This window comes from Desulfonauticus sp., assembly GCF_055126295.1.
Genome location: NZ_JBSRHE010000017.1, coordinates 1 through 42,628 on the forward strand (window position 1 = coordinate 1; position 42,628 = coordinate 42,628).

Genomic DNA, 42,628 nt, shown 5'->3' on the forward strand with positions numbered 1-42,628 from the left:
AATCATAATCTCTCCAGCTTTTTTATCTGCCACTTTGTTGATACATTTACGCAAATAATCATCAATCTCTGGTTCTTGAATGGATTTTAAAAGATTGGAGTCCATGTATTCTGGCAGCACTACTTTTAACAGGTCATAACCAGTAATGATTCCCTTTAATCTTAAATCATCTTCCACCACATAAATTTGCCGTGGTGAAAGTCTTCCCATCTTGCATAATAAGGTCTTAAAACTACATTCTGGCGTAGAAAGAACCAGATGTTTCCTCATCAAATTTGATACTAACATAATCCCTCCTATTATGATAAATTAATATCGCTCATAATTCCTTTGTAATCTCCTTTTGTATAGGAAGAAAGGAGATGAAAAGAAGTTTTTTGAGTATTTTGAGCATGCCCTCTACCTTTTTTTCCATCAAAAAAAGCACCATTTGCTTCTAAGATATGTTCAATACGATGAGCAAAGGCAGAAATAAACCTTTCTCCATCACCTTCAAACTCCAAATTACCTAAAGAATATTTACCTTTTATCTTTTTGAATTCTTCTAGAGAAAGAGAATTTTCTGTTAAATCAGACTTTCCTCTAATTATTCCCCAAACTACAGTACCTGCTGGAATTTCCAGCTCTTTATCCACATCAATTATGGTATGAGGCATCACTACAGAGCCTTTACCAATTTTTAAACCATACTTATCTTTTGCTTTAAGGTATGAATTAAAACCTACAAAAACATTTTCTTCTAAGAAAGTATTGATAATCTTAGAGCCGTGTGCACTAACATTATATCCAAATAAGTAAGAATTTATAATATAACAATTTTCTTGAGCATTGGCTCCTTTGCCTAAGAACACATCTTCCAAATAGGCCTTTTGAGAAATTAACACATTTTCTCCAACCTCTACTTTACCTTTATACACAGCATAAGGAGAAGCAAAGCTACCTTGCGCTATACTTTTTTCTTCAGGTATAGTATTAAATACATTCTTAAAAGCTTCTCGTTTTCCTTCTAAGAAGTCTATAATTTCTCCTTTTAAAGAATTTTCAGCAAAACAAACATAATGTTTTAGATTATCACCATGCCTATACTTGAATAAAAACTCCGCTCCCTTAATTAAAATAGTCCCAGGTTCAACAATCTCTCCTTGCAAGTCCCCCTGCACATAGGAAAACTCACCCACTACACTTCTTGACACTATACTTAAATCCACAGTAGCCAAAGGTAAAATCAAAGAAAACCTGGTACTGGTACCATGAATATTCGCCCAATTTAAGGAAATAGTATTTTTAATTAAAAGCACTTCCAGATTTTCCAAATCATGCGAACAATTATGCACTAAAGTATCTACAAACAAGCTATCCTGTACCAGAAGTTTTTCATCCTGACAAAGGGGAACCTCTAGCTCACCTTTTTGGTATACATCTCCAGCTCTTTTTAATTCATCACCTCTTAAGTCAGAATTAATAATAATGGAATTTAGCACTTCAATTTTTCCCAAAAAATAACTTCCAGAAAGACAAGAATTCTTTGCTTGAAATCCTAAGTTTATCTCTGGAAAGGCAACACCATATACGGCATAATCAGAAATAAATTTTATCTTAGAAACATATTCCTCTAAAGAATGTAAAACCTCTCTTTTATCCAAAAGATATCCAATATTTTTAAATATAGCCTTTTTTAAATTTATATACTTTTTCATAACCAATCTCCCAACTATATTAATTTAAAGTTACAGGCATCCCCATAATAGGCCAGATAAAATAAACAGCAATTCCAACTACTACCATAAGTAAAATACTAGCTGGTATTCCATATAAGAAAAATTCACCTGTAGTAAATTGCTTGGAATCATAAGCAATAGCATTGGGAGCAGCACCAACTAAAAACAAAAAGGGCATTCCTGCTGTCACCAGAGAAGAAAAGAGAATTACTTCACCTGCCACATTTAAATAAGGAGCAATAACCAAAGCTACAGGCAAAGAGATAGCAATCGCAGCAACATTCATAATAAAGTTGGTCATCATCATTACAAAGAAAGCAATGGCCATAACAAAAACAAACCAGTGGGAATCCTGAAAGAAACTAAGCCAATGAATAGCCAGCCACTTGGCTGCCCCTGTTTCCCACAAACAAAAACCTATACTCATGGCTCCAGCAAAAAGTAAAATAATATTCCAGGGAATTTCTTCTAAGTCTTTAAGGTCTAAGATTTTTAAGATAAAAAACATGATAGTGGAAAGCAAGATAATAGCTGTTTTGTCTATAGCCTTTAACTCAGGAATAAAAGAGCGCAAAGACATAACAATAATAACAGCTAGAACAGTAAGACCGGCAATGATTTCTTGGGTAGTGATTTTGCCCAGTTTGGAATTTAGCTCTTTTGCTTTTTCTCTTAAACCAGGAATTCTATCCTTTTCTGGTTTTAAAAACACCAAGAAAAATAACCACAGCAAGAAGGTCATAAGCCAGCCTATGGGAAACATATAGTAAGTAAGTTCAAAAAAGGTAACATCCTTATTCATTATTTCCTTAAAAAATCCCAGAGCAACAGCTCCTCTAGCTGCACCAAGTAAAGTTACAATACTTCCTGCTCCTGCCACATACGCCATACCTATAAATAGGGCTTTACCAAATTTAGTTGGCTTATTGCCTTCTCCATAGAGGGCATAAATGGCAATTAAAAGAGGATAAATAGTGGCTGCTACTGCAGTATGCGCCATCACATGGGTCATGGCAGCAGTCAAAATAAAAACTCCCAGTAGAATCATGCTTGTTTTCTCACCGATTAGCATAAGCATTTTATAGGCAAGCCTTTTGGTAAGCCCGGTTTTGGTAAAAACCATACCAATAACCAAGGAAGCAAAGATAAAGAGTACTGAAGGATCCATAAAATCTTTAAAAGCTACTTTTGCCGGACGAATGAGAAACATGGCCTGAAGCACACCAATAGCCAAACTGGTTACGCCAATAGGTACAACCTCAAAGACCCACCAGGTACCTGCTAACAAGAAAATAGCTAAAGCACCCTTTCCTTCTCTAGATAAGACAAAATGCTTACCAAAGGGATCTACAGCATCAGGAAAAGGTGGAGCTAAGTAAACTATTGTAAACAAAAAAATACCCAAAAAAATAAAAAAGGCTCTTTTCATCTCTTCTTTGTATCTATTTGCTACAGAAGTTGTCATAGTTACCTCCCTTTATTTCAAATCACATTTTTCTACTTGTTCACAAATGAAGAAGAATAAATCAATAGATCTAAGAACACCAACAAAGCTTCCATCCTCTTCTACTAAAAGTAAGGTATAGTTATTCATAACCATCTTATGCACAGCTAGATCCAGAGAATCTTCTGTAGACACCGTTTCATTAGTATCTATATCTCTAGCCACCTCGCTAGCCAAAATATTGGGAATATTTTGACATAGATTTTCTAAAGGATGAGCCCATAAATCATAGTTTTTTAAAATAGAAAGAACAAAATCCTCACTATAACCAAATCTACTCAAATCCACATCTGAAACATCCTTGTACTTGGGTTCAATTCCCCGCAAAATGTCTAAAATACTTATTTTTCCTATAAATTTTCCCCTATCATCAGTGATAAATACTGTGGAGTGAAAATTGGCATTTTTTTCTTTTTTCTCTTTTAAGCTTAAAATCACTTCCAACAAGGAAGTATCCTTGTTCACAACTAAAAACTCATCTAAAGGCACAACTAGTTTTTTGACTTTTAGATTTTTCATTATCCCTCCTTTTTCAATAAATTACTTACAAATATTTTTAATTTAGAGCAATCCAAAGGATACTCTAGTTCTGCCAATTGTTTTTCTCTTACAAAATCTAAGTTAGACTGAATATAGTTTTCATCTCTTAACATTAAGATGGGCAAATGAGGAAAAGACCTGTGCACAAAGTTTACAAGCTTGGGACCTTCTGGAGCTATTGAAACAAAATCCACAATTAAAAGCCTTATTTCTAACCCGCTTTCTATTTTTTCCAGCAAATCCCACACTTCACTGAAAAACATTACTGGTCCATATCCGGCCAGTTTACTTTCCATAACTTTGAATAATTTTTTATTTTTACTAAAAAAACAAATACTCATCAGGATTACCAGTATACCTTGAGAAAATAATCACAAATCCTTAACAAAAGTCATGCCAAAACAATAAAAATACATAGTTTTCAATAATTTAATAGAAGTACCTCCCTATTCAGCAAAACCATAAGAAACAAAAAGAAACAACAAAATAAAACTTTTTGAAACAAATGAGACAAAAAGAACATTTCAAAAACTTGACTTTTCAAACTGTATTTTTCATAAAGTGTAATTAAAAAAGGAGGTCAAACATGAAAAAGTGGCAAGTGTTTTTATTTATACTATTTTTACTTGGCAGCGTTAAGGTCGGCCTGGGAGAAGACTTCCCCTCACCTGAAGGAAAAGCTCTGTGGCAATACATAACCAGGGTCTCACCCTATAAAAATTGGAGCTTTTGGCCCAATCATCAAGGGCTTCAGCCTGGCAAAGCCCCGCACGGCCCTTTGCATAAGATATTTGTAAACTCCAGGGGAATAGAGAGTAAAAAAGCTCCTGTTTTGGATAGGACCATTGTGGTTAAAGAAAATTATGGTAAAGATAAGCAACTCAAGGCAATTACAGTTATGTACAAAGTTAAAGGCTATGCGCCCCAAAGCGGGGATTGGTTTTGGGTAAAGTATTCACCTCAGGGTAAGATAGACAAAGAGGGCAAGGTAAAGGGATGTATTGGCTGTCACCAAATACATAAGTATAACGATTACATATTCTTACATCAATTTAAATAAGGAAGAATTATGATTTACCTTCATCCTATTTTCCAGCTTTTGGCTATTTGTTTTGGGTTATATGCCCTGTTTTTGGGTATAAACAGGATAAAAAGCCTGCACTTTCAAAAGCCTGTTCCCTTTTTATGGAAACGGCATGTATTAGTAGGAAGCATAGCCTTAATTGCTATGCTTTTAGGTACCTTGGGAGGAAGTATTATTTTGTTTCTACTCTGGGGAAAGGTATTTGTGGCTGGCACTCATGCCAAGGTGGGATTAGTGATTTTATTTCTTTTAATTGTAGGCCTTATTAGTGGTTATATTTTGCACTTTCACAAAAAGAAAAGAAAATTTTTACCTCTTTTACATGCTGCTAACAATTTACTTATTTTGTTGTTAGCTCTCTGGCAAATAAAGACAGGCTGGGACCTTTTAGCTATTTTTTAACCAAAGGGGCAAAAGCCCCTCTGGTTATTTTTTAACTATGACCAAATCACCTTGCTCTAAGCTGACCAGTACCTGGTCACCTTCCTGCACTCTACCTGCAATAATCTCTTTAGCCAGCTTGGTTTCCACATGATGAATAAGGTATCTTTTAAGAGGTCTGGCTCCGTAAACCGGGTCATAGGCCTCTCTAGCAATAAGCTCTTTGGCTTCAGGAGTGATTTCCAGGGTAATTTTCTTGTCTTTTAGCCTTTCTCTTAGCTCATCTAACAGGAGTTCAATAATCTGCTTGATTTCTTCCAAGAGTAAAGGTTTAAACAACACAATCTCATCAATCCGGTTTAAAAACTCAGGTCTAAAGTGGGACTTCACTACAGACATTACCTGCTCTTCCACTCCAGGTTTCAACTCTCCATTAGAAGTAATACCCTCTAAAAGATAATTGGCTCCCAGGTTAGAGGTCATAATAATAATCGTATTTTTAAAATCTACTATTCGACCATGACTATCAGTAAGGCGTCCATCGTCCATAATTTGTAATAAGATGTTAAAAACATCTGGATGGGCCTTTTCCACCTCATCAAAGAGCACCACAGAATAGGGTTTTCTGCGTACAGCTTCTGTGAGTTGTCCGCCTTCTTCATAACCCACATATCCAGGAGGAGCACCAATAAGCCTGGCTACAGTGTGTTTTTCCATATATTCTGACATATCAATACGAATCATGTTTTCTTCTGTATCAAAGAGGGTCCTGGCCAGAGTCTTACAAAGTTCTGTCTTACCCACTCCAGTAGGACCTAGGAAGAGAAAAGAACCAATGGGTCTTCTGGGGTCTTTTAAACCAGATCTGGCCCTTAAAACTGCATCTGCTACAGCCCGTACAGCTTCGTCCTGGCCTATTACCCTTTGATGCAAGACATCTGCTAATTTTAACAACTTTTCTCTTTCTGACTCAACAAGTTTGGTTACAGGAATACCTGTCCATTTAGAGACTATTTCTGCAATATCATCAGGCCCAACTTCTTCCTTGAGCAAGGTCTTGCCATCCTGACTTGCTAAAGCCTCTTCCTTTTCCTTTAACTCTTTTTCCAATTGAGTTAGTTTGCCATATCTAAGCTCAGCAGCTTTATTCAAATCATAGGCCCTTTCAGCTGCTTCTATTTCCAAACGAGTTTTTTCTATTTCTTCCTTTAGTTTTCTTAAGGAGTTAATGGCTTCTTTTTCTTTTTCCCATTGGGCCAGCAAACTCGCCTGTTTTTCCTTTAACTCAGCTAAATCCTTACCTATCTTTTCCAGGCGTTCTTTAGAGGCAGTATCCTTTTCTTTTTTCAAGGCCTCTTGCTCTATTTCCAGCTGCATAATTTTGCGATTGATTTCATCTAGTTCTGTAGGCAAGGAATCGATTTCCGTTCTAATTTTAGCTGCAGCTTCATCAATAAGGTCAATGGCCTTATCAGGTAAGTTACGGTCAGTAATATAACGATGGGAAAGGGTAGCAGCAGCAACCAAAGCACTATCACTTATTCTTACACCGTGGTGGACCTCAAATCTCTCCTTTAACCCTCGCAAGATAGAAATGGTATCCTCTACTGAAGGCTCGTCCACAAACACAGGTTGAAAACGCCTTTCTAAAGCAGGGTCTTTTTCTATGTACTTTCTGTATTCATCTATCGTGGTTGCGCCAATACAGTGTAATTCTCCTCTAGCCAGCATGGGCTTTAAAAGGTTGCCTGCATCCATGGCTCCTTCGGCTTTACCTGCACCCACAATGGTATGAATCTCATCAATAAACAAAATAATTCTACCCTTGGACTCTTCAATCTCTTTGAGTACTGCCTTTAACCTTTCTTCAAACTCTCCTCTAAACTTGGCTCCAGCAATAAGCGCTCCCATATCCAGGGCAAAAATGGTCTTATCCTTAAGGCCTTCTGGAACATCTTTTCTCAAAATCCTTTGGGCAATACCTTCTACAATAGCAGTCTTACCCACGCCAGCTTCACCAATGAGCACAGGATTATTTTTGGTCCTTCGGGATAGAATACGAATACAGCGCCTAATTTCGCTATCTCTTCCAATAACCGGGTCTAATTTACCTTTGCGTGCTTCTTCTACCAGGTCTCGACCATACTTTTTCAGGGCATCATAGGTGCTTTCTGGATTATCAGAAGTAACCCGTTGATGTCCTCTTATCTCTGTAAGCATACTTAATACTTTATCCTTATCCAATCGAAAGGTATTGCAAACCCTGCCCACTCCAGTACTTGGAGGCTCATCTAATAGGGCTAACAACAAGTGCTCCACACTCACATATTCGTCTTGCATTTTTTTGGCTAAATCTTGAGCAGCCAAAAGGATGTTGTTCACCCTGCCTGTAACATAAATCTGCCCGGGTTGGACTCCAGGGCCACTAACCCTTGGAAGTTTCTCCAGTTCAGACTTTAACGAGTTTTTTACAGCCTCCGGGTCATAGCCTGCCCTTTCCAGAATCCTGGGAACCAGGCCATCTTCTTGCCCAAGTAGAGCATAAAACAAGTGCTCTGCATCTATTTGCTGATGTCCAAAGCGAATTGCTTCCTTTTGGGCCTCAGCAATAGCTTCTTGTGATTTTTGAGTGAATTTGCTTATATCCATAATTTCCTCCTTGTTTTTCAATTTAAAATACTGAAAATTTTCTCAACCTCTCTTCCAGGTCTTCTATTCGCTCCAGCAAGTCCACAATAATCATTCCAGCCAGAGTGGAAATCTCCAGGTCTCGGCAGAGGCGAAGTAGTTTTTGCACTCTTAAAACTTCTCTTTCCGGGAACAGATAGTTATTCTCTCCCACGCATTCACAGCGAATCCAATCCATTTCTATAAGTTCTTCCAGGCGCAAGGGGTTGATGCCTGTCCTGGATACAAATTCTTGCCAGCTTAATTTTTTGCTTGGATAAGGTTGAGATATGGTCTTTATCTCTATGTTAACCATTAATGCTTCCTCCTAGGCTCTGGGATTAAAACTGGAAATACTGGCCAATTCTTTCCACAACCTCTCCTCTTGAGCACTAAGCTTTTTAGGGGTCTTAATGACAATTTCCACCAATTGATCCCCTTTATTTACTCCTTGCCCTAGCCCTTTGCCTCGCAATCTAAGCTTTTGGCCACTGCTAACTCCCTTAGGAACCTTTAACTCCACTTCTCCCGCCAAGGTAGGTACTTTAACCTTGGTGCCCAACACTGCTTCCCAGGGAGCAAGAGGTAAACGATAAAGAATATTGTTATCTTCTACTTTAAATAAGGGATGAGGCAATATTTTTACCTTTAAGTACAAATCTCCACTAGGCCCACCTCCAAGACCTGGCTCTCCCAATCCCTTTAGCCTGATTTTGCCACCATCTTTAATGCCTGCAGGAATATTTACCTTTACTGTTCTTTGCTCCAAACCTCGTCCCAGAGTAATGGTCTTCTCTCCACCCAGGAAAGCTTCCTCCAAAGAGAGTTCTAAAATAGCCTCCTGGTCCTGACCTCTGGCTGAATAAAAATTATCAAAGCCATAACTTCTCTGCCTGGAAGACCTGGAACGCCTACCCAAGCCACCAAAAAGGGTCTCAAAAAAATCACTAAAGCCACCCAGGTCTTCAAAACCAGAACCACCACTTCGAAACTCAAAATGAAAGTTTTCAAAACCTGGAGGTGGCTCAAAGTTTTGCCCATGTTGCCAGTTGGGCCCTAAAGAGTCATAGAGCTTTCTCTTTTCAGGGTCTTTTAAGACCTCATAAGCCTCATTTATCTCCTTAAACTTCTCTTCTGCTTCTTTATTATTGGGGTTTAAGTCTGGATGATACTTTTTTGCCAACTTTTTATAGGCCCTGGCAATTTCCTCTTGAGAAGCACCCTTGTCCACACCCAAAATTTTATAATAATCCTTATACTCCATACCCTCTTATTCTCCTGTAAAAATTCTTTATTTTAAAGAAGTTATAAACTGATAAAAAATAAGACCGGAGAAAAAAGAGTCAAGATATTTGGCACGATTTTTGAGTGATTTTAAGAAAAGTCTTTTAGGGCCTTGGCCCGAAGAGAGTGCAAGATTGCCCCTGATCTGGAACCCAAGTTTTGATGGGCTGGAGGAAGTTTTACCCTTTGAATCACTTTTAAGTCCTGTAAGGCTTGCTCCAAATAATCTATCCCCTGATCCAAACGCACCAATTTAAAAAAAGGCTCAAAGATTTCCTGAGGTAAACTCAAAAGCAACTTTACCCTGGTTCCAGGTCTTAAGCTGGTATACTTTCCAGCTAGCATGTGATACCTGCAGGCAATAGCTCCATATTTAAGCATTTTTTTGGGCAAGGGTAATTTTTTAGCCAAATCTTTTAAAACTGTCCTTCCTTTTTCCTCGTGACCATAGTGATGGGGAAGAAGCTCAGCAGGAGTTAGAACTTTTCCCAGGTCATGACAAAAGGCCAGCCAGGCCCCCCAAAAATCAGGAGCTAAGGCATCCATAAGGTTCAGGGTATGTTCCAGCACGCTTTCTGGATGATATTGTTTAGGTCCTGCTGGAATAAAGGCACTTTCCTGAAGTTGTGCAAACCAGAAGTTAAAGCCACCTATAAGATTTAAAAAACGAAAAAAATTACCTGGTTTTTTAGCCTGCAAAGCCTTAAACAGCTCTCCCCATACCCTTTCAGCACTAAGAGTTTTTATCTTTTCACTTTTTAGCACAGACCAGGAAATATAAAGGAGAGTTGAGTGCAGTTTAAACTCCGGAAGTTCAGACCAAAACCTAGCACTTCTGTATACTCTAAGCGGGTCTTGAAAAAAATTCTTCTTCTCAATGGGTCTAAGAAGTTTATTTTCCAAATCTTTTAAGGCTAAAGGATGGGCATAAAGTTTATTCTTCTGGTCCAGGGCCAGGGCATTTATGGTCAAATCCCTTTTCCCAAGCTCCTCTTCAATGGAAGCACTGGCGCTTAAAGTGTATTCATCTCTTCCCAGCAAAAAAACAGCTTTGCCTTTTCCCACTTTTTTGGCCCGGGGAAACCTGGCTAAAAACTCCTCTTCTGTAGCCTGCAACACTACAAAATCCTTATCCTTTTCTGGTCTTTGTAAAAGCCTGTCTCGGACACTGCCACCGATTAAAAATACCTGCATTTCTTTTACCTTGCTTTTTACCCAGAGCTTCTTTAAAATTTCCTATAGAGGTAATTATGAAGAATCTCAATGTGTTAATCCTGGATAAAGACCCTTACTTTCTGGAGACTTTAAGTAAAAGACTGGCCCTAAGAAAGTTTCAACCTTTTTCCAGTCAATCCTTTTCCAGTGCCCTTAGTTTATTAAATTCTCAACAATTCGTTCTCTTGCTGCTAGATACTGAATTTTTAAGCTCCCAGGACGATTTTAATTCTCTCCAACAAATAGTAGCCACCCACCCCTATCTAAAAATAGCCCTTCTAACAGGCAAAAATAAAGAAAACTTCTCCAATCCCCTAAAACTCCCCACTTTTCCCAAAGAAGATTTGCGGGATTTCTGGGAATTTTTACGCTCCTTTCAGCCAATAAATATTGAAGAAAAGTCCACAGAAGCAGAAACTCCTTCTTCCAGAATTCCTTGGATTATTGGAGAAACGCCGCAAATTCAAGAATTGAAAAAAAAGCTCAATAAAATAGCAGTGCTGGATTGTCCGGTTTTAATCATAGGTGAAACAGGAACAGGAAAAGAGCTTATCGCCAAAACCATTCATCGCCTAAGCTTTAGAAGTAAAGAAAAATTTATTGCTATTCACTGTAGCACCTTTAATCCAGAAATATTGTTTAGAGAAATCTTTGGAGAAGAATATCAATATTCCAATCAACAGACTAGAAAACGAAAGGGATTGCTGGAAGCTGTTAATAATGGAACTTTATTTTTACATGAAATAGAAGAATCTCCTTTAATGATTCAAAGCATGCTTCTAAAGTTCATAGAGCATAAAATCTTTATTCCCTATGGGGGAAATGAAGAAATAAAAGCAGATGCAAGAATAATTGCAGCAACCAATAGCAATCTTCAGGAAAAAATAAAAGCAGGAAAATTTAGAGAAGATTTATACTATCGCCTAAATGCTGTATCTCTGGAATTACCTCCTCTTAGAAAAAGAAAAGACGATATTCCTTTACTTGCCTATTACTTTTTAAATAAATACTCCAAGGAATTTAAAAAGAATATAACTAAAATTTCTGCCCAGGCCCTCTACAAATTAAAGGAATACGACTTTCCAGGCAATGTAAGGGAATTAGAATATCTAATAGAACGGGCAGTTATTTTAGCTGAAGGTGAGGAAATTGATACCATTCACTTTCCTTCTCGCTTTAAAAGCGCAATGACTTCTTTTAGGGTAGACAACTTTAAACCCCTGGCGGAAATAGAAAAGGAATATATTTTGCGAGTCTTAAACTATACCAAAGGAAATAAAGTAGAAGCAGCTAAAATACTTGGAATAAGCAGGACATCTTTGTGGAGAAAACTAAAAAACTATAATCTTCCAGAATAAGACCAAAGGGAGGTCTTGACCTCCCTTTGGTTATTCTTCACCTTTTTCTATTTTTTCAGCATCCTCTAAGTCGCCATGCGTGGCCAGCCCAGCAGCAGCCATGGAATCTTCTACCTTATGAGCTAGTTGTTTTAAATAATCCCAAAAACTAGGCATATCAGCCTTGTCAAAATATTCAGACTCTAAGGCATTGGTAGCTTCTTTAACTTTTTCATTACCAAAACCGGTAAGTAAAATGGTATGCAGTTTAGGATCAAATTCTCTCAATCTCTTAATGGTCTCAAGCCCATCTAAACCTGGCATTTTTAAATCCACTACTGCTGCATAAAAGTGTTCTTTTTTAGCCAGTTCTAAAGCTTCTTCTCCCGAAGTAGCTGTAACTGGTTCAAAACCTTTTAATTTCACTCTTTCGGCAATAGAGTTTAAAAATTCTTGCTCATCATCAACCAATAAAATCTTAATTTTCTTTTTTGGAGACATAACTATCCCTCATATTTTATAGGTTTAATGCCCACCACTTCCCAAAAGTCCAGAAGCAGCTAAAGCCAGCACCAAAATTTCTGCAATTACAATAGTAGCATAAATTTTATCTTTCTTTTTCACATAACCAAAGAACAACACTATATAACATATTATAGTAAGTAAGGCCAAAAAGGCAATACCTAAAAAGTTGATAAAATCACCTTTATTTAGCAAAAAAAGCCAATTCCAGCCTTGGGGAGAATTGGTTATTTCTCTATACTCAGCAACCCCTTTATGCCAGTTTTGGACCACCAAATTTACATCCACATGCGGAGGCAAGATGTGGGCAAGATAGATTATGTAGGTAAGAGTCATAAGCAAAATGCCACCCCAAGCACCCCAAAACAAAATATTGGCATAGGTTATCTGCTGGGGCATAGGCTTAATCATTTCTTCTAATCTTTTATCCATTTTTTACTCCTTAAATCCATATTTTTCGATTATCCAATAATATTCCAGCCCATACCTTTGTCTATGGCTTTAAATCCAGCAAAGATTAAAACTCCAATAACCATATAACGAATAAACTTGGGTTTAGCTACAGCTAAAATTTTAACTCCCAAAAAGGAACCCAGCATAAGTCCAATAATGGAAGGAATGGCCATTAAGGGAATCACACAGCCTTTATTCAAATAAATCCAGGCTGCAGAAGTATCAGTAATAGAAAGTAAAAACTTACTGGTAGCTACAGAAATTTTCAAAGGTACACCCATAACCAGATTTAAAACTGGAACATTAGCCCAGCCAGCTCCAAGCCCAAACATACCAGCCATAACTCCAATAATAATAAATAAAAGAAAACCAACCAAGGTTCTATGGGTTTTCCATTCTACAATTTCTCCAGTACCCTCTTCTTTATAAGCACCCTGAAGTCCAAGGGCTAAACCCAAAGCATCTTGCTTTGTTACTACAGGTTTTTCTGTGTTTTTGGAACATAAAAGCAAAATGGCAATACCCATAATAGTAATACCTAAAGCCACTTGCACATAAGCAGGATTTAAATGAGATAAATAAAGTCCAAGTAGTGCTCCCGCAATAGAGCAAGCAGAAGCAATTAGAGCAATAGGCAAGGTTAAGCGCAAGCTGGCTAAGTTTCTACGCAACAAACCAGGACCTGCGGCTAAAGCTCCTGCTAAAGCCACCATAAGTCCAGCCCCTCTAACAAAATCAATATGAAAGGGGAAAAATCCACTTACTAAAGGAACATAAAGAACGCCTCCACCTACACCAGCTAAAACTGCAATCACTCCCAAAACCAAACAAAAAAAGAATAAAATCAAAGGCCAAAACCACCAAGGCTTCCCACCATTCACAGCACCCTCTGCAGCCAAAGCAAAAAGAGGACTAGCCAAAACCAGACTCAAGGCTAGCAACAATTTCTCAAAGATTTTCTTTACCATAGCCATCTCCTTAGCGTTAAATTATGCAACACGACCCAAACTTTATTCATTTGTGAATTTTATGTCAATAAGTTTAAGTATTACATTTTAAAACTAACCTCAAGCCATAAAGTTTCATCTTTCAACATAAGTTAAAAAGTGAAACTTAAAAATAATACTCTTGGCAGACTTTTTTTGCTTGTCAAAAAATATTTTTTATTTTTATTATTTTTAATAATTACCAACTATTATTAAAAGAGAGGTACCCCATGACTCCTAAGCCCAAAATTTTAATTATTGATGACGAAAAAGACTACTTAGAGACTTTAACGGAACGACTTAAGTTAAGGGGATTTGACTGTCTCATGGCCTTAGACGGAGAATCAGGATTAAAAGTGTTAGCTGCGGAAAAGCCTAAACTTGTTCTTCTGGACCTAAAAATGCCTGGACTAAGTGGACTAGAAGTGTTAAAAATAATCCGCGAACAATATCCTCAAACCAGGGTCATCATTATTACCGGACATGGCTCAGAAAAAGAAAAAAAGCTTTGCCTGGAACTGGGGGCAGTAGAATGCTTTAACAAACCTGTGGATTTTAAGGTATTAATTAAAAAAATAAAAGAAATTTTATAAAATTAAAATGTTAAAAAAAATTATACAGCAAATATCTCCTCCTTTTTTGAAGGGAACTAATATCTATAAAGAAGAACAAGAACTTTTTAATTACCGCAATTTATGGATAGGCGTAATACTCCTAATCTCTTTTGTCTCTATACTCCCTCTTCTCATCCTAACCTTCCTGAATTTAAACATCTATGAAAAATATATCCAGGCAGAAGTCGAGTATCCTTTAGTTCGCCTTATATCCAATACTCAAAAGTCAATTAACTTCTTTATTACTCAAAAAAAATCAGCTTTAAAATTTATTGTACTAAATACCCCCTATGAAGAAATAAAAAAAACTTCTGTCTTAGGTAAAATATACTTAGATTTAAAAACTTCTTTTGGCAATATCGTAGATTTAGGTATAATAGATTCTCAAGGGATACAAATAAATTATGTTGGTCCTTATGAACTTAAGGGAAAAAACTACAAACAACAAGACTGGTATAAAGAAGTTTTGATTAAAGAAGAGTATATAAGTGATGTTTTTTTAGGTTATAGAAATACCCCCCACTTTACCATATCTATAAAACAAAATATTTCTAATGGAGATTTTTTTATCTTAAGAACAACAATTGATACTTCCCAATTAATTAATCTCCTGGGCAGTTTAGAACTGGATGAGAATAGCGATGCTTTTATTTTAAATCAAAATAATGTTTTTCAAACTCCTTCAAAATTCTTTGGAGATGTTTTAGAAATTTTTTCCCCTCAAAATATAAAATGTATTCCAGATAGTAAAATTTGTGAGTTTAGCGACTCTACGGGAAAAACTTGGATTTTTGGAAAAGAAAAGATAAAAGGGACACCTTTTAGTTTTGTTTTAGTAAAAAAGCCTACCATATTGAAAAGTGGACTAAGTATATTAAAAAAAGAGACCTTAGCTACTTTAGTCTTAGGAATAGCAATTGTCTTGGTAGTAGTTGTAATTATCTCTACCAAGCTGGTCACAAAAATTTATTATGCAGATCTTAGGAGAGCAGCCCTAATTCATAAGGTAGAGCATACCAATAAACTTGCCTCTATAGGACGTCTAGCTGCAGGTGTAGCCCATGAAATAAACAATCCTTTAGCCATTATCAATGAAACTGCAGGACTAATTAAGGATATTTTTACTTTTTCCGACCAATACAAAGAAGACAAAAAACTTCTCTCTTTAATTGACTCCATCTTGAAACAAGTGGATAGATGTAGAACTATTACCCATAGGCTTCTTGGCTTTGCCAGACATATTGATGTAAAAATAGAAGAAGTAGATTTACAGACACTATTGGAAGAAGTTTTAAGTTTTCTGGAAAAAGAAGCCCAATATAGAGATATTCACGTTAACATAACCAAAACTCAAGAAATACCTCTTATTCAAAGTGATCGCAGCAAACTTCAACAAATCTTTTTAAATATAATCAATAATGCCTTTGCTGCTGTTAAGAAAGGAGGGCATATAGACATCACTCTTGACTACCTGAAAGAAAAGGACATGGTCAAAGTAGCTATTAAAGATGATGGCATTGGCATCTCCCCTGAAAACCTGAAAAAAATCTTTGACCCCTTCTTTTCCACTAAAAAAGACCAGGGAGGTACTGGTCTGGGACTATCCATCACCTATGGCCTGGTTAAAAAGTTAAAAGGGGAGATTCAGGTAGAAAGCCAAGTAGGAAAAGGTACTACCTTTTTTATTTTTCTGCCTGTAAAAGCTAAGGAGGCATAAGGAGGATTATAAATTGCGAGTTTTACTTGTAGATGACGAACAAGAATTAGTAGAAGCTCTGGTGGAAAGGCTAAAGTTTAGGGGCATTGAAGCCGATTTTGCCACTACTAAAGAAAAAGCCCTGAAATTGATTCAAGAAAAAAAATATGATGTGGCTGTGTTGGATATGAAAATGCCCAAAATCAGCGGCCTGGAAATCATGGAAGAGTTAAAAAAAATTCAACCTAAATTAAAAATCGGTTTTTTAACTGGACATGGTTCTAAGGAAGACCTTAAAGAGTGCTCTTTAAAAGGCGGGTGTTTTTATCTGGTAAAACCAGTTGATTTTGAAGACTTTTTTAATAAACTAAAAGAACTAGAGGAAAAATAAATGGACCTATCCAATCCTTTATGGGACTTAATTCAAATCAAAGGACAAATAACGGCCAGTATTTCCCATGAGCTAAAAAATTGCCTAGCTATTATTCAGGAAAAAAGTGGACTTTTAGAAGACCTTATAGAGTTAAGTGAAGAAGATAATAATACTTTAAGCCTGGAAAAAATAAAAGAAATTACAACTTCTATCTTCAATCAAACAGTAAGAGCCAACAAGATTGTGCAAAACCTGAATAAATTAGCCCACACTCCAGACGACAAATGTCTCAATATAGACATAAGTGAATATTTAAGTTTAAGCCTTAGTGTCTATAAAAGAATAGCAGACATGAAAAATATAGAATTAACTTTAACTTCTCCAGAATCTTTCCAATACTCTACTCAACCCTTTATTTTTTTAGGTCTGATTATATCTATCTTAAACGATTTTACTCAACAAGAAGAAAATAAAGAAAAAAAACTTTCTTTTCTGGTCAAGAAAAACAAAATTTATATAGAACCACAAATTAAAGTAAGTTCCAAAAGTGAGCAAATAGCTAGCCTGTTAAACATTACACTGGAAGAAAAAAACAACACTCTTTGTATAAACTTAACTTAAATCTAAAAACTAAAAGGAGATTAACTTATGGAAAACACTAAAGTTTTAATCGTAGATGACGAAAAAGAGTTTTGTGAAACCTTGGCTGAAAGAATGAAAGCTAGGGGACTAGAGGTCTTAACCGCCACCTCAGGAGATGAAGCCTTAAAAAAACTTCAAGAAAAAAATGTGGATACTATCATTTTAGATTTGGTTATGCCTGGCATGGATGGCTTGGAAACTCTTCAAAAAATCAAGAGTACTATGCCAGAGCTACAAATTATTCTCCTGACAGGGCAGGCCACAGTAAAAAAGGGAATAGAAGCCATGAAACTGGGCGCTTTTGATTTTGTGGAAAAACCTGCAGACATTCAACAACTTTTATCTCTAATCAAAGAAGCCAAAAACAAGAAAATGATTTTAGTGGAAAAAAAGAATGAGGAAAAAATAAAATCCATTTTGCAAGAAAAAGGATGGTAACCCTTACTTGTTACTAATTTGTTCCTACTTTTTAGCAAAAATATTAGGAAAGAAAAATTTAGTTGCTATATTTATGGGGCTGGTTATAAAGTAAAGAAAAATATTCTTGCACAAGGAGAAAAGGGAGAATGAAATTTCTAAAAAAGTCCATTGGTCTAAAGGTGGGGGTAATTTCTAGCTTAATTTTAATTATTATCTTTTCCCTTCTCTTTATTACCAATTATTCCAGGCAAAAATCCTCTTCTATTGCTTCCATTAAGGAATCAGCCCTAAAATTATCTGACCTGCTTTTAAAAGCCATTGAAGAACCCATGACCACGGGTGATGACGAAGGCACAGAGAAAAAATTTCTCCAGCTGGGCAAACAATACCCAGATATTCACATCTATCTTACAGATTTTAGAGGCGATATCTGTTATGCCACCAAAAAGGAAGAAGAGCGTAAATCTTACTTAAAGGACCTTCCTAAAGACTCTAAAGTGCAAGAATTGGTAAAAGCCAGCCTAAAAACAGCAGGCACATACAATACCATAGCAGAAATGGAGGGCATACCCTTTTTGTAAACATTACTTCAATAAAAAATGAACCCTCCTGTTATCACTGCCATGGCAAAAGTGAGCCCATTTTGGGAAGCTTGATTGTAGAGCAAAGCATTGCCAAAGAAATAACCACCCTGAACACCAACCAGATCATTTCTGGAGGAATTACTGTTGGAGGGCTCATTTTCCTGGTAGTTGTTTTAAATATCTTTTTACGCAAAACAGTGGTGGAAAAAATAGTGTTGGTCTCTGACACTGCTCAAAAAGTAAGTCAGGGAGACCTTACTGCAGAAGTAAAAGCCAACTGGGAAGACGAACTGGGTATTTTAGCTAATTCTATCAATACCATGGTTAAAAACATGCGAGGCCTTATTGGAGAGGTGGTATCTGGAGTAAATATTCTGGCAGATTCCTCCAGTGAGCTCAATCAGGTGTCCAAAGAACTGGTGGATATAGCCGAGGAAAATGCTCAAAAAGCCAATTTGGTAGCCACAGCTTCAGAGGAAATGAGTGTGAACATGAACAATGTAGCTGATGCAACCAGGGAAACCACCAACAACATCAACACTGTGGCCAGTGCTGCTGAAGAAATGAGCGTTACCATCAATGAAATTGCTGCCAACACAGGAAAGGCCAAGGAAATTACCAATCATGCTGTAGGTATTGCCCAGGAAACTTCCACAGAAGTAAATGAACTGGGAGTGGTTGCCCACGAGATTAATACCGTGCTGGAAACCATAAACGCCATTTCTTCTCAAACCAACCTCCTGGCCTTGAATGCCACCATCGAAGCAGCCAGAGCAGGAGAAGCAGGTAAGGGCTTTGCTGTAGTAGCCAATGAAATTAAAGAATTGGCCCAGCAAACAGCCAAGGCAACTGAAGATATTAAAAATAAAATTCAAGGTATTCAAAGTGCTACAGATAAGACCGTAGGACAAATTGGTAAAATCCTGGAGGTAATCCAGGAAGTGGATGAAATTGTCACCACCATAGCTGCTGCCATTGAAGAACAATCCGTAGCCACCAAAGATATTGCAGAAAACATTGGAATAGCTTCCAGTTCCCTGGAAGAAATAAATAACAATGTGGATGAAGCCTCTAATGTTGCGCAAGATACAGCCAAAGATATTGCTGCCATTAACGAATCTGTAGGCGAAATGAGAGAAAACAGTAATACAGTAGCTTCCAGTGCTAAAGAGTTGCAAGATTTAGCTGCCAAGTTAAAAGAACTTATTGCTAAATTCAAGGTATAGACTTTATTAAAACTAAAAACAAAGAAAAAAAGGACATCTAGTATACTAGATGTCCTTTTTTCTTAAATAAAGAGTAAAAATAAAAATATTGTTTAAAATTATACGAAACAAATAATCTCAAAATATTTTTTTAATTTAAATTAAGCCCTTATAAAAAAATGGGTATAGCAACAGACATTATTCTTATCATCGTTACTGCTTTTTTTTGCGGTTTACTTTTACAAAAACTGGGACAACCACTCCTTTTAGGATATATTTTAGCAGGAGTTATTCTAGGACCCTATACTGGCGGATTAACCATCTCAGGTATAAGGGAAATTGAACTATTAGCAGAAATTGGAGTAGCCCTACTCTTGTTTGCCTTGGGACTAGAATTTTCCTTTAAAAAGCTTCGAGCAGTGAAGTGGATTGCCTTGTTTGGAACTCCTCTTCAGATGTTGCTCACTATTGGACTTGGTTTTGGAGTGGGACAATTTTTTGGTTTAGATTGGAAATCATCCCTTTGGCTTGGTGCTTTGACTTCTCTTTCCAGCACCATGGTAACTCTTAAATCTTTAATGGCTCAAGGCTGGATGGGTACTCTTTCCAGCAAAGTTATGATAGCCATGTTAATTGTTCAGGACCTAGCAGTAATTCCCCTGATGATTATTCTCCCTCAGCTAAATAATCCCGTTATAGATTTATCTACCTTAGGCTTTGCTGTTTTAAAAGCCACTGTTTTTATTATAACTATGGTTTTATTGGGGACACGCATAATTCCTAAGTTTATCTCTTACATTGCCAAGCTTGGTTCCAGAGAATTATTTCTTTTAGCTATTACAGCTGTGGGGCTTGGAGTAGGTTATCTTACTCACTTAGTTGGACTTTCCTTTGCCTTTGGAGCCTTTGTAGCTGGTATGGTTTTAAGTGAATCAGATTATGGGCATCAGGCCTTAAGTGATATTATACCCTTACGAGACCTTTTTGGCCTTTTATTTTTTTCCTCAGTGGGAATGCTTTTTAATCCTAAGTTTTTACTCAGTCATATCCAGGAAGTTATCTTATTACTTTTAGTAGTTTGTATAGGAAAGGGCATAATCTTTTCCCTTATTTCCCATATTTTCAAATATCGGAATGTAATACCCTTGGCCCTTGGATTAGGGCTATTTCAGGTGGGGGAATTTTCTTTTGTCTTAGCTAGACTTGGAGTATCTACTGGCTCAATAAATAATGAGCTCTATTCTCTTATCTTAACTGTAGCTATTTTATCCATGGCCATAACTCCCTTTATCTCAAGCCAAACTGCCAGACTTTATGCCCTAAAAAAACGCTGGTTTAAACATGAACAACTGGAAACTTCAAATCTTTCTCCCAAAGAATACGCCAACCATATTGTAATTGCAGGAGGTGGCAGAGTAGGTTCTCAAATTGCCCAAATTTTACAACGCTTCAATATGGAGGTTATAATCATTGAGCTCAATCACAGACGCTTTGAACAGGCAAAAAAGGAAGGACTACCAGTCATCTATGGTGATGCAAGCCAAGATATAGTACTGGAAGCAGCCAAAATTCAAAAAGCCAACCTTCTTATCTTAACCATGTCTGATTTAGTAGCAATCAAAGCCATTATTGCCCAGGCTAAAAATTTAAATCCAAAAATTAAAATTATCAGCCGAGCTGCTGGACCTGACTACCTGGAAGTATTGAAAAATCTTGGAGTTTTGGAGGTGGTATTGCCTGAGTTCGAAGCCAGTCTAGAAATCACACGCCAGGCTCTACTAAATTTAAACATTCCTCCTACAGAAATTCAACGCCAGATTGAAAATACCCGCCAAGAACTCTATGCCAGCTTATTTAACTCGAATAAAAACTATCGTTTACTCTCTCAACTTAGGGGTGTAGAGCAACATTTTGACTTACAATGGATTAGATTATCTCCTGAAAGCCCCATAACCAATAAATCCATTGCAGAGGGTGAAATACGCAAAAATACAGGAGCATCTATTGTGGCTGTAATAAGAAAAGGAGAAATTTTTCCCAATCCTCAACCCAATTTTATTTTAAAGCCAGAAGACATAGTTGGCATCATTGGAGACGAAAAAAGCAGAGAATCCTTCTGTATTTGGGCTACAACTCCCAAAAACTAATTTTTTCTCCAAGCTTAACAACCCAAAAATCATTCCAGCCCAAAACTTACTTAAAAGCCCGCATAGAGTTTAACACAGCCAAGAGAGCCACTCCCACATCAGCAAAAATAGCCATCCACATAGTAGCTAAGCCCAGACTACCCAGAAATAAAACCAGTCCTTTAATCCCAAAGGCCAGGAAAATATTTTGCCAGATTATCTGCAAGGTCTTTTTGCTTCTACTTATGGCTTCTACCAATAAAAGTGGATTATCTTGCATTAAGACCACATCTGCAGATTCCATAGCCATATCCACGCCCTTTTCTCCCATGGCAATTCCAACATCAGCAAGCCTTAACATGGGAGCATCATTTATCCCATCTCCCACACAAGCAACAGCTTCTTTTTGGGATTTTTCTTGAAGTAATTTTTCCAGATGAAAAACCTTATCCTGAGGTAACAACCCTGCAAATACTTCCTTTATTCCCAAGTAATTGGCTATCTTTAAAGCTATCTCAGGCACATCTCCTGTAAGGAGCACATGCCTTTTTATTCCCATCTTTTGTAGTAGTTGCAAGGTCTTTTTAGATTCTGGTTTTAGTTCGTCTTCAATCACAATAGAACCTTTAAACTCCCCGGCATAAGCCAGGTAAACTTCAGTTCCAGCTTCCCCATTGCCTTTTACTGCTATCCTGTTTTCCTCTAAAAAGTCTTTACTGCCCAGAAGAACTGGTCTTCCCTTTACCTCCCCTCTTACACCCTTGCCTTCAACTACTTCCACTTTTTGTACCTCATCTTGCAAAAGAAGGCCCTTCTTCTGGGCCTCTTCTAAAATGGAGTTGGCAATGGGATGATTTACTTTGCTCTCCAATAAGGCAGCTAAAAATAATACTTCCTCTTCGCTACTAGAAGGGGCTGGTAAAATCTTTTTCACTTTAAAATTACCCTTAGTAAGGGTACCTGTCTTATCCCAAACTACAGTTTTCACCCTGCTAAGCAATTCCAGATAACTTGCTCCCTTGACCAAAATGCCCTTTTTAGAAGCTCCGCCAATACCAGCAAAAAACCCCAAAGGAATAGACAAAACCAGGGCACAGGGGCAGGAAATCACCAGAAAAACAAGTCCTCGATAAAGCCAGGTAGAAAAGGAAGCATCTCCTAAGCTTACAAGCCCCCACTTGGCCAGAAGAGGAGGTAAAAAGGCAATAAGTAAAGCCAGGCCAACCACCACAGGCGTATAAACCTTAGCCAAACGCGTAATCATCTTTTCCACTCTGGCCTTTTTAGCACCTGATTTTTCCACCAATTCCAGCACCTTGGCCAAAGCTGACTCTCTGTAGGGATGGGTCACCCTTATCTTAAGGAGGCCACTGCCATTTACGCTACCACCCAGAACCTTTTTTCCTGGACGCACTCTTTTAGGCACACCCTCTCCAGTCAAGGCCGAGGTGTCCACAAAAGAAATTCCTTCTATAACTTCTCCATCCAAAGGAATCCTTTCTCCAGGCTGAACCTCTATTATTTCCCTTACCTTTACTTCTTCTGGTGGCAACAATACTTCTGTGCCCAATCTAAGCACTCTAGCGACCTCTGGTTTTAAGGCTAAAAGAGAAGAAATGGTTCTCCTGGACTTATCTAAGGCCTTTTCCTGCAAATGCTCTCCTACTTTGAAAAATAGCATTACTGCACAGGCTTCAGCATAGGCAGCAATAAAAAAGGCTCCCATACTAGCTATGGACATCAAAAACATTTCATCCAGGATAAGTCCTTTTAATATACTTTTAAAGGCAGAAAATAAGATATCATAACCTAAAAAGAGATAACTTAAGAGATAAAGATACACGCTAAAAGAAAAGTTAAAAAAATGCTCGCTTATTAAAGCAAGTCCAAAAAACAAACTCCCCAATCCTATGCTTAAGTAAAAAGCCCTGTTCTCACTTTTTACTTCTTCTTTAGAAAGGGGAAGAGTACAACTCCCAGAAGAACAACAACTACAACCATTGGCCATTTTACCTTTCCTCCAAAATATGCTCTAAAGCCTGAGCTAAAAGCAAATACACATGTTCATCATCCAAAGAATAAAAAATATTTTTACCCTCTCGCCTGAATTTGACCAGCTTGGCGCCCCTAAGTAAACGCAATTGATGGGACACAGCAGAAACACTCATTTTCACGCTTTCACTCAGACAACATACTGCCAATTCCTTTTGCTTGAGCAAAGTGAGCAAAATCTTGAGTCTGGTGGGGTCAGAAAGAATCTTAAAAATATCTGCTAGCTCTAAAATAAGCTCTTCCCTTTCCTCTTCTTCCCCAAAATCCAGAATTTCCAAATCTTCAGCCCTAAGCCCATGCTTACACTTACTCATTCTCTCACTCCAAAATAAAACATTTGAACATATATTCAAACGTTGAATAATTATTTTCCCTTTCAGGGTCAAGAAAAATATTTTCTAAAAAGACTATTTTTCAATTTTAAGTAAAAATAAGTTGTTGAATATTGCTTTTTTTTAATTAAACTAAAAAAATGAAAATCATTATTCATCGCAAGGCCTTAAAATACCTGGAAGAACGCCAGGCTGAAGATATTAGCATAACTTTAGCAGAAATAGATACCAACTGCCCCATTGGCACGGCCAAGGAGATTCGGGTGATTTTGGAAAAACCTCAAAATCTAAAATCATATCGCTGGAAAAAAGTGGATAATTACCACTTCTTTATAGATAGAAGACTTAGGGAAATCGGTCCCATTGTTTTAAAAAAACAGGGATTCTGGAAATTTAGCTCTCTATATGTAGAAGGATTGCAAGTGCCTCTATAAAATAGCCAATCACCTCTTTGTACAGGGGAGGTAAAATTAAAAGGAGGGAGGTTTTTTATTATGAACTCGTTACTGTTAGCTCTGTTGGTAGGTGTGGGCTATGTTGTAGCCTATAACACCTATGGAAGGTTTTTGGGTAAAAAAATCTTTCAACTAGCTGCAGACAAAGTCTGCCCATCTCATGAACTAAGGGATGATATTGACTTTGTCCCTACCAACAAACACGTTCTTTTTGGTCACCACTTTACTTCCATTGCTGGTTTAGGACCTATTGTAGGACCAGCAGTAGCCCTAATCTGGGGTTGGGTCCCAGCAATGATCTGGGTTTTTGTTGGTTCTATATTCTTAGGAGCAGTACATGATTTTGGAGCCTTAATTGTCTCCCTAAGACACAATGGCCGCTCCATTGGAGATATTTCTGGCGACCTTATTTCCCCTCGGGTACGCATTCTCTTTTTGCTTATTATTTTCTTTTTACTCCTTCTGGTAATTGCAGTTTTTGCCCTGGTTATTGCCATTCTCTTTGACATGTATCCCCAGGCTGTTATTCCTGTCTGGCTGGAAATACCCATTGCTGTTATTCTTGGTTATCAGGTCTATAAAAAAGGTGCCAGCCATACCTTCTGGGGAATTATTGCGGTTATTGTAATGTACATTACTGTAGTTATTGGTGCCTATGTTCCTGTAGATTTAAAGGCCTTGGGGCTTAGTCCCAGTGGAGCCATAATCACCTGGATGATTATTCTCTATATCTACGCTTATATTGCTTCTACTTTGCCTGTACAAACCCTTTTGCAGCCAAGAGATTACATTAACTCTCACCAGTTACTCATTGCTCTGGGATTATTAGCTTTGGGAGTTATTGTTGCCCATCCCCAAATTACAGCTCCTGCCATCAATCCCAATCCTCAGGGCGCTCCTTCCATGTGGCCCTTTCTCTTTGTAATTATTGCCTGTGGAGCTATTTCTGGTTTCCACTCTCTGGTCAGTTCTGGGACTTCTTCTAAACAATGTTATTCTGAAGAAGATGCCCGTTTTATTGGCTATGGCGCCATGCTCATGGAAGGAAGTTTATCCACCCTGGTTATCATTTCTGTAGCTGCAGGACTTGGACTTGGGCTCATAACCAAAGATGGCACCTTTTTTGGCACAGAAGCCTTTACTCACTACTACTCTTCCTGGGCAGCTGTTAGTGGTTTGGGAGCTAAGATAAATGCTTTTGTGCAAGGTGGAGCCAATTTAATTGAATCTTATGGTATTCCTAAAAATATCACGGTAACTATTATGGGTGTATTTCTGGTTTCTTTTGCTGCCACCACCCTGGACACTGCTACCAGGTTGCAACGCTACATTATTGGCGAGCTGGCTATTGCCTGTAAGGTACCTGCTTTGGCCAAAAGACATCCTGCCACTATGATTGCTGTACTTACTGCCTTTATTCTGTCCTTTTACAATGGTTCTGGAAAGGGTGCTCTTACTCTCTGGCCTCTTTTTGGTACTGCCAACCAGCTCTTAGCTGGACTTGCTTTGCTGGTAATCACTGTCTATCTGGTAAAGAAAAAAATACCCACTATTTATACAGTTATTCCCATGGTTTTCATGATTGCCATGACTGGTTGGGCCATGGTTTTAAACCTGAAAAAATTCTACGCTACCCAAAACTGGATTTTAGTAATTATTGGTGGAATTATTTTCTTACTGGAAATCTGGATGATTATAGAGGCTTTTCTCCTGGTGAAAAAGCCATCTACTCCAGAAAAGGCTGTGGCCTAAAAAAACTACTGCCCTTAAAACCAAAAGCCCCTCTTAAAGAGGGGCTTTTTTTATGGACGCAACATATTTACATGGTGCATCTCATCTTCCATATCTACTAAATGACACACCTTACAGTTCAAACCAGCGCCAATGGCCCTTCTATTCTTTTGATATTGCAAGGGTTGAATATTATCCAGGTCTTGCTCATAGATGTTTTTGGCTGGATAAATAGCATGGGGAGAGCCATGACACCCAATACAAGGCAAAACTCCACTCTCATCAAAGGAATGGCGATAGAGTGCCTGGGCATTTTTAGTCCAAGCATTAAAACCTTCTTTTTTAACTGGCTTTTCATAGTCTTGATGACAGGTAAAACAATCAGGCTCATTTAGCCAGGGCTCTCTGGGCTTTATTTTTTCCAGAGAATCAACTTTTCGAGGCTTTAAATTAAGCATCAATTTTTCCACTGCTTTTCCCTTTGATTTTTCAAAGCGCAACAAACTTAAAGCATGGTCTTCCAGATAACCATGACAGGAAGTACAGTCTAACCCCCTGGCTGCATGTATTCCTCTAAGACACCCCGTACTGCCAGCTAAGCTTGCTGGATGACATTGAAAACAGGCCTCCGAACCTCTTCCAGAAAGGTAATTGGCGTGCCAGCCATGAATGGCTGCAGGCAAATTGGGCAAATGGGGTTTGCCTTTGGCTTTTAGCACAGGGTCTGGATGACAGGATTGACACAGGACAGGGCGACCTTCTTTGGCCTCTTTTAACAAATTAGTGTTATTTATCCTATCATGTACCCTTAAAACATCCTGAGCAGTTTCTTCAGAAATACCAGCACCCTCTTTTTTCCTCCAGGGACCTCCGTGACAGTTTTTGCACCCCATTTCTGTGGAAGTAGGCGCTATTACCTTGGTTGTAGCCAGAATCTTACCACTTTCTTTGTCCACAGCCTTAATGGTAAACTGGGGATAGGGGTTAAAACCTTTTTTAGAATAGGGCACTACAGGAATCAAATCCGCTCCAAAAATACCTGTTTCCTCTTCCAGCTTCATTTTACCCACAACCCTGTTGCCAGAAAGTCCTTCTCCTGGAGCAAGTTTTTTTCCAAAAAGTTTAGGAGCCACCTGCCAAAATTCAACCTCCTCTTCTGGATGCCTAAATCCTTCTTCCACCTCATAGATAACTTCAATCCCTTCTGTAACCACTTCTGGCAATTCTCCTCTTTTTATCACCAGGGCAAAAAGGTCATTGGCTGGGGGTAAAAGCACCCAATAGGGCCAGCTATCAGAAATGCAATGCATGCCCAGATTGTTCCAGGCCAAAAGCACATATTCGCTTTGGTCTTCAGCAAAAGGAGGTAGGCTTAGCTCCACAGGTTTAAGCTCTGGTTTTTCTCCAATCTCTTTTTCTTTTTTCTGTAATCCATAAACAATATACTCGGCCAGCAGTTCTTTTTCCCTTTCTGTACCTGAAAAAGGCGGCATGTACTTCAATATCTTACCCTGGCCAGTTAACTGACTAACCAATCCAAAGGGATTATCATACTTTTGGGTTAATTTTAAAATATCTCTTAAAGGTCCCCCTCTGGAATGACAGGAACTACATTCTAACTTAAATATTTCTTTTCCCAAATAAAGATTATTATTTGCTCTATCCTTATCCAACCAATAACTATTTAAAGCAAGTATTCCCTTTTTATTTACTTCTTCTAAATCCTGCACTTTTATTCCATTGGAATACATATAATCATAAATAATAAAAGGTTTTCTTGCTCCTTCTCTTAAAAACTCAAAACTTCCAATATAGATAATACCAAGAATAAGCATAATTAAAGATAAAGTTTTTTGAAAAGAGCCATTTAATCTGGAAAAATAAAAGCAAGAAACAATAATAATTAGCGGAGTTAGGTAAACAAACCAATCTAAAATATTTTTATAATATGGTGTGAGCTTGAAGATATAATTTTTCAATCCTTGGTCCAATATGTTATAATACCAAACCCCAGCCAGAAAGGTAAGTATAGTAAAGAAAACTATATATTTGGCATAATACCTGGACATCCTTACTCTGTCTTCATTTTTCAACTTAAAACTAGCAGTAACCAGGCCAAAGATAGAGGCAATGCTTAAGGCCAAAAAGGTTCTAAAAAAAATAGAAGGCCAAAAGGAAGGATTAAAAAAACCATCCCACAAATTCTTACTTTGCAGCCACTTACCTGGAGTAAGCATAAAATCTATGATACCACTAATAAAAAACAAAGAAGCCCAGGCAAATAAAAAATAAAACCAGGCCAGTAAGATGTGTTTTTGAGAATCAAGTTTTTTAAAGCCATAGTAATAGAGCAGTAAAACTATAATTTCAGCCAGGAAAAATACCCATTCAGTAGCCCAAAAAAAGACAAAATGATGAATTAAAAAGGAAGTAGCTGCAGGTTGAAGTAAAGAAATGGTAAACCAAATTCCCACTCCTGTAACTCCACCTGCTACCATGGTGAGTAATAAAAAAACAAAGCATGCTTACGGGTATACTCCAGAAGAGAAGGAGAATTTAAAGCTATAGCTTTTTTTTCAGTAAGAGCTAAAAACACTCCCCCACCCACAGCAAAATGGGCAATGTAGACATGAAAAATGCCTATTAAAGCTATAAGTAATCCTCCACCTGCAAAACCAAGCTCCCATACAGGATAAGTCATTTAACTTACTCCTCCAGCTTACTTTCTGTATAAACTTTAAAAATATAACCAAGTAAACCAGTAACCAGAACTAAAGTTATAAGGAAAAGTACAAAAGAAGAATAATCATTTTGTGAAACAAAATCATTTTCAGTTATATTATTCTTTAAATAGAAAAATCTAACTTTACTTCTAAGCAAAACCATAGATAACACTAAAAAAAACACACTATAAATAAGCTGCATAAGTTTTTGTTTAAAGGCTAAAAACAAGCTAAGTAAAAGGAAAAATATAGCTGTAGATAAATAGACAAGACTAAGTTTATCTCTCATAATACTTAAGATTACCTCTTTAGGCAGAGAAAGTAAAAACCATACCCCTATTATTACTTGCAAGAAAGTTGCTCCAACAAACCACTTAAGCCCCACTTTTACCTGTAAATTACCCTTTTTACTACCCCAAAAGGCAAAGACCAGCCCTCCAATAGCTACAGACGCAACAATAAAATGAAAATACCTGGGCAATAAGCTAGGCTCACCACTAAAAAAAAGCTTTTCTTTGAAGTAAATAGATTGCCAATGACCAGGCCTAAGCATCAAGGACATATTGCTAACAAAAATAAAGGCTATATACAAAAAAGATAAAACAACTAAGGCCAGAATAGATATTCTTACAGCAGAGCTTAGAGAATAAAATTTAAAGTCATAGAGATACAAAAGATAATAGGCCAGAATAAGCACAAAAACCACACTTAGCCAAAAGGGAGCTATCAACACAGAAGAAGTATAGAAAAATTTTGACCATAAAACCTGTAAAAACAAAAGAGCAGCCACTCCCAAATTGATAGCAAAGGCAAGCAGGGTGGGTAATCTGGAAGAAGTAAATTTTGGAATAATATCCTTATTTTTTACCTCTTCCACTAAAGTTATTATACTCCAGCCAATGACAATATTTATTAAGATAAGATGAATAAAAAAAAGAGCATGTAGAAAAAAATCAAACCAGCCTGCAGGAATAAGTAAAATACTACCTGGCATATTTAAAGACATTTTTTGCTCCTACCATCCCTTTTGTTCAAACCACCTAAATAAAAGTACACCTGCCAGCCAGAAAAGTACAATCACAATCCAGGGGTTAATCCCCAAAACCTGGGGTAAGGTAATTTTACCATAATTCCCCACAAGCAATAAAGTTTTTTGCATCCAGGGATAGATTTGAGCAAAAAGTGCTGCTCCCACTAACATTCCCAGAATTCCACTAAGGGCATCCAATCTGCCTTCTCCTATTGCTCCCAGAGAAGTGCCAGGACAATAGCCTAAAATTCCCCAACCAAGCCCAAATAAAAGACCGCCTGTAATTACACTTCCCAAAATAGTGGGTTTTAAACTGAATTTAATCAACTCCATTCCCTCTAAAAGGTATAAACCCACCATAGCTACCAGAATAGCGCTAAGCATAAATTTTACAATAGTCATATCCAAAAAACGCAAAGCAGCAATTTGCTTGTCATAGCGAATGACCTGTCCCTTTTGTAATAAAAAGCCAAACACAACACCTGTAATAAAACCATAAAATAAACTCATGCCCTACCTCCTTTTCCTGTAGAAAAGATTGGCTGAAATAATTCCGCCCACAAAAAAGCATACCAAAGCAATTAAACTGCCTACAGAAAGTTGCGCCACGCCACTCAAGCCATGGCCTGAAGGACAACCACCAGCTAATCTGGCTCCAAACATGGCTATAATCCCGCCTAAAAAAGCCCAAAGGGCTCGTTTGAGCCTACCAGGACCAAATTTTTCTGCCCACATAGGAGGAACCCAGACAATTTGAAAGGTCTTAGAGCTCAAAGCAGCCACAAAAGAACCCACCATAATGCCCAACACAAACATAACCTGCCACTCTACCTTGGGTACCTTGGCCTGAAAATAACTTAAACTAGCTACATATTCTGGAGCAAAGACCTTTTCTATCAATCCAGCTACTCGCACAAAAGAAGTGGAGGCTCCAAAAAATTTGCCACTTATCCACACCGAAAGTACCAAGGCCAACCCAGACAAACCACCGGCTAGATAAGGAGACCAGTATTTTCCTTTCATTTTTTACCTCCTGAAAGTTATCACTTTTTAAGGATAAGTTTACTTTAAAAACCAAAAAAGGCAATACTTTTTTAAAAGCTGATACTTCAATTCAATAAATTGTTTTTCTATCTTACCTCCTTGCCCTGAGGTTAAAAAGGAATTAGACTGCTAAGTAAGGGAAAATAGGAGGCAATAGCATGCTAAAAAGGGTAGAACTAGCTATTACAGGTATGAGTTGCGCCATGTGCGCTAAAAATATTGACCAGAGTTTAAAGGATTTACCAGGGATAAAAGAAGCCCAGGTAAACCTGGCTACAGAAAAACTTTCTCTTCAATTTGACCCTTCAAAGTTATCTTTAAAGCAAATTATTTCCCGTATTGAAGAGCTGGGGTATGGAGTAAAAACAGAGAAAAGAGTGCTCCAAGTGGGTGGCATGAGTTGTGCCATGTGCGTAAAGGCAGTGGAAAAGGCCTTAAGCCAGGTAGAAGGGGTCAAAAAGGTCCGGGTCAATCTGGCCTCAGAAAAGGCCTATCTTGAATTATATACTAAGGCCTATTCCTTAAAAGAACTGGAAGAAGCCATTACCAGGGCAGGATATAAGTTTTTAGGCACAGAAGAAGCAGAACTAGACCCCAAGGAACAAGCCAGGCTCCTGCAAAGACAAAAATTTAAAATTGTTCTTGGATTCATAACTGGATTTATCTTACTTTTAATTATGCACTTAGATTTATCCTGGGATAAATCCTGGCTTATGTTTTTTATTACTACACCTGTATTTGTATTTATCAGTGGTCATATCTTTAAAGCTGCCTATCGCAGCCTGAAAAATAAAAGTCTAACCATGGAAGTAATGTATTCCATGGGTATGGGTACAGCTTATCTAGCCAGTATACTTTCTACTTTTAAAGTTTTGCCAGGTAATTTTATCTTTTATGAAGCAGCTATATTTTTGGCCACCTTTCTTATCCTGGGAAAATATTTAGAACAAAAGGCTAAGGGAAAAACCTCTGAAGCCATTGAAAAACTCTTAAAACTACGCCCTAAAAAGGCCTGGATTTATTTTGAAGGAAGAGAAGTAGAAGTGGATAGCGAGTCCTTAAAACCAAAGGATGTTGTTATAGTTAAACCTGGAGAGATGATTCCTGTAGATGGAATAGTTGTAGAAGGTGAAAGTTATGTAAATGAATCCATGCTTACAGGTGAACCATTACCAGTACTAAAGAAAGTAAAAGACAAGGTAGTAGGAGGAACCTTAAATGAAGATGGCTTATTAAAAATAGAAGCAACGCATACAGGAGAAGATACAGTTCTAGCCAAAATCATTAACATGGTAGAAGAAGCCCAGGGAAGTAGGCCACCTATTCAAAAGTTAGCAGATAAAATCGTCTCTTATTTTATCCCAGTGGTGTTGACCATTGCCCTTTTAAGTTTTCTTGTCTGGTATTTTATAGCTGGAGAAAGCCTTTTATTTGCTCTAACTTCCTTGATTTCCGTGCTGGTAGTTGCCTGTCCCTGTGCCTTAGGCTTGGCCACTCCCACAGCTATAACCGTAGGCTTAGGTAGAGGAGCAGAACTGGGTATTTTGATTAAAAATGGAGAGACTTTAGAGCGAAGTGAACATATAACCACAATTGTCTTTGATAAAACCGGCACTCTTACTTTGGGTAAACCACAGGTTCAAAAAACAATAGCCTTTTCGCCTTATTCGGAAAAAGAGGTCTTAACCTATGCCCTGAGTCTGGAAAAAAACTCCACCCATCCTCTAGCTCAAGCTATTGTCAAAAAGGCCCAGGAAAAAAAGCTATCTCCCTTACCTGTAGATGAATTTATTACTTTAAGAGGTAAGGGCATTAAAGCTAGATTAAAAGAGGAAAATCTTTTCATAGGCAACTTAAGATTGGTTCAAGATTTAAAGATATCTCTTGATAATAAACAAAAACAAACCCTAGAGAAACTGGAAAGCCAGGGGTTTACTGTCAGTCTGGTGGGAAAAGGCCAGCAAGTTGTAGGTGCTATTGCTATTGCTGATTCCCTAAAGCCCAGTACTCCCAGGGCTGTTTCCTGGTTAAAGGAAAGGGGTTATAAACTTATTTTACTTACAGGAGACAACCAAAGAACTGCCAAAGTTATTGCCCAAAAACTGGATCTGGACGAGGTCCTGGCTGAAGTATTGCCAGAAGATAAAGCCAGTAAGGTCAAATCCTTGCAAGACAGGGGCGAAAAGGTGGCCTTTGTGGGAGATGGAATCAACGACGCTCCGGCCCTGGCCCAAGCTGATGTGGGGATTGCCTTAGGTAGTGGAACAGATGTGGCCATGGAAAGCGGGGATATTGTGTTGGTAAAGGATAACCTTTTGGACGTACCTGCCAGTCTGGAGTTAAGTCAAAAGGTAATGCAGAGAATAAAACAAAATCTTTTCTGGGCCTTTGCCTACAATGTAATTTTAATACCTGTAGCTGCAGGAGTACTCTATCCAGCCTTTAAAATAAGTTTTAGACCAGAATTTGCAGGCCTGGCCATGGCTTTGAGCTCAGTAACAGTTGTTAGCTTATCTTTAATGTTGAAAAAATATACCCCTAAATCCAAAAAGCTAACTAGTTAGACCTGGGTTTAAAGCTTCCCCCTGCCCTTTTAATCTCAGACAATACCTTTTCTATAAGTAAAGGGATGGCCTGTTCTATTTCTGGAGAGACTTCTAAACTCACGTCATCCATATTTTTGGGCTCAATGCCTATAACCACAGTATCTGGCCTGCTTCCTATAAGTTCACAATAGATCAAAGTGTCTGTAAGGTCAGTCTGGTGTAAAGAATTTTTAAAGGAAATGCTTTTTCTAAGGTCATCTCCCACCAAGCGATAAATTGTACCAGGCTTACCATCTCCCAACACAGCATCCACTATAATCAAGTTATCACAGCGAGTAAGATAGTCCATAAGCTTCATTCCCAGAGTGCCACCATCTAATAAATGCACATCTTCAGAAAATTCGTATCTTTTTTCCAGTTCCTGAATCACTTTTACGCCAATGCCTTCATCTGTAAACAAGATATTTCCTACGCCCAACACCAAGATGGGAAATCTCTCCTCCATACCAATATGCTCCTTAAGAAATTAGTTTAATAAAAAAGAGCCTGAAGAAAACTTCAGGCTCTTTTGAAGCAAAGAACTTTTAATTAAAGCACTCTAAACTTATAAGTTTCATTAGATTTAGGATCTATGACATGTACACCACAGGCAATACAAGGATCAAAGGAGTGTACAGTACGCAACAATTCTACTGGACGCTTGGGATCAGCCACAGGAGTATTTAAAAGGGCTTCTTCAATGGGACCTAATTTGCCATTGGCACACCTGGGTCCCAAACTCCAGGTAGAGGGAACTACTAATTGATAGTTTGCAATTTGTTTATTTTTAATTTTAATCCAGTGGCTAAGAGCACCTCTAGGAGCAGTAACAAAACCTACCCCTTCAGCTTCATCAGGCATCTCATATTCTTGATAAAGCTTGGTATCACCAGCTTTTACATTGCTCTCCAGTTCATCCAGCCACTTTTCAATCCTGGCAGCAATAACTTTGGTTTCAATACCTCTAGCAGCGGTTCTACCCAGGGTGGAGAACAGAGCTTCAGGGCCTACTCCCAGGTAATTCAAGACATAATCTACAGTTTCCTTAAATTCAGGTACTCCCTTAGCATAAGCTACCAACACACTGGCCAAAGGACCTGTTTCACAGGGCTCTCCTTTGTAGCGAGGAGCTTTCATCCAGGAGTATTTATTCTTGTCTTCCAGGCTGGTATAGTAAGGTTTGGTCTCACCTTCATAAGGATGTCTGGCCTTGTCGCCCTCGTACCAGCTGTATTTTACGTGCTCGTAAATTTCTTTGGGATCAAAATCTTCTATCTTGCTCAAGTCACGATTAAAAATAACACCCTGAGGCATAAATCTGGAAGCCAAGTCATTGGCCTTTTCAGGGAATTCACCAAAGGTAATAAAGTTGGTGCAGCCACCATATTGAGCCCAATCCTTATAATAGGAAGCTACAGCCAAGAGGTCTGGAATGTAAACTTCATCTACAAACTTCTTGGTTTCTTGCCAGAGATTTCTAAATTCACTTAATCTCTCTGGGCTCAAGGCCTCATAATTGGTTACTCCACCCACTACAGTAAATTGAGTATGAGGATTTTTGGCTCCAAACACAGCCATGGCTCTGGCAGCCTTTACCTGCAATCTCAAAGCTTCCAGATAATGGGCTGTGGCAATGAGGTTTACTTCTGGGGGCAGATAATAGGCATCATGCCCACCTAAGAAAAAGGCATTGGTAAAAATGCCCAACTGTCCACTATCTACAAAGGCTTTTAATTTTTCCTGGACAGCCTTTAAGTCTTCAGCCTTGGTGGGACGAGGAGAAATATTGTTGGCAATCTTGGCAGCCTTGTAAGGATCAGCCTTTAAGGCAGAAGTTACATCCACCCAATCCAGGGCATGTAAATGATAAAAATGCACTATATGGTCATGAAGATATTGGGCACCCATGACCAGATTGCGCATAATTCTAGCATTGGCTGGAATATCTACCTTTACGGCATCATCTACGCAGCGCACAGAAGCCAGAGCATGCACATAGGTACATACACCACAGGCTCTTTGAGTAAAGTGCTGCGCATCTCTAGGGTCTCTACCCTTTAAAATTATCTCCAAACCCCTAAAAAGTTGGGGTTTACTCCAGGCATTTTTTACTTTACCATTCTCAATTTCTACTTCTATTCTTAGATGCCCCTCTATTCTGGTTACTGGGTCCACCACAATGGGCCCAGAATAATTACTCTTGGGAGTAACTGGAATAGCAGGGGCCTTTTTTGCTCTACAACCGGACATATAACTCCTCCTTGAAAATTATTTTACATGGATTCATAAAAAGGTGACATCTCATCCCAGAAATTAGGCTCACTACAACCAATACAGGGATGTCCTGCTTCTACTGGCCAGTTGGTCTGATTGAATTTAATCTTGGGACAATTGTTGTAGGTATAAGGTCCTTTACAACCTAACTCATATAAACACCAACCTTTTTTGGCTTCTTCTGAGTCAAAAGAAGGAGCAAATTCACTGTTGTCAAAATGCTTTTTGCGAGGACAAAGGTCATGCACGGTTTCTCCATAAAACATAACAGGACGATGGTTGTCATCCAGCTCTGGCATGCCTTTGGTAAGCAAGTGAACAACTGTACCCACAAAATTATAGGGATTGGGTGGGCAACCAGCAATGTTTATGGCCCTTACTCCCAGCTTACCCAGGGCATCATTTACCCCCTTAGCTCCAGTAGGATTGGGAGCAGCAGCCTGCACCCCACCAAAGGTAGCACAAGTTCCTATCGCAATGGTAGCAATGGCCTTGGGAGCAATTTCTGCACAAATCTCATACATGGTCTTGCCGGCAATTTTACCATAAATACCGCCATCTTTCATGGGAATAGCTCCCTCAATTACACACACATAGCCATTGGGAGAAGAAATGGCCTGATGTAAGGCTTCTTCTGCTGGTTCGCCGGCAGCAGCCATAATGGTTTCGTGGTAGTCCAGAGAAATGGTGTCCAGAATAAGCTCATCAATAAAAGGACTTACAGTCCTAAGCACAGCTTCGGAACAGCCCGTACACTCAGCATTGTGCAAATAGACAACACTGGGTCTTTTTTTGCTGGTCAAAGCTTCTGCTACCTTGGGAGCAAAACCAGGACCCATTCCCATCATCACTGCTACAGCAGTACAAAATTTCATAAAATCACGCCTGGATACCCCTCTCCTTTCCAAACGCTCTAAGGGGTCATCCTTACCTAGCCCGACAAAATACTTCATAGGGCACCTCCCTTTTGGGTTTAAGTATTAATTTTTATACCTAACTCTATGCAAAAAATACATAAAGTTGGCAAGTAAAATCTTATCTATTTTTATTTTTGTTCCTTCTTGAGAAAAATAATTACTTTTTTCAATAGTTTTTTTATCTTAATTCTGCCCTAATCCTCTTTTTAACTTCTTCCACAGCTTCTGCTACTGCAGGAGTAAAAGTCTTGGAGAACTCTTCAATGTTTTCCACTTCTATGAGATAAAGTTTTATTTCCTGGGGCATTTCTTCTTTAAATACAGTATAGCCAGTCTTTAGAGTAGTACCTACACTAATGGCATGGGAATTGATTAAGTTGGGAGAAGAAAAAATATCTTCTACTCCCACTTCCAAAATTGTCCCCACAGGATTTCCCAATTTACAGGCATCAACAATTAAAGCCCTTTTATAGCCCAGAACCTTATCAATCACTTCAAACCCCACGGTATAAAGCACTTCAAAGTGAGCCGGTAAATTTTCTTTTTCCAAATCTTCCACCACTACTATACCTGCCCTATCATCTGCTAAAAGAGGATTTCCTATACCTAAGACCACTGTATCCATAAGTTCTTTTACTCCTTTTTTCCTGTAAATAAAAAAAGCCAGGCATTTTTAAGCCTGGCTTTTTTGTAAAAAAACACTTTCTCTTTTTAGTAGTTTCTTAGTTTTTTATGCAGCTTTCCTTCGCTATCAAAGATTTCAATTTCAAAAGGAACTCCACCAGTAATGGTATGAGTAGCACAGGCCAGGCAAAGGTCATAAGGCCTGAAAGCCATTTCTACATAGTTTAAAAGACCTTCGCTTACATTACCATTTTTAATAAAGTGCTTAGCAGCATTCTTTACAGCCAGGTTAATGGGACCATTGTTGTGAGTCGTAGCTACGATTAAGTTGGCATTGGTAACAATGCCTTTATCATCAGTTACATAGTGGTGAATCAAAGTACCACGAGGAGCTTCAATGATACCCACACCTTCACCTACCACTTCTGTAGGCTTATTCCAGTTATCAGTGCCAGTAATATCTGGGTCATTGATAAGCTCTTTCATCCTTTCAGCCGCATTTAAGAGCTCAATAGCTCTAGCCCAGTGATAGGCCAAAACAAAGTGCACGGGTTTGGTCTTAAAGGTATCAAAGAACTTTTCATAGTGTTTTTGGGCCTCTGGAGTATCCATGCCACTGGCCACATTAAATCTGGGCAAAGGACCTACTGCATAAAGATTGGTTCCCTTACCTTCTTTAATGCCCTGCCAGGGACCAAGCTTTTTCTGATAAGGGAACTTCAGGTAAGACCAGGGAAGTACCCTTTCCGCAATAAAGTCCAGATATTCTTTGCCCCTAAAGGTGCCAATAACATTTCCTTCAGTATCTACAATCTTTTGAGTACCGTCGTAGTAGGCAATGCGATCTTGTTCATCCACACTACCCTGGTAGTTGACCACTACCTTGTACATATCTCCAGTAACCAAGGAAAGATACTTTTCATTCTTAAGCACTACATCTTCAAAGATTTGCAAGGTCAACTTGCCCAGTTCAATGAGCTCGTCCACCCAGCCATCAACCATTTTTCTCTCTTCTTCAGTGAGCTTTTTGGACCAGCCACCAGGAAGAGCACTAACTGGATGGTTGGGTTTACCGCCCAAGAGCTCAAAGATTTTCACGGCCAGTTTTCTTTTGGCCAACACTGCCTTACCAGTTTCTGCACCCACTGCATTAATCAATCCAATAACATTTCTGGTAGCAGGGTCAGCCTCTGGGCCTACTACAAAATCAGGAAAACCAAGGGCATAGAGAATTACGGCGTGGTCTTCCACATAGTGAGCCATGTAAAAAAGCTCTCTTAATTTCCTGGCAGTAGGGGTTGGCTCTACCCCATAAACGCCATCCAGAGCCTTCATGGATGCAGTAAAGTGAACTCCTCTACACACTCCACATACTGTGGATACAGTGCGAGGAACCTCTTCTATGGGTAAGCCTTGCAAAAATTTTTCATAACCGCGAAATTCCACGGTTTGAAAGAAGGCATCATCCACATTGCCATTATCATCAAGAAAAATGGCAATTTTTCCGTGGCCTTCTAATCTGGTTATAGGGTTTATTTCTATCTTTTTCACGTTTGTCCTCCCTGTTTGTTCTGTCTTTCCTCCTCCAAAAAACTTGGAGAAAACTTCTCGTATTTTCATGGGACCACTCCTTATAAGGGCCCCTTTAAAAAAAGGGGGTTAAGGTTAACCCTTTTTTATCGCTCTTTTCTTTCTCTCAATTAAAGAACTGGGTAGAGAGTAGCGATAGTAAAACTTAGCTAAAACTGGATATTTTTGCATTAACTGCTCTACAGCTTCTTCACTACCTAAAATAGAACCAATGGCACTCATGGCCCTGGCACCATAGTCTTTTACTCCAGGAATGGGGCCACCACAGCCACGGCAGGGAATACCTACCTTGGGGCAAGAGCAACCACAGTCTCCCTGAGTAAAAGGACCAAAACAAATAATACCTTGTTGAAGCAAACATACTCCATCTTCAGGAGCTTTTTCTGAGGTACGATATACTTCTTCTACTAAGAAACGATCTGTGCCCTGATTTCTGGGATTTCTCTCACACACATCACACACAGCTTTGCCACTGGTAAGCCAGGAACCAGCTGGTGGCAGGTTACCAGCAATAACTGCCTCCACAGCAGCAGCTACAAAATCAGGATGAGGAGGACAGCCACCTACATAGTATTCTACAGGTACTACCTCATCAATGACCTTAACTTCTGGCAAAAACTCTGGGATAGTTAAATCGTATTTGCCATCCAAAAGATATTCTGGAGTGGGATATACTCCATCGGGATTATCAGTGCTAAAGGTATCCTGATAGGCCTGTTTAAAAAGCTCTTCTTTGGTATGCATATTGGCCATACCAGCAATACTACCTAAAGTAGCACAAGCACCAAAGGCCACCAAAATCTTGGCTTTGTCTCGCAAGACCTTGACCATATGTTCATTTTCACTGTTGCGAATCATACCATCCACAAAGGCCAGGTCTATGGACTTGTCTGGCATGGCTTCTAAATCTTTATACTTTACGTCAGCAACAGTAGGTGCCCAAAAGACCACTTCCAGGTGTTCCAGGGCATCTACCAATTTTTCGGAAATATCTACCAAACTCATCTCACAGCCAGCACATCCGCCAGCAAGTAAAAATGCAAATTTCAACTTATCTGCCATCTTAATTACCTCCCTTGAGAGGGTTAGGACCTAATTCTTTAAGAGTTTCTGTAAATTCGGTAACTACCTCAGCAAACTTTTGTCCCTCAGAACCAGAAATCCATTCCCAACGAAAACGTCCAGGTTCAACACCTAACTCCTTAATCATTTCTTCTACTTGTTTCATCCTGCGAGCAGTCTTGTAGTTACCATCTTTGTAGTGACAATCACCAAAATGGCATCCACCCACCAGTACTCCATCTGCTCCATTGGCCAAAGCTTGAATAATGTATTCTGGCTCTATTCTTCCAGAACAGGGTACCCTGATTAGTTTTATACTTGGAGGGTACTTTAAACGCAAACTTCCAGCTAAATCAGCACCTGCATAGGTACACCAGTGGCAGGCAAAACCAACTATATTGGGTTTAAATTCCATTTTACCCCTCCTTATTTCACTAAGCGTTTTTCACTTTGCATTTCTTTAACTATTTCATCTCTAGACACCTGACAAATACCAGCTACTAGCTTGGGATCAAAGCCCAAGGCAATAGCCAAGAACTGAGTTACATGAAATACAGGGATTTCAAAATCAATATCCCCTCTTTCTTTAAGCACTTTCTGAGAGCCATCAAATTGTAAATAACAGGAAGAACAACCAGTAACTACCACATCTGGATCTATTTCTTCTTTAATAGAAGAAATTTTTCTTTTAAAAGTTTGTAAAGATTTTTCCCTATCAGAAGAACTCATAGCACCCATACCACAACAATCTTCTATCCTACTATAGTGAGGTGCCTCTGCTCCTGTTGCCTCTACAATAGTTTTTAAATGAATGGGGAAGAAGGGGTTTTCTTCTTTGACTTCATAAACATCACTGGGCCAGATAGAGTGACAACCTTGCTGTACAGCAACTTTAATCCCTTCAAAATTATATTTAATCTTCTCTTTAATCTTTTCAGGACCAATAATGGCATAAAGAAGGTGCATAATGTGGTAAATTTTAGAAGTGCCTTTATATTCTCTTCCAATTAACTTTAACTTCTCATTTACCACATCAAACTTACCAGGTTTATGCTCAATCATGTGTTTGGCTTCACTCAAAACCCCAAAACAAGAGTTACAACCAGTGGTAATATCCACACCCTTTTCTTCAGCCAAAGAAATATTCCTTCCAGATAAGCTCAGCCAGGTATCCAGATCAAAGGAAGGAGCTGTACCCCAGGCAGGGCAACAACTGGCTCCTTCTAAATCCACAGGCTCTATGCCAAATTCTGGCAATATAGAGCGAAAAGCCTTTTCTATATCTGGAGCTCTAAAAGGAATATTACATCCTAAAAACAATCCTACTTTTTCCATTTTTTTCAACTCCTTAAAGGTTTAAAATATTCCCAATTCAGCCATTGGACTATTATCCAATAAAGTTTGAATTTCCTTTTGAGCTTGCTCGTTGTTTAAAGCAGTAGGCGGAGTTTCAGGTAAACCTGCTTTTTTCCTATTCTCAGCCACTGCCTCAGGGCTAATGGTGACAGCATGTCCCACATTATACAAACTCATTTGTGGACCAAAGGCAGAAGTGGAAAGGGCCAATTCAGAGGCCTGATAACGTCTAAAGGCAAAAACCACTTCCATGGGCCTTACTCCCTGAGGACAAACTTCTGTACATCTATTACAGGCCTGACATCCCCAGGTAGATACTTCTTCTATGGTCTCTTCCAACTGACCGGTTAAAATCCTTTTAATAAGCATTCTACACAAAACATTGAAGCCTACTCTTACTCCTGGACATATGCCAGAGCAGGCTCCACACTGCACACATTTTACCACAGCCTCACCACCATATTTACTGATGGTTTCAATGGCTTCTTTTACTTTGGCGTCATCTATTTTTAAGCCAGACATGTTAATAAACCTCCTAGGATGTTAAAGCATCGATTTGTGCAAAAATCTCTTCGTCAGTAAAGCCATGTAAAGTTATGGCCTGAGATGGGCAGGCAGAAGTACATACGCCACAACCCTTACACAAACTATAATTAATCTCTGCCCTTAGAGTATCTCCCCAGGTCTTCATGGAAATAGCATTATAAGGACAAAGAGGAATACATACCCCACAGCCACTACACTTTTCTGGATTTACTTCAGAAAGTAGTGGTTCAATCTTAACCTTGCCCTGAGCTAAAGGTACAGCGGCAACTGCAGCAGCACCTTTGGCCTGAGCTACTGTGTCAGGAATATCCTTGGGACCCTGACAGCAACCAGCCAGGAATACTCCAGCCACAGAGGTTTCTACTGGACCAAGTTTGGGATGCAATTCTCTATAAAAATGACTTCCACAGAACTGTAAGCCCAATTTTTGAGCAAGCTTTTCTGCTGTATCAGGAAGCTCAATAGCAGTAGCTAGTACTACCAAATCAGACTCATATTCAATGGGAGTACATTGTTCCATATCATAGGCAAGCACTCTCAGCCTATCCCCAGGCAAAATCTCCAAACCTCCTACCTTGCCTTTAAAAATATTGATACCCATCTTGCGAGCACCAACATAGTATTCATCATAACCCTTACCTGGAGAACGAACATCAATAAAATGCATATTGATGTTGATGTCAGGATATTTTTCTTTAATCAAACGAGCTTGCTTAATCATGTACATACAACATACACGAGAACAATAGGTATGGTACTTTTCATCTCTGGAACCCACACAGGAAACAAAAGTAATGGTATGAGGCTTTTCATTATCAGAAGGACGAAGCAGTTTTCCACCAGTAGGACCAATACTGGAAATAAGCCTTTCCAGTTGCAAGGCAGTAATTACATTGGGAGATTTGGGTGCAAATTCCTTGAACCAATCCTTTTCCATTACCTTAAAACCAGTGGCC

The 42,628-nt window shown here is 38.5% G+C and carries 43 protein-coding genes; 14 read left to right on the top strand and 29 right to left on the bottom strand.

Going from position 1 to position 42,628, the window contains the following annotated elements:
• The 5 genes from ACTCIM_RS09650 to ACTCIM_RS09670 form a co-directional block, all read right to left on the bottom strand.
• Positions 1-288: CBS domain-containing protein (locus ACTCIM_RS09650; RefSeq protein ID WP_472315323.1), on the bottom strand; the 288-nt coding region annotated here is incomplete at its 3' end.
• 11 nt (positions 289-299) lie between these two features.
• Entirely contained in the window at positions 300-1,697 is a 1,398-nt protein-coding gene (locus tag ACTCIM_RS09655) for an LbetaH domain-containing protein (protein WP_472315325.1), read from the bottom strand.
• A 19-nt stretch (positions 1,698-1,716) separates the two neighbouring features.
• The gene (locus ACTCIM_RS09660) at positions 1,717-3,183 is read right to left on the bottom strand and encodes an SLC13 family permease (protein WP_472315328.1); all 1,467 of its coding nucleotides are present in this window, start codon (positions 3,181-3,183) and stop codon (positions 1,717-1,719) included.
• 12 nt (positions 3,184-3,195) lie between these two features.
• Positions 3,196-3,741, bottom strand: coding sequence for a CBS domain-containing protein (locus ACTCIM_RS09665; RefSeq protein ID WP_472315331.1), 546 nt, complete (start codon positions 3,739-3,741; stop codon positions 3,196-3,198).
• Entirely contained in the window at positions 3,741-4,103 is a 363-nt protein-coding gene (locus ACTCIM_RS09670) for a hypothetical protein (RefSeq protein ID WP_029966130.1), read from the bottom strand. Before ACTCIM_RS09670 ends, ACTCIM_RS09665 begins: the two co-directional genes overlap by 1 nt.
• A 245-nt stretch (positions 4,104-4,348) precedes the next feature.
• On the opposite strand from ACTCIM_RS09670, the gene ACTCIM_RS09675 reads away from it, so the two are divergent.
• Positions 4,349-4,822: a cytochrome P460 family protein gene (locus tag ACTCIM_RS09675; protein ID WP_472315333.1), complete on the top strand. Its 474-nt coding sequence runs from the start codon at positions 4,349-4,351 to the stop codon at positions 4,820-4,822.
• A gap of 9 nt (positions 4,823-4,831) precedes the next feature.
• Positions 4,832-5,248, top strand: a complete 417-nt coding sequence (locus ACTCIM_RS09680) for a DUF4079 family protein (RefSeq protein WP_472315335.1) — start codon at positions 4,832-4,834, stop codon at positions 5,246-5,248.
• A 24-nt stretch (positions 5,249-5,272) separates the two neighbouring features.
• Here ACTCIM_RS09680 and clpB read toward each other — a convergent pair whose 3' ends face one another.
• The 4 genes from clpB to ACTCIM_RS09700 all read right to left on the bottom strand — a co-directional run bounded on the left by clpB (position 5,273) and on the right by ACTCIM_RS09700 (position 10,372).
• The gene (gene clpB, locus ACTCIM_RS09685; RefSeq protein WP_472315338.1) at positions 5,273-7,876 is read right to left on the bottom strand and encodes an ATP-dependent chaperone ClpB; all 2,604 of its coding nucleotides are present in this window, start codon (positions 7,874-7,876) and stop codon (positions 5,273-5,275) included.
• Positions 7,877-7,898: 22 nt separating this feature from the next.
• Positions 7,899-8,210: a chaperone modulator CbpM gene (locus ACTCIM_RS09690; protein ID WP_029966113.1), complete on the bottom strand. Its 312-nt coding sequence runs from the start codon at positions 8,208-8,210 to the stop codon at positions 7,899-7,901.
• 12 nt (positions 8,211-8,222) lie between these two features.
• Positions 8,223-9,158, bottom strand: a complete 936-nt coding sequence (locus ACTCIM_RS09695; RefSeq protein ID WP_029966110.1) for a DnaJ C-terminal domain-containing protein — start codon at positions 9,156-9,158, stop codon at positions 8,223-8,225.
• Between the two features lie 110 nt (positions 9,159-9,268).
• A complete protein-coding gene (locus ACTCIM_RS09700) occupies positions 9,269-10,372 on the bottom strand; it encodes an HD domain-containing protein (RefSeq protein ID WP_464279544.1) in 1,104 nt (367 codons plus the stop codon).
• Between the two features lie 56 nt (positions 10,373-10,428).
• On the opposite strand from ACTCIM_RS09700, the gene ACTCIM_RS09705 reads away from it, so the two are divergent.
• Positions 10,429-11,751, top strand: coding sequence for a sigma-54 interaction domain-containing protein (locus tag ACTCIM_RS09705; RefSeq protein WP_472315341.1), 1,323 nt, complete (start codon positions 10,429-10,431; stop codon positions 11,749-11,751).
• 30 nt (positions 11,752-11,781) lie between these two features.
• On the opposite strand, the gene ACTCIM_RS09710 is transcribed toward ACTCIM_RS09705, so the two are convergent.
• Genes ACTCIM_RS09710 through ACTCIM_RS09720 form a run of 3 tightly spaced genes read right to left on the bottom strand, consistent with a single transcriptional unit; the run spans position 11,782 to position 13,673 of the window.
• Entirely contained in the window at positions 11,782-12,231 is a 450-nt protein-coding gene (locus ACTCIM_RS09710; RefSeq protein ID WP_464279541.1) for a response regulator, read from the bottom strand.
• A gap of 24 nt (positions 12,232-12,255) precedes the next feature.
• Complete coding sequence (locus ACTCIM_RS09715) at positions 12,256-12,684, bottom strand: DUF1634 domain-containing protein (RefSeq protein ID WP_472315343.1); 429 nt, start codon at positions 12,682-12,684, stop codon at positions 12,256-12,258.
• A gap of 29 nt (positions 12,685-12,713) precedes the next feature.
• Positions 12,714-13,673, bottom strand: coding sequence for a sulfite exporter TauE/SafE family protein (locus tag ACTCIM_RS09720; protein WP_464279539.1), 960 nt, complete (start codon positions 13,671-13,673; stop codon positions 12,714-12,716).
• A gap of 248 nt (positions 13,674-13,921) precedes the next feature.
• On the opposite strand from ACTCIM_RS09720, the gene ACTCIM_RS09725 reads away from it, so the two are divergent.
• The 8 genes from ACTCIM_RS09725 to ACTCIM_RS09760 all read left to right on the top strand — a co-directional run bounded on the left by ACTCIM_RS09725 (position 13,922) and on the right by ACTCIM_RS09760 (position 21,372).
• Positions 13,922-14,284, top strand: coding sequence for a response regulator (locus ACTCIM_RS09725; protein ID WP_029966097.1), 363 nt, complete (start codon positions 13,922-13,924; stop codon positions 14,282-14,284).
• A 7-nt stretch (positions 14,285-14,291) separates the two neighbouring features.
• Complete coding sequence (locus ACTCIM_RS09730) at positions 14,292-16,022, top strand: sensor histidine kinase (protein ID WP_464279537.1); 1,731 nt, start codon at positions 14,292-14,294, stop codon at positions 16,020-16,022.
• Between the two features lie 13 nt (positions 16,023-16,035).
• Entirely contained in the window at positions 16,036-16,392 is a 357-nt protein-coding gene (locus ACTCIM_RS09735; protein WP_464279536.1) for a response regulator, read from the top strand.
• Positions 16,393-16,995 carry an ATP-binding protein gene (locus ACTCIM_RS09740; RefSeq protein ID WP_029966080.1) on the top strand — a complete coding sequence of 201 codons (603 nt, stop codon included), beginning with the start codon at positions 16,393-16,395 and terminating at the stop codon, positions 16,993-16,995. It abuts the gene before it with no gap.
• Positions 16,996-17,022: 27 nt separating this feature from the next.
• Positions 17,023-17,454 (top strand): response regulator, encoded by a 432-nt coding sequence (locus tag ACTCIM_RS09745; protein ID WP_029966078.1) that lies wholly within the window; start codon positions 17,023-17,025, stop codon positions 17,452-17,454.
• Between the two features lie 128 nt (positions 17,455-17,582).
• A complete protein-coding gene (locus ACTCIM_RS09750) occupies positions 17,583-18,017 on the top strand; it encodes a hypothetical protein (protein WP_472315346.1) in 435 nt (144 codons plus the stop codon).
• A 62-nt stretch (positions 18,018-18,079) separates the two neighbouring features.
• Complete coding sequence (locus ACTCIM_RS09755; RefSeq protein WP_472315348.1) at positions 18,080-19,246, top strand: methyl-accepting chemotaxis protein; 1,167 nt, start codon at positions 18,080-18,082, stop codon at positions 19,244-19,246.
• A 158-nt stretch (positions 19,247-19,404) separates the two neighbouring features.
• A complete protein-coding gene (locus ACTCIM_RS09760; protein ID WP_472315351.1) occupies positions 19,405-21,372 on the top strand; it encodes a monovalent cation:proton antiporter family protein in 1,968 nt (655 codons plus the stop codon).
• A gap of 46 nt (positions 21,373-21,418) precedes the next feature.
• Here ACTCIM_RS09760 and ACTCIM_RS09765 read toward each other — a convergent pair whose 3' ends face one another.
• A complete protein-coding gene (locus tag ACTCIM_RS09765) occupies positions 21,419-23,359 on the bottom strand; it encodes a heavy metal translocating P-type ATPase (protein WP_472315353.1) in 1,941 nt (646 codons plus the stop codon).
• 1 nt (position 23,360) lies between these two features.
• Positions 23,361-23,717 (bottom strand): ArsR/SmtB family transcription factor, encoded by a 357-nt coding sequence (locus tag ACTCIM_RS09770; RefSeq protein ID WP_029966069.1) that lies wholly within the window; start codon positions 23,715-23,717, stop codon positions 23,361-23,363.
• A gap of 158 nt (positions 23,718-23,875) precedes the next feature.
• On the opposite strand from ACTCIM_RS09770, the gene ACTCIM_RS09775 reads away from it, so the two are divergent.
• Positions 23,876-24,169 carry a hypothetical protein gene (locus ACTCIM_RS09775; RefSeq protein ID WP_029966067.1) on the top strand — a complete coding sequence of 98 codons (294 nt, stop codon included), beginning with the start codon at positions 23,876-23,878 and terminating at the stop codon, positions 24,167-24,169.
• Between the two features lie 60 nt (positions 24,170-24,229).
• The gene (locus ACTCIM_RS09780) at positions 24,230-25,942 is read left to right on the top strand and encodes a carbon starvation CstA family protein (protein WP_472315356.1); all 1,713 of its coding nucleotides are present in this window, start codon (positions 24,230-24,232) and stop codon (positions 25,940-25,942) included.
• Between the two features lie 50 nt (positions 25,943-25,992).
• Here the strand turns inward: ACTCIM_RS09780 and ACTCIM_RS09785 are convergent, their stop codons facing one another.
• Genes ACTCIM_RS09785 through ACTCIM_RS09805 form a run of 5 tightly spaced genes read right to left on the bottom strand, consistent with a single transcriptional unit; the run spans position 25,993 to position 30,697 of the window.
• A complete protein-coding gene (locus ACTCIM_RS09785; protein WP_472315358.1) occupies positions 25,993-28,395 on the bottom strand; it encodes a c-type cytochrome in 2,403 nt (800 codons plus the stop codon).
• A gap of 17 nt (positions 28,396-28,412) precedes the next feature.
• Positions 28,413-28,622 (bottom strand): hypothetical protein, encoded by a 210-nt coding sequence (locus tag ACTCIM_RS09790; protein WP_472315361.1) that lies wholly within the window; start codon positions 28,620-28,622, stop codon positions 28,413-28,415.
• A gap of 5 nt (positions 28,623-28,627) precedes the next feature.
• Positions 28,628-29,650 carry a hypothetical protein gene (locus ACTCIM_RS09795; RefSeq protein WP_472315363.1) on the bottom strand — a complete coding sequence of 341 codons (1,023 nt, stop codon included), beginning with the start codon at positions 29,648-29,650 and terminating at the stop codon, positions 28,628-28,630.
• A gap of 9 nt (positions 29,651-29,659) precedes the next feature.
• Positions 29,660-30,184, bottom strand: coding sequence for a DUF6691 family protein (locus ACTCIM_RS09800; protein WP_029966058.1), 525 nt, complete (start codon positions 30,182-30,184; stop codon positions 29,660-29,662).
• 3 nt (positions 30,185-30,187) lie between these two features.
• A complete protein-coding gene (locus tag ACTCIM_RS09805; RefSeq protein WP_029966056.1) occupies positions 30,188-30,697 on the bottom strand; it encodes a YeeE/YedE thiosulfate transporter family protein in 510 nt (169 codons plus the stop codon).
• 179 nt (positions 30,698-30,876) lie between these two features.
• Between ACTCIM_RS09805 and ACTCIM_RS09810 the strand changes: the two genes are divergently transcribed.
• Positions 30,877-33,282, top strand: coding sequence for a heavy metal translocating P-type ATPase (locus ACTCIM_RS09810; protein WP_472315366.1), 2,406 nt, complete (start codon positions 30,877-30,879; stop codon positions 33,280-33,282).
• Here the strand turns inward: ACTCIM_RS09810 and ACTCIM_RS09815 are convergent.
• From ACTCIM_RS09815 to ACTCIM_RS09860, 10 genes are all read right to left on the bottom strand, one after another.
• Positions 33,275-33,769, bottom strand: coding sequence for a HyaD/HybD family hydrogenase maturation endopeptidase (locus tag ACTCIM_RS09815; RefSeq protein ID WP_029966053.1), 495 nt, complete (start codon positions 33,767-33,769; stop codon positions 33,275-33,277). The two genes, ACTCIM_RS09810 and ACTCIM_RS09815, sit on opposite strands and share 8 nt — an antisense overlap.
• Before the next feature lie 83 nt (positions 33,770-33,852).
• A complete protein-coding gene (locus tag ACTCIM_RS09820) occupies positions 33,853-35,553 on the bottom strand; it encodes a nickel-dependent hydrogenase large subunit (RefSeq protein WP_029966051.1) in 1,701 nt (566 codons plus the stop codon).
• Positions 35,554-35,576: 23 nt separating this feature from the next.
• Positions 35,577-36,530, bottom strand: coding sequence for a hydrogenase small subunit (locus ACTCIM_RS09825; protein ID WP_029966049.1), 954 nt, complete (start codon positions 36,528-36,530; stop codon positions 35,577-35,579).
• Positions 36,531-36,672: 142 nt separating this feature from the next.
• Entirely contained in the window at positions 36,673-37,119 is a 447-nt protein-coding gene (locus ACTCIM_RS09830) for a hydrogenase maturation protease (RefSeq protein WP_472315369.1), read from the bottom strand.
• An 86-nt stretch (positions 37,120-37,205) separates the two neighbouring features.
• Positions 37,206-38,669: a Ni/Fe hydrogenase subunit alpha gene (locus ACTCIM_RS09835; protein ID WP_472315372.1), complete on the bottom strand. Its 1,464-nt coding sequence runs from the start codon at positions 38,667-38,669 to the stop codon at positions 37,206-37,208.
• Between the two features lie 114 nt (positions 38,670-38,783).
• Positions 38,784-39,770, bottom strand: coding sequence for an NADH-quinone oxidoreductase subunit B family protein (locus ACTCIM_RS09840; protein WP_472315375.1), 987 nt, complete (start codon positions 39,768-39,770; stop codon positions 38,784-38,786).
• A gap of 1 nt (position 39,771) precedes the next feature.
• Positions 39,772-40,185: a hydrogenase iron-sulfur subunit gene (locus tag ACTCIM_RS09845; RefSeq protein WP_029966036.1), complete on the bottom strand. Its 414-nt coding sequence runs from the start codon at positions 40,183-40,185 to the stop codon at positions 39,772-39,774.
• An 11-nt stretch (positions 40,186-40,196) separates the two neighbouring features.
• Complete coding sequence (locus ACTCIM_RS09850; protein WP_472315378.1) at positions 40,197-41,105, bottom strand: CoB--CoM heterodisulfide reductase iron-sulfur subunit B family protein; 909 nt, start codon at positions 41,103-41,105, stop codon at positions 40,197-40,199.
• Positions 41,106-41,126: 21 nt separating this feature from the next.
• A complete protein-coding gene (locus ACTCIM_RS09855) occupies positions 41,127-41,648 on the bottom strand; it encodes a 4Fe-4S dicluster domain-containing protein (protein ID WP_029966031.1) in 522 nt (173 codons plus the stop codon).
• Between the two features lie 13 nt (positions 41,649-41,661).
• Positions 41,662-42,628: 4Fe-4S binding protein (locus ACTCIM_RS09860; RefSeq protein ID WP_472315381.1), on the bottom strand; the 967-nt coding region annotated here is incomplete at its 5' end.

Coding starts and splice junctions, on each gene's coding strand:
- ACTCIM_RS09855 (WP_029966031.1), bottom strand. CDS start 41,648: ATGTCTGGCTTAAAAATAGATGACGCCAAAGTAAAAGAAGCCATTGAA.
- ACTCIM_RS09725 (WP_029966097.1), top strand. CDS start 13,922: ATGACTCCTAAGCCCAAAATTTTAATTATTGATGACGAAAAAGACTAC.
- ACTCIM_RS09700 (WP_464279544.1), bottom strand. CDS start 10,372: ATGCAGGTATTTTTAATCGGTGGCAGTGTCCGAGACAGGCTTTTACAA.
- ACTCIM_RS09760 (WP_472315351.1), top strand. CDS start 19,405: ATGGGTATAGCAACAGACATTATTCTTATCATCGTTACTGCTTTTTTT.
- clpB (WP_472315338.1), bottom strand. CDS start 7,876: ATGGATATAAGCAAATTCACTCAAAAATCACAAGAAGCTATTGCTGAG.
- ACTCIM_RS09715 (WP_472315343.1), bottom strand. CDS start 12,684: ATGGATAAAAGATTAGAAGAAATGATTAAGCCTATGCCCCAGCAGATA.
- ACTCIM_RS09780 (WP_472315356.1), top strand. CDS start 24,230: ATGAACTCGTTACTGTTAGCTCTGTTGGTAGGTGTGGGCTATGTTGTA.
- ACTCIM_RS09680 (WP_472315335.1), top strand. CDS start 4,832: ATGATTTACCTTCATCCTATTTTCCAGCTTTTGGCTATTTGTTTTGGG.
- ACTCIM_RS09670 (WP_029966130.1), bottom strand. CDS start 4,103: ATGAGTATTTGTTTTTTTAGTAAAAATAAAAAATTATTCAAAGTTATG.
- ACTCIM_RS09675 (WP_472315333.1), top strand. CDS start 4,349: ATGAAAAAGTGGCAAGTGTTTTTATTTATACTATTTTTACTTGGCAGC.
- ACTCIM_RS09825 (WP_029966049.1), bottom strand. CDS start 36,530: ATGAAGTATTTTGTCGGGCTAGGTAAGGATGACCCCTTAGAGCGTTTG.
- ACTCIM_RS09795 (WP_472315363.1), bottom strand. CDS start 29,650: ATGTCTTTAAATATGCCAGGTAGTATTTTACTTATTCCTGCAGGCTGG.
- ACTCIM_RS09720 (WP_464279539.1), bottom strand. CDS start 13,673: ATGGTAAAGAAAATCTTTGAGAAATTGTTGCTAGCCTTGAGTCTGGTT.
- ACTCIM_RS09765 (WP_472315353.1), bottom strand. CDS start 23,359: ATGGCCAATGGTTGTAGTTGTTGTTCTTCTGGGAGTTGTACTCTTCCC.
- ACTCIM_RS09800 (WP_029966058.1), bottom strand. CDS start 30,184: ATGAGTTTATTTTATGGTTTTATTACAGGTGTTGTGTTTGGCTTTTTA.
- ACTCIM_RS09740 (WP_029966080.1), top strand. CDS start 16,393: ATGGACCTATCCAATCCTTTATGGGACTTAATTCAAATCAAAGGACAA.
- ACTCIM_RS09730 (WP_464279537.1), top strand. CDS start 14,292: ATGTTAAAAAAAATTATACAGCAAATATCTCCTCCTTTTTTGAAGGGA.
- ACTCIM_RS09705 (WP_472315341.1), top strand. CDS start 10,429: ATGAAGAATCTCAATGTGTTAATCCTGGATAAAGACCCTTACTTTCTG.
- ACTCIM_RS09840 (WP_472315375.1), bottom strand. CDS start 39,770: ATGGCAGATAAGTTGAAATTTGCATTTTTACTTGCTGGCGGATGTGCT.
- ACTCIM_RS09810 (WP_472315366.1), top strand. CDS start 30,877: ATGCTAAAAAGGGTAGAACTAGCTATTACAGGTATGAGTTGCGCCATG.
- ACTCIM_RS09655 (WP_472315325.1), bottom strand. CDS start 1,697: ATGAAAAAGTATATAAATTTAAAAAAGGCTATATTTAAAAATATTGGA.
- ACTCIM_RS09695 (WP_029966110.1), bottom strand. CDS start 9,158: ATGGAGTATAAGGATTATTATAAAATTTTGGGTGTGGACAAGGGTGCT.
- ACTCIM_RS09820 (WP_029966051.1), bottom strand. CDS start 35,553: ATGTCCGGTTGTAGAGCAAAAAAGGCCCCTGCTATTCCAGTTACTCCC.
- ACTCIM_RS09710 (WP_464279541.1), bottom strand. CDS start 12,231: ATGTCTCCAAAAAAGAAAATTAAGATTTTATTGGTTGATGATGAGCAA.
- ACTCIM_RS09830 (WP_472315369.1), bottom strand. CDS start 37,119: ATGGATACAGTGGTCTTAGGTATAGGAAATCCTCTTTTAGCAGATGAT.
- ACTCIM_RS09815 (WP_029966053.1), bottom strand. CDS start 33,769: ATGGAGGAGAGATTTCCCATCTTGGTGTTGGGCGTAGGAAATATCTTG.
- ACTCIM_RS09690 (WP_029966113.1), bottom strand. CDS start 8,210: ATGGTTAACATAGAGATAAAGACCATATCTCAACCTTATCCAAGCAAA.
- ACTCIM_RS09845 (WP_029966036.1), bottom strand. CDS start 40,185: ATGGAATTTAAACCCAATATAGTTGGTTTTGCCTGCCACTGGTGTACC.
- ACTCIM_RS09850 (WP_472315378.1), bottom strand. CDS start 41,105: ATGGAAAAAGTAGGATTGTTTTTAGGATGTAATATTCCTTTTAGAGCT.
- ACTCIM_RS09805 (WP_029966056.1), bottom strand. CDS start 30,697: ATGAAAGGAAAATACTGGTCTCCTTATCTAGCCGGTGGTTTGTCTGGG.
- ACTCIM_RS09660 (WP_472315328.1), bottom strand. CDS start 3,183: ATGACAACTTCTGTAGCAAATAGATACAAAGAAGAGATGAAAAGAGCC.
- ACTCIM_RS09665 (WP_472315331.1), bottom strand. CDS start 3,741: ATGAAAAATCTAAAAGTCAAAAAACTAGTTGTGCCTTTAGATGAGTTT.
- ACTCIM_RS09770 (WP_029966069.1), bottom strand. CDS start 23,717: ATGAGTAAGTGTAAGCATGGGCTTAGGGCTGAAGATTTGGAAATTCTG.
- ACTCIM_RS09745 (WP_029966078.1), top strand. CDS start 17,023: ATGGAAAACACTAAAGTTTTAATCGTAGATGACGAAAAAGAGTTTTGT.
- ACTCIM_RS09750 (WP_472315346.1), top strand. CDS start 17,583: ATGAAATTTCTAAAAAAGTCCATTGGTCTAAAGGTGGGGGTAATTTCT.
- ACTCIM_RS09775 (WP_029966067.1), top strand. CDS start 23,876: ATGAAAATCATTATTCATCGCAAGGCCTTAAAATACCTGGAAGAACGC.
- ACTCIM_RS09790 (WP_472315361.1), bottom strand. CDS start 28,622: ATGACTTATCCTGTATGGGAGCTTGGTTTTGCAGGTGGAGGATTACTT.